Origin of the sequence: Streptomyces aureus (assembly GCF_000725495.1) — a bacterium.
GTDB classification, from domain to species: Bacteria; Actinomycetota; Actinomycetes; order Streptomycetales; family Streptomycetaceae; genus Streptomyces; species Streptomyces aureus_B.
In genome coordinates this window covers 1-57,671 of record NZ_JNZD01000004.1, presented here as the reverse complement: position 1 = coordinate 57,671, position 57,671 = coordinate 1, and the positions used below count along the sequence as shown (strand labels likewise).

55 protein-coding genes and 1 pseudogene (1 of these 56 running past the window's edge) are annotated in these 57,671 nt (G+C 71.4%); 45 read left to right on the top strand and 11 right to left on the bottom strand.

The window, feature by feature from the left end; translation table 11 throughout:
• The 3 genes from IO36_RS06410 to IO36_RS06400 all read right to left on the bottom strand — a co-directional run.
• Positions 1–251, bottom strand: partial view of a glycosyltransferase family 2 protein gene (locus IO36_RS06410; protein WP_037617127.1) — the 5' end (the start) only. The gene continues 832 nt to the left of window position 1, outside the view; only the first 251 of its 1,083 coding nucleotides appear in the window; the start codon lies at positions 249–251; its stop codon lies off the left edge, out of view.
• 199 nt (positions 252–450) lie between these two features.
• A complete protein-coding gene (locus IO36_RS06405) occupies positions 451–1,119 on the bottom strand; it encodes a hypothetical protein (protein WP_037617125.1) in 669 nt (222 codons plus the stop codon).
• 200 nt (positions 1,120–1,319) lie between these two features.
• Positions 1,320–1,754 carry a MarR family transcriptional regulator gene (locus tag IO36_RS06400; RefSeq protein WP_037618288.1) on the bottom strand — a complete coding sequence of 145 codons (435 nt, stop codon included), beginning with the start codon at positions 1,752–1,754 and terminating at the stop codon, positions 1,320–1,322.
• Positions 1,755–1,844: 90 nt separating this feature from the next.
• Here IO36_RS06400 and IO36_RS06395 point away from each other — a divergent pair, with 90 nt between their 5' ends.
• The 10 genes from IO36_RS06395 (at position 1,845) to IO36_RS06350 (ending at position 11,294) form a co-directional block, all read left to right on the top strand.
• Positions 1,845–2,672 carry an alpha/beta fold hydrolase gene (locus IO36_RS06395; protein ID WP_037617123.1) on the top strand — a complete coding sequence of 276 codons (828 nt, stop codon included), beginning with the start codon at positions 1,845–1,847 and terminating at the stop codon, positions 2,670–2,672.
• A gap of 35 nt (positions 2,673–2,707) precedes the next feature.
• Complete coding sequence (locus IO36_RS06390; RefSeq protein ID WP_051900084.1) at positions 2,708–3,439, top strand: alpha/beta fold hydrolase; 732 nt, start codon at positions 2,708–2,710, stop codon at positions 3,437–3,439.
• A 320-nt stretch (positions 3,440–3,759) separates the two neighbouring features.
• Positions 3,760–4,776 carry a GlxA family transcriptional regulator gene (locus tag IO36_RS06385; RefSeq protein ID WP_245173146.1) on the top strand — a complete coding sequence of 339 codons (1,017 nt, stop codon included), beginning with the start codon at positions 3,760–3,762 and terminating at the stop codon, positions 4,774–4,776.
• The gene (locus tag IO36_RS47950) at positions 4,773–6,800 is read left to right on the top strand and encodes a thiamine pyrophosphate-binding protein (protein WP_078943033.1); all 2,028 of its coding nucleotides are present in this window, start codon (positions 4,773–4,775) and stop codon (positions 6,798–6,800) included. The genes IO36_RS06385 and IO36_RS47950 overlap by 4 nt, the downstream gene beginning before the upstream one ends.
• Entirely contained in the window at positions 6,772–7,425 is a 654-nt protein-coding gene (locus IO36_RS06375; protein WP_037617119.1) for an SRPBCC family protein, read from the top strand. Before IO36_RS47950 ends, IO36_RS06375 begins: the two co-directional genes overlap by 29 nt.
• Entirely contained in the window at positions 7,422–8,441 is a 1,020-nt protein-coding gene (locus IO36_RS06370; protein ID WP_037617117.1) for a 3-oxoacyl-ACP synthase III family protein, read from the top strand. Before IO36_RS06375 ends, IO36_RS06370 begins: the two co-directional genes overlap by 4 nt.
• Positions 8,442–8,753: 312 nt before the next feature.
• Positions 8,754–9,191, top strand: coding sequence for a hypothetical protein (locus IO36_RS47945; protein WP_037617115.1), 438 nt, complete (start codon positions 8,754–8,756; stop codon positions 9,189–9,191).
• 230 nt (positions 9,192–9,421) lie between these two features.
• A complete protein-coding gene (locus tag IO36_RS06360; RefSeq protein WP_245173145.1) occupies positions 9,422–9,964 on the top strand; it encodes an O-methyltransferase in 543 nt (180 codons plus the stop codon).
• A 94-nt stretch (positions 9,965–10,058) separates the two neighbouring features.
• Complete coding sequence (locus tag IO36_RS06355; RefSeq protein WP_037617111.1) at positions 10,059–10,601, top strand: GNAT family N-acetyltransferase; 543 nt, start codon at positions 10,059–10,061, stop codon at positions 10,599–10,601.
• A 66-nt stretch (positions 10,602–10,667) separates the two neighbouring features.
• Positions 10,668–11,294: a hypothetical protein gene (locus IO36_RS06350; RefSeq protein WP_037617109.1), complete on the top strand. Its 627-nt coding sequence runs from the start codon at positions 10,668–10,670 to the stop codon at positions 11,292–11,294.
• Between the two features lie 184 nt (positions 11,295–11,478).
• Here IO36_RS06350 and IO36_RS06345 read toward each other — a convergent pair whose 3' ends face one another.
• Both IO36_RS06345 and IO36_RS06340 read right to left on the bottom strand, forming a co-directional pair.
• Complete coding sequence (locus tag IO36_RS06345; RefSeq protein WP_037617107.1) at positions 11,479–13,209, bottom strand: RecQ family ATP-dependent DNA helicase; 1,731 nt, start codon at positions 13,207–13,209, stop codon at positions 11,479–11,481.
• A 173-nt stretch (positions 13,210–13,382) separates the two neighbouring features.
• The gene (locus tag IO36_RS06340) at positions 13,383–13,877 is read right to left on the bottom strand and encodes an SRPBCC family protein (protein ID WP_051900083.1); all 495 of its coding nucleotides are present in this window, start codon (positions 13,875–13,877) and stop codon (positions 13,383–13,385) included.
• Positions 13,878–14,102: 225 nt separating this feature from the next.
• Between IO36_RS06340 and IO36_RS06335 the strand changes: the two genes are divergently transcribed.
• On the top strand, positions 14,103–15,020 hold the full coding sequence (locus IO36_RS06335; protein WP_037617105.1) for an NADP-dependent oxidoreductase: 918 nt from the start codon (positions 14,103–14,105) through the stop codon (positions 15,018–15,020).
• 17 nt (positions 15,021–15,037) lie between these two features.
• On the opposite strand, the gene IO36_RS06330 is transcribed toward IO36_RS06335, so the two are convergent.
• Positions 15,038–15,445, bottom strand: a complete 408-nt coding sequence (locus tag IO36_RS06330; protein ID WP_158997246.1) for a hypothetical protein — start codon at positions 15,443–15,445, stop codon at positions 15,038–15,040.
• Positions 15,446–15,658: 213 nt separating this feature from the next.
• Here IO36_RS06330 and IO36_RS06325 point away from each other — a divergent pair, with 213 nt between their 5' ends.
• Positions 15,659–16,378 carry a helix-turn-helix domain-containing protein gene (locus IO36_RS06325; protein WP_037618280.1) on the top strand — a complete coding sequence of 240 codons (720 nt, stop codon included), beginning with the start codon at positions 15,659–15,661 and terminating at the stop codon, positions 16,376–16,378.
• 95 nt (positions 16,379–16,473) lie between these two features.
• Positions 16,474–17,028, top strand: coding sequence for a dihydrofolate reductase family protein (locus tag IO36_RS06320; protein WP_037617101.1), 555 nt, complete (start codon positions 16,474–16,476; stop codon positions 17,026–17,028).
• Positions 17,029–17,533: 505 nt separating this feature from the next.
• On the opposite strand, the gene IO36_RS06310 is transcribed toward IO36_RS06320, so the two are convergent.
• Positions 17,534–18,898, bottom strand: coding sequence for a glutamate decarboxylase (locus IO36_RS06310; RefSeq protein WP_037617098.1), 1,365 nt, complete (start codon positions 18,896–18,898; stop codon positions 17,534–17,536).
• Positions 18,899–19,143: 245 nt separating this feature from the next.
• Between IO36_RS06310 and IO36_RS43705 the strand changes: the two genes are divergently transcribed.
• Positions 19,144–19,395: a DUF5133 domain-containing protein gene (locus IO36_RS43705; protein ID WP_037617096.1), complete on the top strand. Its 252-nt coding sequence runs from the start codon at positions 19,144–19,146 to the stop codon at positions 19,393–19,395.
• Positions 19,396–19,484: 89 nt separating this feature from the next.
• On the opposite strand, the gene IO36_RS06300 is transcribed toward IO36_RS43705, so the two are convergent.
• From IO36_RS06300 to IO36_RS06290, 3 genes are all read right to left on the bottom strand, one after another.
• Positions 19,485–21,560, bottom strand: a complete 2,076-nt coding sequence (locus IO36_RS06300; protein WP_037617093.1) for a S9 family peptidase — start codon at positions 21,558–21,560, stop codon at positions 19,485–19,487.
• 88 nt (positions 21,561–21,648) lie between these two features.
• The gene (gene lysA / locus IO36_RS06295; RefSeq protein WP_078943032.1) at positions 21,649–23,037 is read right to left on the bottom strand and encodes a diaminopimelate decarboxylase; all 1,389 of its coding nucleotides are present in this window, start codon (positions 23,035–23,037) and stop codon (positions 21,649–21,651) included.
• Between the two features lie 3 nt (positions 23,038–23,040).
• The gene (locus tag IO36_RS06290; protein WP_037617091.1) at positions 23,041–23,679 is read right to left on the bottom strand and encodes a helix-turn-helix domain-containing protein; all 639 of its coding nucleotides are present in this window, start codon (positions 23,677–23,679) and stop codon (positions 23,041–23,043) included.
• A gap of 218 nt (positions 23,680–23,897) precedes the next feature.
• Between IO36_RS06290 and IO36_RS42940 the strand changes: the two genes are divergently transcribed.
• The 15 genes and pseudogenes from IO36_RS42940 to IO36_RS49295 all read left to right on the top strand — a co-directional run bounded on the left by IO36_RS42940 (position 23,898) and on the right by IO36_RS49295 (position 41,375).
• The gene (locus IO36_RS42940) at positions 23,898–24,920 is read left to right on the top strand and encodes a MurR/RpiR family transcriptional regulator (protein ID WP_051900082.1); all 1,023 of its coding nucleotides are present in this window, start codon (positions 23,898–23,900) and stop codon (positions 24,918–24,920) included.
• 122 nt (positions 24,921–25,042) lie between these two features.
• Positions 25,043–26,428: a M20/M25/M40 family metallo-hydrolase gene (locus IO36_RS06280; RefSeq protein WP_051900081.1), complete on the top strand. Its 1,386-nt coding sequence runs from the start codon at positions 25,043–25,045 to the stop codon at positions 26,426–26,428.
• A 272-nt stretch (positions 26,429–26,700) separates the two neighbouring features.
• Positions 26,701–28,545: an ABC transporter substrate-binding protein gene (locus IO36_RS06275; RefSeq protein ID WP_037617089.1), complete on the top strand. Its 1,845-nt coding sequence runs from the start codon at positions 26,701–26,703 to the stop codon at positions 28,543–28,545.
• 3 nt (positions 28,546–28,548) lie between these two features.
• A complete protein-coding gene (locus tag IO36_RS06270; RefSeq protein WP_037617087.1) occupies positions 28,549–29,607 on the top strand; it encodes an ABC transporter permease subunit in 1,059 nt (352 codons plus the stop codon).
• The gene (locus IO36_RS06265) at positions 29,604–30,557 is read left to right on the top strand and encodes an ABC transporter permease (RefSeq protein ID WP_037617086.1); all 954 of its coding nucleotides are present in this window, start codon (positions 29,604–29,606) and stop codon (positions 30,555–30,557) included. Before IO36_RS06270 ends, IO36_RS06265 begins: the two co-directional genes overlap by 4 nt.
• Positions 30,554–31,597: an ABC transporter ATP-binding protein gene (locus IO36_RS06260; protein WP_037617085.1), complete on the top strand. Its 1,044-nt coding sequence runs from the start codon at positions 30,554–30,556 to the stop codon at positions 31,595–31,597. The genes IO36_RS06265 and IO36_RS06260 overlap by 4 nt, the downstream gene beginning before the upstream one ends.
• Positions 31,594–32,622, top strand: a complete 1,029-nt coding sequence (locus IO36_RS06255) for an ABC transporter ATP-binding protein (RefSeq protein WP_037617084.1) — start codon at positions 31,594–31,596, stop codon at positions 32,620–32,622. The genes IO36_RS06260 and IO36_RS06255 overlap by 4 nt, the downstream gene beginning before the upstream one ends.
• Positions 32,619–33,473, top strand: a complete 855-nt coding sequence (locus IO36_RS42935; RefSeq protein ID WP_158997244.1) for a hypothetical protein — start codon at positions 32,619–32,621, stop codon at positions 33,471–33,473. The genes IO36_RS06255 and IO36_RS42935 overlap by 4 nt, the downstream gene beginning before the upstream one ends.
• A gap of 30 nt (positions 33,474–33,503) precedes the next feature.
• Entirely contained in the window at positions 33,504–34,658 is a 1,155-nt protein-coding gene (gene menC, locus IO36_RS06245) for an o-succinylbenzoate synthase (RefSeq protein WP_037617083.1), read from the top strand.
• Positions 34,655–35,494 carry a M55 family metallopeptidase gene (locus tag IO36_RS06240; RefSeq protein WP_037617081.1) on the top strand — a complete coding sequence of 280 codons (840 nt, stop codon included), beginning with the start codon at positions 34,655–34,657 and terminating at the stop codon, positions 35,492–35,494. Before menC ends, IO36_RS06240 begins: the two co-directional genes overlap by 4 nt.
• Positions 35,487–36,647: a M20/M25/M40 family metallo-hydrolase gene (locus IO36_RS06235; protein WP_037617079.1), complete on the top strand. Its 1,161-nt coding sequence runs from the start codon at positions 35,487–35,489 to the stop codon at positions 36,645–36,647. The genes IO36_RS06240 and IO36_RS06235 overlap by 8 nt, the downstream gene beginning before the upstream one ends.
• Positions 36,648–36,931: 284 nt before the next feature.
• Positions 36,932–37,861, top strand: coding sequence for a S66 peptidase family protein (locus tag IO36_RS06230; protein WP_037617077.1), 930 nt, complete (start codon positions 36,932–36,934; stop codon positions 37,859–37,861).
• A 43-nt stretch (positions 37,862–37,904) separates the two neighbouring features.
• Entirely contained in the window at positions 37,905–38,033 is a 129-nt protein-coding gene (locus IO36_RS48875; RefSeq protein WP_280923714.1) for a hypothetical protein, read from the top strand.
• A 390-nt stretch (positions 38,034–38,423) separates the two neighbouring features.
• Positions 38,424–40,040: a phospholipase D-like domain-containing protein gene (locus IO36_RS06225; protein WP_245173143.1), complete on the top strand. Its 1,617-nt coding sequence runs from the start codon at positions 38,424–38,426 to the stop codon at positions 40,038–40,040.
• Positions 40,041–40,263: 223 nt separating this feature from the next.
• A pseudogene (locus tag IO36_RS49295) lies at positions 40,264–41,375 on the top strand (NADAR family protein).
• A 252-nt stretch (positions 41,376–41,627) separates the two neighbouring features.
• Here the strand turns inward: IO36_RS49295 and IO36_RS06215 are convergent.
• Positions 41,628–42,332 (bottom strand): TetR/AcrR family transcriptional regulator, encoded by a 705-nt coding sequence (locus IO36_RS06215; RefSeq protein ID WP_051900079.1) that lies wholly within the window; start codon positions 42,330–42,332, stop codon positions 41,628–41,630.
• Positions 42,333–42,925: 593 nt separating this feature from the next.
• On the opposite strand from IO36_RS06215, the gene fabG reads away from it, so the two are divergent.
• From fabG to IO36_RS06135, 16 genes are all read left to right on the top strand, one after another.
• Entirely contained in the window at positions 42,926–43,702 is a 777-nt protein-coding gene (gene fabG / locus IO36_RS06210) for a 3-oxoacyl-[acyl-carrier-protein] reductase (RefSeq protein WP_342455108.1), read from the top strand.
• 35 nt (positions 43,703–43,737) lie between these two features.
• Positions 43,738–44,154, top strand: coding sequence for a 3-hydroxyacyl-ACP dehydratase FabZ family protein (locus tag IO36_RS06205; RefSeq protein ID WP_078943029.1), 417 nt, complete (start codon positions 43,738–43,740; stop codon positions 44,152–44,154).
• The gene (locus IO36_RS06200; protein WP_037617072.1) at positions 44,147–44,632 is read left to right on the top strand and encodes a 3-hydroxyacyl-ACP dehydratase FabZ family protein; all 486 of its coding nucleotides are present in this window, start codon (positions 44,147–44,149) and stop codon (positions 44,630–44,632) included. The genes IO36_RS06205 and IO36_RS06200 overlap by 8 nt, the downstream gene beginning before the upstream one ends.
• Complete coding sequence (locus IO36_RS06195; protein ID WP_037617070.1) at positions 44,629–45,807, top strand: beta-ketoacyl-[acyl-carrier-protein] synthase family protein; 1,179 nt, start codon at positions 44,629–44,631, stop codon at positions 45,805–45,807. The genes IO36_RS06200 and IO36_RS06195 overlap by 4 nt, the downstream gene beginning before the upstream one ends.
• Positions 45,804–46,877, top strand: a complete 1,074-nt coding sequence (locus IO36_RS42930) for a beta-ketoacyl synthase N-terminal-like domain-containing protein (protein ID WP_051900077.1) — start codon at positions 45,804–45,806, stop codon at positions 46,875–46,877. Before IO36_RS06195 ends, IO36_RS42930 begins: the two co-directional genes overlap by 4 nt.
• Before the next feature lie 86 nt (positions 46,878–46,963).
• Positions 46,964–47,221, top strand: coding sequence for an acyl carrier protein (locus tag IO36_RS06185; protein ID WP_037617068.1), 258 nt, complete (start codon positions 46,964–46,966; stop codon positions 47,219–47,221).
• Between the two features lies 1 nt (position 47,222).
• The gene (locus tag IO36_RS06180; protein ID WP_037617066.1) at positions 47,223–48,431 is read left to right on the top strand and encodes a beta-ketoacyl-[acyl-carrier-protein] synthase family protein; all 1,209 of its coding nucleotides are present in this window, start codon (positions 47,223–47,225) and stop codon (positions 48,429–48,431) included.
• A complete protein-coding gene (locus tag IO36_RS06175; protein WP_051900075.1) occupies positions 48,428–49,573 on the top strand; it encodes a beta-ketoacyl synthase N-terminal-like domain-containing protein in 1,146 nt (381 codons plus the stop codon). Before IO36_RS06180 ends, IO36_RS06175 begins: the two co-directional genes overlap by 4 nt.
• Positions 49,548–50,684, top strand: a complete 1,137-nt coding sequence (locus tag IO36_RS06170; protein ID WP_037617063.1) for a beta-ketoacyl synthase N-terminal-like domain-containing protein — start codon at positions 49,548–49,550, stop codon at positions 50,682–50,684. The genes IO36_RS06175 and IO36_RS06170 overlap by 26 nt, the downstream gene beginning before the upstream one ends.
• Positions 50,681–51,667: a beta-ketoacyl synthase N-terminal-like domain-containing protein gene (locus IO36_RS06165; RefSeq protein ID WP_051900073.1), complete on the top strand. Its 987-nt coding sequence runs from the start codon at positions 50,681–50,683 to the stop codon at positions 51,665–51,667. The genes IO36_RS06170 and IO36_RS06165 overlap by 4 nt, the downstream gene beginning before the upstream one ends.
• A 1-nt stretch (position 51,668) precedes the next feature.
• A complete protein-coding gene (locus tag IO36_RS06160) occupies positions 51,669–52,613 on the top strand; it encodes an alpha/beta fold hydrolase (protein WP_051900071.1) in 945 nt (314 codons plus the stop codon).
• Positions 52,610–53,575: a thioesterase family protein gene (locus IO36_RS06155; protein ID WP_037617060.1), complete on the top strand. Its 966-nt coding sequence runs from the start codon at positions 52,610–52,612 to the stop codon at positions 53,573–53,575. The genes IO36_RS06160 and IO36_RS06155 overlap by 4 nt, the downstream gene beginning before the upstream one ends.
• The gene (locus IO36_RS06150; RefSeq protein WP_037617058.1) at positions 53,572–54,300 is read left to right on the top strand and encodes a 2-hydroxychromene-2-carboxylate isomerase; all 729 of its coding nucleotides are present in this window, start codon (positions 53,572–53,574) and stop codon (positions 54,298–54,300) included. The genes IO36_RS06155 and IO36_RS06150 overlap by 4 nt, the downstream gene beginning before the upstream one ends.
• Before the next feature lie 124 nt (positions 54,301–54,424).
• Positions 54,425–56,008 (top strand): MFS transporter, encoded by a 1,584-nt coding sequence (locus IO36_RS06145; protein ID WP_051900069.1) that lies wholly within the window; start codon positions 54,425–54,427, stop codon positions 56,006–56,008.
• Between the two features lie 16 nt (positions 56,009–56,024).
• Positions 56,025–57,002, top strand: a complete 978-nt coding sequence (gene fabD, locus IO36_RS06140) for an ACP S-malonyltransferase (protein ID WP_037617055.1) — start codon at positions 56,025–56,027, stop codon at positions 57,000–57,002.
• A gap of 3 nt (positions 57,003–57,005) precedes the next feature.
• The coding region (locus IO36_RS06135) for a carboxyl transferase domain-containing protein (protein ID WP_037617053.1) at positions 57,006–57,671 on the top strand (666 nt) is incomplete at its 3' end.

Here is a 57,671-nt window from a genome sequence, read left to right as displayed (position 1 = left end):
TTGAGATTGCCGGCCTTCTTGTACCGGTTGTCCACCGAGTGCCAGACCTCGGCGCCCGCCGCGCGGGCGATCCGCTCCAGCTCCGCCGTCCGCCCGGGTTCCTTGTGCGGATCGAGCGTCACGATGACGCGCTCGGCGCGGTGCGTCTGCCGTTGCAGCGCCTCCAGCACCCGGGGGAGCGAATCCACCTCCCGGTAGGCCGGAACCAGCACGACCACGTGGGGCGGTTCCTGGGCGGACATCTCGTTCATGGCGTGCTCCGCGGACGGGACCTTGGTTCGTATGTCTGTAACCTTACGTTGTAAGCGTAAATGCGCAACTTACAGGCGATATGATCGCTTCGCGTGCCGCATCCAGAGCCGGCTCTGGCCCCGTGTCCCCGGTGCGTATTCGTAAAAGTGCAGGTCAGAGACGCAATCAGACCCGGCCGACGGTGGAGACCCGTACGGTTCAGCAGGCTTCCGGATAGCCGATCTCGGAGATGTCCTCGGCCAGGTCCGCAAGGGTGAGATCGGCGTTCAGTGACGACACGAGATCCTGGTTCAGCGGGCGCAGGGCGTACAGGGCGCTCACCGCTTCGATATGCACGGAGATCTCGTAGTAGTCCTCGGCGAAGCGCTGGAAGGCCTCCGGTGAGGGGTCGACCAGCAGGTGGAACAGCTCCGCCGAACCGTCGGGGTCGGCTTGGTGCGAGGGGAACTCGATCGTGCCGTGCTGCCACCGCGTGTCGGTCGGCGTGCGCCACAGGCAGGCCGTCACGACGGGTACACCGGCCTCGTCGGTGAACGCGGGCTCCTCGACGAACGGTCTGAAGACAGCGGGGACGTCGTCGATCACTCCCGGCCAGGGCTCGCCGTCGTTGCCGTACGGGCTCATGGGGCTCTCGTGGCCGAAGCCGCGGATGTAGACCCCGGCCGCGGAGAACACGATGGAGTACTCGTCTCCCGAGCCGTTGCGCATCGAGGCCATCTCCTCGCCCTCGCCCCAGGTGGCGTTGAACGAGTAGTACCGGCTCTCCCACTCGGGACTCAGGATCGCGTCGAGCATCGCCAGCGAGCGGCACAGGTTCCGCAGGTCGCTGCCGGCCGGGAGCCGCCGGGCAACGTCTTCGACAGTCATGAGCCCATTGAACAGGGTGGCTCGGACAGTGGTCGGGTGAGAGGCTCCGGGGCTGCTCGGCTGCGGAGTCCGGGGGCTGTTCCGGCCGACGGCGACCGTCCCGCCGCCGCTCTTCAGAAGCGGTGGTGACCCACCGGCGCACCCCGGCAGAGCGCTCGAGCCCGTTGCCCTTCAGGTCGACCGTACAAGGGCGTCGCCGTTCAGACCGAGCGTGCCCGCCCGGTCGCCTCCAGGGCCGAGGCCAGGAAGCGGCGTACCGTCTCCAGTTCGTCCGGCTCGAAGCCCTCCGCGGCCGTCACCAACTCGCCGATCACCGGCCCGAAGAACGCCCAGCCCAGCTCCGTGGCCCTCTCCTCCACCTCCAGGAGCACCCGGCGCCGATCGGTGGTGTCCCTGGTGCGCCGGACCAGTCCGAGCCCCTCCAGCCGGTCCACCAGCGCGGTGGTCCCGGCCGAGTTCAGGCGCAGCTGCCCGCCGAGCCACCCGGGCGTGGCGCGGACGCCGGCCCGCGAGGCGTCCAGCAGATGGATCAGCGCCCGTACGTCGGTGGGATGCAGCCCGTTCCGCGCCGCGAACTCGGCGCCGAGCAGGTCGAACTCCACGGTCACCGCGCGCAGCAGGTGAACCAGTCCCATCACCGGGCTCTGATCGTCCACGCCCACTCCTTCGTCCTCGGCGATATTATCTCGCTGAACGAGATTGTCGTCGAGCGAGAGGAATGCTCCGTGGTCCTGTCGGCTTTCGAGCTTGCCTACGACGAAGTCCGTGAGCGCTGGCCCGCTTCCACCGAGGAGCGCGACGTCACCACGCCGTACGGGCGGACGAGGGTCCACGTGTACGGTCCGGCGGACGGCCACCCCCTCGTACTGCTGCCCGGCGGCTCGTCCACCGGCCTGGTCTGGTTCGCCAACGCGCCGGTGCTCGGCACGCGCTACCGGGTTCACGCGGTCGACCTCCTCGGCGACGCCGGCCGCACCGAACGCCGCGGCACACCGCTGCGGAACACCGACGATCTGACCGCGTGGCTGGACACCCTGCTCGACGGCCTCGGGCTCGCCCGCACGCACCTGTGCGGCCATTCGTACGGGGCCGGACTGGCCGTCAGGTACGCGCTGCACGCTCCGCAGCGGATCGACCGGCTCGCCCTCGTCGATCCCACCCAGGTCTTCGCCGGGTTCCGCCCCGGCTATCTGCTGCGCGCGCTGCCCTCCCTGGTCCGCCCGAGCGAGGCGCGCGCCCGCGCGTTCCTGGCCTGGGAGACGGCGGACACGCACCCGGACGAGAGCTGGCAGCGCCTGTACGGGCTGGCCACCACCGTTCCCGGCCGCAAGGTCGTCGTCGGCCGCCGCCCGCGCGCCGCCGATCTGCGCATGCCGGTCCTGACCCTCTTCGCGGAGCACAGTCGCGCCCACAACGCCGTCAAGGTCGCCGAGCGGGCCCGCCGGATGCTTCCCCGGGGCGAGGTGGTGGTGCTCCCCGGAGCCACCCACCATTCCCTGCCGCTCGCCGCACCGGGGCGGTTGAACGACCGGCTGATGGAATTCCTGGACTGACAGCCGTATGTGAACCGACCGGAGGAGGAGGGTCCTTGACCGCCGTGGTGCTCGTACATGGCCTGTATCACCGCCCGGCGCATTTCGCCGCGGTGGCGGAACGCCTGCGGAGCGGGGGAGCGGAGGTGGTCGTGCCGGAGCTCCACCGGGGTTCGCTGTCCGCCGACACCGACGCGGTGCAGCGGGCCGTCGACGCGCTGCCCGAGCCGCCGGTCCTGCTCGGTCACTCCTACGGCGGGTCGGTGATCACCGGGGTGCGCGGGGCGGGACACCTGGTCTATCTGGCGGCCTTCGTGCCGGACGCCGGCGAGAGCGCGGCCGGCCTGGGCGGAGCGTCCCGGCGGCTTCGGGACGCGATCGTCCACGAGCCCGACGGCTCGACCGGCCTCCACCACGAACGGGCCGTCGACGCGCTCTACGGAGACTGCCCCGAACCGCTCGCCGCCCGGGCGGTCCGCCTGCTGCGCACACAGGCCCCGGGCTGCGGCCGAGGAGTGCCCGAGCACCACGGCTGGAAGCACACGCCCTCCACCTATGTCGTGTGCGCACAAGACCGGGCCATCGATCCGGCGCTGCAACGGGAGATGGCCGCGCGCTGCACCGACATGCGCGAGTGGCGCACGGGCCACTCACCGTTCGTCGGGAACCCGGAACTTGTCGTAGGACTCCTGCGGGAACTGCTCGACGATCTGATCGCGGCGCGCACCGCCGCCCTCGACCCCCTCATGGAACACACGCCGCACGCGGCGAACCCGCCGTCCTGCTGAGGGCGAGACCGGAAGCGACGCCGGACACGCTCTCCCGCCGTGAGGGCACGGGCGCGGGAGGGCCGCGCATGCTCGGGGGTTCGGCGTTGCTCGGGTCCCGGCCGGTCCTGCCTGCACCGCGAAGGGTGGTGCGGGCCCAGGCGTCGTTGGAGGGCCCCCGACGTGACCGGTCCTGTGAGTTACCTCACCGCCGCAGCCCGCGGCTCCGCGCGAACCGCCTGGCCAGCGGCCCGCAACTCCGTTCGAGGCGGCGTCTGTTGGCCGGATGCGTCAGTTATCTGTCATTGCAGTCAGTCGGAGATCCGATACAGGGTGTGACCGTGGCAGAGCGACGAGTTGTGGTGGTGGTGTACGCGGGTGCCATGGCCCTGGACATCACCGGACCGATCGAAGTGTTCGACATCGCCAACCGGCTCCTCGGCCGGGGGGCGGCCCCCTACCGGATCGACCTGGTCTCGGCCGACGCGCCCCTGGTGCGCACGAGTTCGGGGGTGAGTGTGGAGGCGCTGCCGCTGGAGGCGGGGCAGGGAGCGGTCGACACCTTGCTCGTACCCGGCGGCTGGAGCGTCGGCGAGGCACTCCAGGACCAGGCGCTGGTCTCGTGGATCCGCACGGCCGCGACCCGGTCGCGCAGGGTCGCGTCCGTCTGCGGCGGATCCTTCCTGCTGGCCGAGGCGGGCCTGCTGGACGGCAGACGCGCCACCACGCACTGGGCGTACAGCGAGACGATGGCCGTCCGCTATCCGGCGGTGACCGTGGACGCCGAGCCGATCTTCGTCTGGGACGGGCCCTTCGTCACCTCCGCGGGCGTGTCGACCGGGATCGACATGGCGCTGGCCCTCGTCGAGGCCGACCACGGAGCGGCGATCGCCCTGGAGACGGCACGGTTCCTGGTGCTCTTCCTGAAGCGGCACGGAGGGCAGTCCCAGTTCAGCGCCCTGCTCGACGCCCAGCTGGCCGACCATCCGCCGATCCGGACCGCGCAGGAGTGGATCCTGGAGAACCTGCACAACCCGTTACCCGTGGCCGAGATGGCCGAGCGGGCCAACATGAGCCCGCGCAACTTCTCCCGGGTCTTCCGGCGCGAGGTGGGCACCACGCCCGGCCAGTACGTCCAGCGCAGCCGGATCGCCCGCGCGCGCGAGCTGCTGGAGACGACGGACCTGCCGATCGGCCAGATAGCGGGCCGCTGCGGATTCGGCGCCCCCGAGACCTTCTTCCGCTCCTTCGGACGAAGCCTGGGACTCACCCCCAAGGAGTACCGGCACCGCTTCCAGGTCATCACACCGTCCGGCCTCGTCGACCGGCGACAGGACAGGGAGGGGATCCCCGTATGACCACCGCGGCGCAATCACCCCGAGCCGTCACCGTACGGGCGGCCGACTACCTGGCCGGCGAGCTCGCCAGGGCCGGGGTCACCCACATGTTCGGCGTCGGCGGCGCGAACATCGAGGACCTCTACGACGCCGTTCACCGCGGCGGAACGGTCCGTGGCGTGGTCGCCAAGCACGAGTTCTCCGCCGTCACCATGGCCGACGGATACGCCCGGACCACCGGTCGCCTCGGAGTGGTCGCCGCCACCTCCGGCGGCGGGGCGATGAACCTGGTGCCGGGCCTCGCCGAGGCGTACGCCTCCCGGGTGCCGCTGCTCGCTCTTGTGGGCCAGCCGCCCACCGCCCAGGAGGGCCGGGGCGCGTTCCAGGACACCAGCGGCAAGGGGGACTCCTTCGACGCGGGCGAGGTCTTCACCCCCATCTCCCGCTTCTGCGACAAGGTCGCGGACGCGGACGCGCTCGTGGAGCTGCTGCGCCGGGCGATCGAGGCGGCTCAGGCGGAGCCGCGGGGGCCGGCGGTGCTGCTGCTGCCCAAGGACGTGCAGCAGGCGCTGCTTCCATGGCCCGGTCACGAGCCGGACGCGACCGCCTCGACGGCGTCCGCCGATTCGACGGCATCCTCCGCTTCGAGGGCGTCAACGGCCCCGGCGACATCCACGGCCCTGATGGCACCCACTGCTTCGACGGCGTCCACCGGCTCGACAGCGTCCCCCGTCCCGACGGCATCGACCACCCCGCTCGACCCCGCCGCCCTGGCCGCTGCGTCCGACATCCTTCGCGGCGCGGACACCGTCCTCGTCATCGCCGGTGAGGGCGTCGCCGCAGCGGACGCGCGCCCGGAACTGGCCGCGCTGGCCCGGGGCCTCGGCGCATGGGTGGCGGTCACCCCGGACGCCAAGGACGTCTTCGACAACCGCGATCCCCGGTTCGCCGGAGTGGCCGGCGTGATGGGCCATGCCAACGTCGAGGACTGCCTGCGCCGGGCCGACGTGTGCCTGCTGGTCGGCACCCGGCTGCCGCTCCTGGCCCGCGGCGGTCTCGAGGAGGCGCTGGCCGCCACGGACGTCGTATGCCTGGACGCCGAAACGCCGTTCGTCGCGGCCACGGCACTGGGCGGGCACCTGCGGGACGCGCTGCGCGCCGTGACCGGCCGGCTCGGTTCGGCCCCGCGCGCGTGCCCACCGCACGCCGGACCGCTGCCCGCGCCCCTGCCCGTACCGGGTCCCGATTCCCCGGACACGGACACGGCCATGGACGGCGACTCGGAGACGGACACGGACACGGACGCGGACGCCGGCGCGAGCACCATCCCCTTCCCGAGGGCCCTCGCAGCCGTGGAGGCGGCGCTTCCCGAGGACGCGCACGTCTTCGTGGATGCCGGCAACACCGGTGCCAGCGCGGTCCACCTCCTCCCGGCACCGCGCCACGGCCGTTTCGTGGTCGCGCTCGGCATGGGAGGCATGGGCTACACCTTCGGCGCGGGCATCGGCGCCGCGCTCGCCACGGGGCGACGCACCTACGTACTCGCCGGGGACGGGGCCTTCTTCATGCACGGGGCGGAGGTGCACACCGCCGTCGAGCACTCCGCGCCGGTCACCTTCGTCGTCTTCAACAACAACGCCCACGCCATGTGCGTGCTGCGCGAGGAGTTCCTCCAGGGCGGTGTCCGCGACGACGACCTGTTCCGCAGGACCGACATCGCCGCCGGGATGACGGCCGCCTTCCCCTCCCTCGACGTGACCGGTGCCGAGAACGCGACGCAGTTGCGCGAGGCGCTGCTGCGCGCCAACACCGGTGTCGGACCGGCGTTCGTGGCGCTGGACTGCGACCCGAGGGAGGTCCCTCCCTTCCTGCCCTTCCAGCCCTTCACCGAAGCCCCCGGCAGCGCCGGCCGAGCCCGTCGTGCCGAACAGGCCGACAACCGTGCCGAACCGGCCGACAACCGTGCCGAGCAGGCCGAGACCCGTGCCGAGCAGGCCGACAAAGAGGAGACATCAGATGAGCGACGCGTCGTCCACGTTGGCTGACATCCCCGGCCTGATGCGGATCGAGAACCCGGGCAAGGACGAACTGACCGCCCACTGCGTGGAACTGACCCATTCCGTCTATCCCCACCACCAGGTCTACGGGCAGTACTGCACCATCCACGCGTACGTGGACTGTCCGCCGGAACTGACCTACGACTACCTGAGCCAGGGGCACCACCTGGAGGAATGGACCTGCAGCCTGCGGGACTTCGCCCCCTCGGGCACGCCCGGACTGTGGGTCGGCCGCGACCGCCTCGAGGACGACACCAGCATCTATTGCAAGGTGGTCGCCAACCCCGAGGCCCTGACGGTGGATTACCACTGTTCCTGGGACCAGGGCGACAAGCTGTGGATGATCTATCTGATGCGGGTCGTCCCGGCCCGACTGGTGCTCGACAAGCCGGGATCGGTGGTCACCTGGACCAACTGCCGTCATCCGTACTACGACGCGAACCCGGACCCCGCCCTCGCGCCCCGCGCCGACCGCCCGTGGGTCGGCGATTACTGGGACCTGTTCTACGCGGGACACACCGTGGAGCTGAACAACCTGAAGGCGATCCTGGAACACCGCCACCGCAACGGCCTGCCCGTCAGTGTGCCTCCCGTGCGGGCGGTGGCACGGTGACCACGGTCAGCCTCACCGACGTCTCGGGCTACCTGCCCGGCGATCCGGTCCCCGCCGAGTTCTACACCGAGTACCCGGGAGCGGAGGACAAGCTCCGCGGGCACGCCATGTTCAAGGCCCCGCCCGCACGGCACCACGTCGCCGCGGACGAGACCAACACGGACATGATCGAACGTGCCGTGCAGCCCCTGATCGAGCGGCACGGCAGGGACGAGATCCGGGGCGTCGACGTCCTGCTCGTGCACAGCCAGCTGCCCGATCTGCCGTTCGTCGGCGCCGGCACCGAGGTGGCACGCCGGCTGGGCCTGAACCCGGAGTGGCTCGTCGACGTGGCCAACGCGGGCTGCGCCTCCTTCGTCCACATGCTGAAGCTGGCGCGGCAGATCCTCTCCACCACGGACGCGAGGACCGCGCTGATCTGCAACGCCCAGAGCGCGGCGGGCCAGTGCTTCACCCAGTCCGAGGTACGGAGGCTCGCGCAGGCCGCGATCCCGGGCGACGGCTGCGGGGTCGGGTGGGTGACGACGTCGGCCGCCTCCCCTGTCCTCGACGTGGAGACACGGCACATCGGTGCCCACGCCGGCGACATGGTCCTGGCGCTCGACGACGGGCGCAAGTACTGGGAACCGGGGGAGTCCCAGCTGCGGATCGGGTTCACCGACGCCGGTCTCGCCAAGGTTCTGTCCCGCGGCAACCGGCTGGTCCCCGAGGTGATCACGGACCTGTGCGACCGGCTCGGCGTGGCCACCGCCGACATCGACGTCCTCGTCACCAACCAGCCGAACCGCACTTTCCTGCGCAACTGGCGGGAGGCGCTGCAACTGCCCCCGGAACGGCACCTGAACACCTTCGACCGGTGCGGGAACCTGTTCGGGGCGGCGATCCCGGTCACGCTGGACGACGCGGTCGCCTCGGGCCGGGTGAAGGACGGCGACCTGGTGGTGCTGGGCGGCTTCGCCCACGCCGGGGACTTCGCCGGAGCGGCGGCCGTCCGCTGGCACGGCGGGCGGGGGTGAGCATGGGCCCGGGGCGCGTGGGCTCCGGGCAGCGGGTTCCGGGCGGGGGGGGGCTCCGGTCTCCGGGTTCCGGGTGGCGGGCTTGCGCAAGCGGGTTGCGGGCGGGGGGGGGGCTCCGGGCGGTGGGCTCGCGGCGGCGGGCTCCGAGCGGCCGGATCCCGCACCGGGGCCGGGGCTGCCGTCTGCTGGTCACACGAGGTGATCACCCGCCGATGACGCCGTCAGCGTGATCTCCGGCCGCCGGCGCAACCGAAGCCGGCCCCGGGGACCTCTGGGCAAGTAGTCCACAACGCATACGGTGAGGAGCCCGAGATGACCCCCTGGAGCAGCGAGAGCCTCAGTTCCTGCGCCTTCGTCGACCCCTACGCCGTAGAGACCCGGAACCCGCACGCGGGGGAGGCCCGGGACGCCTACGCCGTGGAGAGCCGGGACCCCTACGCGGTGGAGAGCCGTGACGCCTACGCCGCAGACACCCGGGACGGCCATGGCACAGACACCTGGGACAGCGCCTGGACGGCCGCGCCCCGCCCCCGCGACGAGGCCGACACCCTGCTGCCGCCGCCCGACCCGGCGCGTCGGCTCAGCTACACCATCGACCCGCGCGACCAGCGACGCCTGGACCTGCACGCGACGCTCACCGCCGCCGGCGTCCCCCCGATGCCCGAGGACCGGGCCGCCATCGACCAGATCAGCGCGCTGCCGGCGGACGTCAACGAGGTCCTGCAGCGCTGGCTGCACCACACCGCCTAGCGCGAGGGACCAACTCGCGGAAACGGCAGCCACGTTGGCCGGGGCGCGGCGGCCTCGGACATCCGGCGAGGGGATTGCGGTGCGGGCACCGCGGCCCGCACCCTTCCGGAATGGACGACATGCCGAGCAACTGCCCGCACCCCTCCGGAATGGACGAGCCCCCGAGCCGCCCTCCACACCTCTTCGGAATGAATGACACCCCGAGCCGCCTTCCGCCCGTCCTCCCGGCCTTGCGCACAGCCGCGCGCGCAGCGGGCTTCACCCGGTCCTGCGAGGAGCGGACCGGTGCCCTGCTGGCCGCCCTGGCGGCCGCCCGCCCCGGTGGCCGGGTCCTCGAGCTCGGCACGGGCGTGGGCGAGGGCACGGCCTGGCTGCTCGACGGGCTGGACGGCGCCGCCCGCCTGGTCACGGTCGAGCGCGACGAGACCGTACAGGCGGTCGCCCGCGAGCACCTCGGATCCGATCCACGGGTCACCTTCGTGGCCGGGGACGCGGGCGCGTGGCTGGAGGACGTCGACGGGGAGCCGTTCGACCTGGTGTTCGCGGACACCTGGCCCGGCAAGTTCACCCACCTGGAGAGGGCCCTGCGGCTCGTGGCTCCCGGCGGGACCTATCTGATCGACGACCTCGATCCGCAGCCCGACTGGCCGGAGGAGCACGCCGACGCCGTCCGGCGGCTCCTGGCCGACCTCGAGGAACGGAAGGACTTCCGCTCCGTACGTCTGGCCTGGGCGAGCGGGCTGCTGATGGCGGTACGGGTGGCCGGCCCCTGAGCGTCATCAGGGGTGGGCGGGGAAACGGTTTGCCGCCCTCCCGGCCGTCCCGGATAGTCTGCCCAGGTCCGACAGGCCAGGGAGGTCCCGCACCATGAGCAGCACCACGTCGTCCTTTCCCGAGCGGATCGAGCTCGCGGGGGAGGGGCTCGTCCTCCGCGACTGGACGGAGGGGGACGTGCCGGCGATGCCGGAGCTGTTCGACCACCCCGACATCGCGTACTGGACCCCGATCGTCTCCCCCTTCGACGCCGCCGCCTCGCACGCCCGCCTGGACCGGGCCCGGCAGCTGCGCGCGGAGGGCACGGCCGTCCTCCTGGCGATCACCATCGACGGGGGAGCACCGCTGGGCGAGGTGATGCTGCGCCGTTCGCCCGAGGGCATGGAGATCGGCTACGCGGTCGGTCCGGCGCACCGCGGTCAGGGTCTGGCCGCGCGGGCGGTACGGGTGATGGCCGCGTACGCGTTCGAGCAGCTGGCGGCGGAGCAGGTGATCCTGGAGCTGGAGGCCGAGAACGCCGCCAGCGTCGCCGTGGCCACCAAGGCGGGCTTCACCCTGCTCGATCTCCCGCTGATCACCGGTACCGAGAAGGGACGGCCCTTCGCCCTGCAGACGTGGGGGCTGGACCGCCCCTGATCCCGGACGCGGCTCCGGATCCGAAACGGTTGTGCTCCCGCGAACGGCTCGCGGCATGATTCATGGATGATCACTGTCCAGCCCGTGCTGGAGATCCCGAGCCATGAGCCCTTCGGCTTGTGGCCGGTCTCGGACGTCGAGCCCTTCAGCTTCCTGGCGCTCGACGGGACGCTGACACCGGACGGCGTCGGCGCCACGGTGATGGCGCTCGCCACCTGCAACGACCTCGACGATGAGGACGACCTTCCACCGCGTCCCGACGACCCGCTCGGCGGCTTCCTCCACGGGCTGCTGACCAGGGACCCGCTGATCGCGTCAGGTGGGCTGCGGGTGACCGACACCCTCACCGGCACCCTTCTGGTGCCGGGCTGCTGCAGCGGGCTGGAGGACCGGGGCGACTGGTGGGACGTGCTCGACGGCGACGGCCACGCCGCATGGCTCGGTCACGATCCCTCGCCCCGCGCCGAACGCCACGGTTCCGCCGTCCGGCTGACCGTCGACTCCGCCACGGACACCGGCCGGCGGATCGACGTGCCCGTGGCCGAACTGCGGCGGCTGCTCACGGCCGTGGAAGAGGATCTCGCCGACTTCCTCGCCCTGGCCGCCCGTTGGGCCGAGGAGCATCTGCCGGACCATTCGGAGCGCCTCGGCGGCGCGCTTGCCCGCGCTCTGGCGCCGCCGCCGCGGAACTGAGCGGCGCGCCGGGCCGCGCGTACCGCGGCACCCTCGACTTTCCCGCCCGGCCGGGGCACGTACGGATCCGTCCGGTGTGTTGCACACCCGACCTGCACCCGGCCCCGGTCGAGAACCGGCACCAGGTCGTGACCCTGCCCGGTACGACCTCCCGCCACGAGGTGGCCGGACATCTCGCGATGCGTCAGTCCACCGTCGCGTTGGACCGCACCGGCGTCAGCAGGCCCCGCGCCTGGACTGCGGGCAGGGACAGCGTGCGGTAACCCACGCTCTCGAACAGGACGGTGATCCTGTTCCCCTCCTCGCTCATCACCTCGCCCTCGCCCCACTTCTCGTGCCCCACGCGCGTCCCGGGCGGGAAGGCGCCCTCGGCCGCCACCGGCCCGCGCGGCTCGGGGCCCGTACCGGACAGGACGTCGTCCGTCCGGCGGGGGGCCTGTTGCGCCTTCTTCGCAGGGGTGCACGTGTCGCAGCCCGCGCAGTCGCCTGCCGCCAGGGTCTCTCCGAAGTATCCGAGCATGTGCCTCCGGCGGCAGCCGTTCGTCTCCGCGTACGCCCGCATCATCTCCACCCGGGAGCGCTCCAGATCGACACGGGCGGAAGCGATCCGCACCGCCTCGCGGACGCAGGCGTCCCGTCGTGCCCCGGGCACGGCCGCTATGGCACCGCGCTTTCGCGTCGTCACGGCTCCGGCCTCCTCCAGCAGATGCAGCATCGATGTCAGCGGTGTCGGAGACAGCCCGGTACGTTCACGCAGGCTCGTCGCCGAGACCGGGCCCCGGTGCTCATGTACCGCGTCGATCAGCCCGCCCAGCACCTCCGGGTCGGGCGGTGAACCGGTCCGGAACCGCTGCACGCCGAGGTCCTCGGGCCGGTAGGCGAGGATCGCCCTCGACGGTTCTCCGTCACGGCCCGCCCGGCCGATTTCCTGGTAGTAGGTGTCGAGGGAACCGGGCACCGACGCATGCAGCACAAAGCGGATGTTCGGCTTGTCGATGCCCATGCCGAACGCGGAGGTGGCGACGACCACGTCCAGTGCGTCGTCCCGGAAGCGGTCGTGCGTGCGGGAGCGCTCGGCCGCCGACAGCCCCGCGTGATAGGCGGCGCTGTCGAATCCGAGCGCCGACAGTTCCTGTGCGTACTCCTCCGCCTCGCGGCGCGTTCCCGCGTAGACGATGCCCGGTTTGGCCTCGGCCGCGGCCCGCTCCACCACCCACCGGCGCTTGTCCGCGTTCCCCCGGTGCCGTACGACCTCCAGCGTGATGTTGCGGCGGTCGAACCCCGCGACCACCTCGTGGGCCTCGCGCATGCCGAGGCGCTCCACGACGTCGGCCCGCACGGGGGCCGCCGCACTGGCGGTGAGAGCAAGGAGCGGAGGCCGGCCGATGCGTTCGCGGACATGGCGCAGGGACAGATAGTCGGGCCGGAAGTCGTATCCCCACGAGGACACGCAATGTGCCTCGTCGACCACCATCAACGCGGGAGCGGCCGCGGCGAGCTGTTCCACCACCTCGTCCTTCGCGAGCTGTTCGGGCGAGACGAACAGGAAGTCCAGGCGGCCTTCGCGTACGCGCTCCCACACCGCTTCGTTGTCCCGGGCGCGCTGAGCGGAGTTGACGGCCGAGGCCGCGGACCCCTCGATACGGGCGAGATGGGCGACCTGGTCCCGCTGGAGGGCGATCAGGGGCGAGACCACGACGGTCGGTCCCTTCAGCAGTACACCCGGCACCTGGTACACGGCGGACTTCCCGGCACCGGTCGGCATCACCACGATGGTGTCGCGGCCCTCCATCACGGCCGTCATGGCCTCGAGTTGGGAGGGGCGCAGCCGCTCCCAGCCGAACACCTCCCGGGCGCAACGGCGCAGACGTCTCCTGAGCGACCTGGTCCTGAAGTATCCGACCTTGACGCGCATGGCACTCCTGACGCCGTTCTCCGGTGAGGTTCGGCGCTCGTGTACCCCCGAAGGGGGCGGAAACCGTCGCGTTCTCGAGGAGTTGCGGATCCGTGTCTCTGGCCGCGGCGGCCGTCGGTGACGGCGCCGAGGTGCCCGATCCGGGGCCGTCGCTGTGGCGGTGGATCGCCGATTCAGTCCAAGTGGTCCTGCAGGGAACGCAGTCCGGTGTGGAAGACGTCGTCGCCGAAGGTGCGCCGCAGGCTCTCGGCGGTGGCGGGGTCGTGCGGGACGAACAGCGCGGTCCAGGTGACTTTGCATCCTCCGTCCGGGCCCTGGGGGGTGGCGACCACGACCGTCGCCCGGTAGTCGCTGACCGGGAAGGGGCTGTCGAGGAAGCGGTAACCGAGAGTGCGCCGCCGTTCGTCGCGCTCCAGCAGTTCCTCGCGGATCATCGCGCCGTCCACCGTGCGCAGCAGGCGCACGGTCGGGGCGGCGTGACCGGTGGCCACTGGTACCTCTTCCAGGTGGCTGGCGGCGATCAGGGGGTGCCAGGCGGCGATGCCGCCGAAGTCGCTGAAGGCCCGCCAGACGCGTTCCCCGTCCGTGGGGAACAGGTGCGTGGCTCGGGCGCGCGTCGCCGGAGTGTCCTCGTTCGGCCTCGGACCGACGGCGGGAGTTTCGCTCATGGTCGTCAAAGTAGCGACTGTCGTCCCTCGTCACCTACAAGGACACCGGCCCGGGCCTCGGGACAACCTCACGGCGCTGGTCGCCACCGTGGCGGGCGTCGCGGCTGGAACAGGTCGAACCCTGAGTGGCCCAAGGTTCAGCCATGAAAATGGACCATACTCCAGGGCTGCTTTGCTCCTATGGTCGAAGACATAAAGAGACAAATGACCGAGGAGGTACTTTCCATGAAGGCGATCGTGGTGACGGACCAGGCTGCGGGAACGGCAGGGATGAGGCTGGTGGAGCGGCCGGAGCCACAGGCGTCGATCAACGACGTCATCGTTCGGATTCATGCCTCGGGCTTCGTGCCGACCGAGATGGAGTGGCCGTCGACCTGGACCGATCGCGCCGGCCGCGACAAGACGCCGTCCATCCCCGGCCACGAGCTGGCCGGAGTGGTCACCGCCCTCGGCTACGGCACGACGGGGCTGTCGGTCGGCCAGCGGGTGTTCGGTCTCGCCGACTGGCACCGTGACGGCACCCTGGCGGAGTACGTGGCGATCGAAGCACGCAACCTCGCGCCGCTGCCCGGCGATGTCGACTTCACGGTGGGCGCCTCGCTGCCCATTTCGGGCCTGACCGCGTGGCAGGGTCTGTTCCAGCACGGCCGCCTTCAGTCCGGCCAGAGCGTCCTCGCCCATGGCGCGGCCGGAGCGGTCGGGACGATGGTGACCCAGCTCGCACGTGAGGCCGGCGCCTACGTCGTCGGCACCGGACGTGCCGGCGACCGGGAGAAGGCGCTCGACTTCGGCGCGCACGAGTTCGTGGACCTCGAGAATGACGCACTGGAAGACGTCGGCGACGTCGACCTGGTCTTCGATGTCATCGGTGGCGACGTTCAGAAGCGGTCGGCCGCCCTGGTCAAGACTGGAGGAACACTGGTGTCCATCGTCGGCCCCGCCGAGGCGCGACCGGCCGAGGGCCTGGCGGTGGACTTCGTCGTCGAGGCCGATCGTGCCGAACTCGGTGAGATCGTGCGGCGGGTCCGGGACGGAAGGCTGCGGACGAACATCGGTGACGTCTCGACCCTCGACGATGCCGTCGCCGCCCTCAACCCGACCGAGCGACGCAAGGGAAAGACGGTCATCCGCGTTCGTCCGTGACGACTCATAAGCCGATGTCAGCTCGCCGTGTCGGCAGACGCGGTCGGCGCGAGCAGGGGTTCACGGCGCTTGGTGATCCAATGCCCGGTGACGAAGAGCAGACCGATCGTGGCGGCCACGGTGGTCAGGGCGAGTGCGGGGAATCCGTCGTCACCGTCCGGGTAGCGGTCACCGCACAGCCGGGTCAGTCGAGGTTGCTTTCGGGCCGCCTCCAGGCATACCCGGTCGCCCTTTCGCGGGCGGGGATAGTCGCTGGTGGACCTGCTCACCGTGTAGCGGTGGTCCGTCACGGTGTACGTGACGGCGTAGTAGAGCAACCCGCCGGTCCTGGCGGCGGGTTGCGGCGCAACATGGGAGACGGTGCCCCTGACCCGTATCCCGGTCTCGTCGAGCAGCTCCGCCCGCTGCCAATCGTGCGCCATCATGATGCTTCCGAAGCCGAGGACGACCAGAAAGACGGCCGCTGTCAGCGCGTGCCACCGATGCTTCGGGGCCCGAATCCGCGGAACCATCAAGGGCGCCCCTCATTTCTACGCGGGCACCGCGATGTCGCGACGCGCCCATCTCGCACGCCCTTCGGCCATCCGGACGACGTGACACACTGGTGGATCAGGCAGCGGATAACGGGGGTGATCCGGATGGGTCTGGAGATCGAGAGCAGGCCGTCGGAGCTGCCGTACATCGAGCGAGTATGGCGCAGCCGCAGCCACGAAGTGGTCCAGATGATGTCCATCGCGGCATCGCACTGGGAACTCGTCTTCTGGGAGCACCGCGGTCAGGTCCAGGCGGCTGTACTGGGCCCAGAACCCAAAGCATGCCTGGCCCCCGTCCCCAAGGACGCCACGTTCTTCGGCATCAGCTTTGCCCTCGGCACCTCGATGCCGCACATACCGATCACCCGGCTCGTGGGCGGCAGTGCGGAGATACCGGATGTGACGCGGCGTTCCGTCTGGCTGAAGGGCCACGCTTGGCACCCACCCGATTACGACAACGCGGAGGCGTTCGTGCGGCGCATGGTGCGTGAGGGCATTGTGGACTGCGACCCGATCGTGCCTGCCGTGCTCGCCGGTGCTGCTCCCGATGTCTCCGAACGCACCCTCCAGCGCCGCTTTGTCGCGGCGACGGGCCTCACCCGGGGCGCCATCCGGCAGATCCACCGCGCCCGTGAGGCGGCGGTGCTGATCCAGGAGGGTGCGCCGGTCCAGGACGTCGTGCACAGGCTGGGCTACTTCGACCAGCCGCATCTGGTGCGGTCCTTGACCCGGTACGTAGGCCGGACCGCCACTCGTCTGAGCTCTCCGGACAGGGCGGAGCCCCTGTCGCTTCTGTACAAGACCTCGGCCTCGATGTCCGCATAGTTTCCCGTTGTAGCCGACGGGGTCGGTTCGTCCCGGTCGCAGGATCGTCTCGGCCGGGACCGGGCGGACGACCCCGAACTCATCGTGGAGGAATCATGCGCAAGGTCGTTTCGGGTCTGTTCGTCTCGCTCGACGGTGTCGTCCAGTCGCCGAACGAGTGGCAGTTCGCTTTCGACGAGGAGATGGGCGCGGAGCTGGGGAAGGCGCTGGAGTCGGCCGACACGATTCTGCTGGGCCGGGTGACCTTCACCGAGTGGGCCGCTTACTGGCCGACGGTGACCAGCGGCGAGGACGCCGGTTTCGCCAAGTGGATCAATGATTCGCCCAAGTACGTTGTCTCCTCCACGCTGGACAGTGTCGAGGACTGGGCGAACAGCACGCTCGTCAAGGGCGAGCCGGCGGCCGCGATCGAGGAGCTCAAGGCGGCCGAGGGCAAGGACATCACCGTCGCGGGCAGCCCGACGCTGGTGCGTTCGCTGCTGGAGCAGGACCTGCTGGACGAACTGGTCCTGCTGATCCACCCGGTAGTGGCCAGCGAGGGCCGCAAGAAGCTGTTCGCCGACGACGCAGCCCTGAAGAAGCTGGAGTTGGTGAGCGCCCGGCCGACCAGCAGCGGAGTGATCATCGCGACCTACCGTCCGACGCGCTGAGCGCCACCTGAAACGCCCCACCCGGGACGGCGGATACGCCGGTCACGGGCTCAGGCGCCACGTCGTTGTGCGAGCCCGAGAACCGCGGCCGGCCCGCCGGCCGGGAAGCCTGTGTGCGAGCCCGGTGGCCGGCGACCTGACCGCCGCCGGCGCGTACGGGTGCCCGGCCGCCACGTCGGCCTCCGCCCCGGTGGCGAGGCGCCGCGCCTTCTCCTCGAGTGCGAACGGGCCCGCTATGTGCGGGTGCCAGGCAGCCGGCGGCCCGGTGCGCGACCTCGGCCGGCGGGCCGATGTGCTCGGCGGACAGACCTGACAGCGCCGCCGGCAGCTGCTGCTGGAATGCCTGCTCGCAGCTTGGTGCCGTCGCTGTGGAGGTCCTCCGGACGGTCGTGCCCGGCCTCGGCGACCCGCAAGCGACGGGTGGTGGTGCCCGTCGGGAACTTCGCCGGGACGATTTCGGCGACCGCGGATCTGCGTACCAGGTGCGGCTCTGATCACGGGCGCGTCAGTATCCGGTGCCGCGTTTGATCTGGGCCCGCTCGGTCCCGTGGGTCCCGCCCTTGGCGTCCAGCGTGCGGCACGCGTCGGCGATGTCCTGGCCCAGGCGGTCGATCTGCTCGCGACTCATGGTCTCCTTGACCAGGGCACGCATGATTTTCACGCGCTCCGCGTTGGGCGGAAGGGTGTACGCCGGGACCATCCAGCCCCGTTCGGCCGAGAGCTGCCAGGCGATGTCGGACTCGTCGTAGGCGTGCTCGCCCGCCAGACGGAAGGCGACCAGCGGCAGTTGCTCGAGGTCGCTCCCGATCACCTCGAAGCGGCCGCTGCCTCGCAGGTTGTCCGCCAGCGCGCGGGCGTTCTCCTGCATCATCTTCATGATGTAGGTGTAGCCCTGCCGGCCGAGCCGCACGAAGTTGTAGTACTGCGCGAGCACCATGGACGCGCCCGTGGAGAAGTTCAGGGTGAACGTCGCGTCGGTCTTGCCCAGGTAGTTCTCGTAGAACACGAGGTCCTTGGCCAGGTCGGACTCCTCGCGGAAGACCAGCCATCCGATGCCGGGGTAGACCAGACCGTACTTGTGTCCCGACACGTTGATGGACCGTACCTGCTCCAGCCGGAAGTCCCATTTCGAATCCGGGTAGAGGAAGGGCCACACGAACGCGCCGCTGGCGCCGTCGACGTGGATCGGGATGTCGAGGTCACGCTTTTTGCGGACGTCCCGCAGGAGCTCGTCGATCCCGACGACATCGTCCTTGTGCCCGGTGAACGTGGTGCCGAGGACGGCGACGACACCGATCGTGTTCTCGTCGAGGTGGGGCTCCACGTCCTCCGGGCCGATCGTGTACTTGTTCTCGGCGAGCGGTACGATCCGCGGCTCGACGTCGAAGTAGCGGCAGAACTTCTCCCAGACGACGTGGACGTCTCCCCCGAAGATCAGGTTGGGCCGGTCGGTCGGCAGGCCGGCCGCCTGGCGGCGCTCGCGCCACTTCCACTTCAACGACAGTGCGCCGAGCATGATCGCCTCGGACGAACCCTGGGTCCGGCAGCCGGCCGTCTTGCCCGGCGCGTGGAAGAGGTCGGCGAGCATGCGCACGCAACGCTGCTCGATCTCGGCGGAGATGGGGTACTCGGCGTGGTCGATGAAATTGCGGTGGAGGTTCTCGGCGATCAGCCGTTGCGCCTCCGGCTCCATCCATGTGGTGACGAACGTGGCGAGGTTGCGCTGCGGGTCGCCCTCCATGGCGAGATCCACGTCCACGAGCCTCATGGCGTCCGTCGCGGCCATGCCTTCCTCGGGGAAGGTCTCCGCGGGGGCGGGCTTGGTCAGGAAGCGGTTACCGAAAAGTTCCGCATCATCATGTTTTGTCACATAGCGATTCAAGCAGCGTCGAGTGCCTGCCGCAGCCGGGGGACACACCGTGCGGGAACCCCGCCCCCAGCCCGCCGAGCGCGCCACGCCCCGTCGACCCGGGCCACGCCGACCCTGACCCTGGCCCGACCACTCCGGCCAGTCCATGAGGCGGCGCAGTCGTCGGTGCATCGTGCGTGGCGACAGGCCGAGCGTGTCGCCACGGTCAGGTCGGTCGTGCCGGCCGGCAGGAGGGTGAGGATCCTTTGTCGAGGGCCGTCGGGCCTTCCGTCTCCAGTTCGACCGAGGCGAGCCACCTCCCGATCGGACTCGGCGGAGCATTCGGTGTCGCCGAGTACGCCGTCCGGACATTCCCCTTCGAGATCCGCCGTCTGGACGACATCGCCTACACCCTGTGTGTGGCAACCGGCGCCCGTGACATCGACACGGCCCTCGTCGTCGCCCGCCACCGGCTGCCCGGTGGCCGCCCGCACGACGACTCCCTCGTGTCTGCCTGACCGCGTCATCGCGTCCGGCATCGCACCGAGCCCCACGACGGCACGAGCGGCCCGGCCACCCGAGGCGGACGGGCCGGGCCGCCACGGCGTCAGTCCGCTCGCGTGGGAGCCTCGGTGTCCGCCGGTACGTCGGGGGCGATGTGGGCGCCGAGGACCTCGCGGTAGAGGGCGACCTCGGCCAGCAGGGAGCGCCGGACGCTGTCCGCCTTGCGGAAGCCGTGGCCCTCGCCCTCGAAGAGGAGGAAGCGGTGCCACACGCCGCGTTCGGCGAGGTGGTCCACGATCCGGGTGGCCTGGTCCGGGCGGCAGATGAAGTCGTCCGCGCCCTGGAGCATCACCAGCGGGGCGGTGATGCGGTGGGAGTTGCCCGCGGGCGAGACCTTCTCGAAGTGGGTCCGGTCCTCGGGCAGGACACCGACCAGGGTGTCGACGTAACGGGACTCGAAGTCGTGGGTCTGTTCGGCCCGCCAGCTCGCGGGGTCGCTGATGGGGTAGTAGACGGTGCCCGCGCAGAAGGCGTCGGTGTGGGCCAGGCAGGCCAGCGTGGTCCAGCCGCCGGCCGAGCCGCCGCGCACGGCCGTACGGTCGGGGTCGGCCAGTCCTTCGGCGGCCAGGGCGCGGGCGACGGTGACGCAGTCCTCCACGTCGACGACGCCCCACCGGCCGCGCAGGCGGTCGCGGTAGGCCCTGCCGTAGCCGGTGGAACCGCCGTAGTCGACGTCGGCGACGACGAAGCCGCGGCTGGTGAAGAAGGAGTACTCCAGGTCCGCGGTGACGCCGCAGCAGCTGGTCGGGCCGCCGTGCACCTGCACCAGCAGCGGCGGCAGTTCGCCGTCGGGCGCGGTGGCGGTGGGGTGGCTCGGGCGGTGCAGAACGTAGTGCACGGGGCGGCCCTGCGCGTCGTGGGCGGTGCGGCGTTCGGGCAGCGGCTGCCACGCGGCCAGCGGGTCCTCGGACTCGGGCCTCACCCGCCGGGCCTCTCCGGAGCCAGGTGCCAGGGGCACCGACAACAGGGCCGAGCCGAGGGCGGGATCGGCGGATCTGACCAGTACCCGCTCGCCGTCCGACCACAGATCGCCGTTGAACCTGCTCCAGCCGGGGGCCAGTTCGGTAAGGCTGCCGTCCTCGGGGTTCCAACGGGAGAGTTTCTGGGCCCCGTTGCCGTGCGGGAACACCACGCCGTACGGGGACACGGCGAACCAGGCCGGTCCGACCCGCCACACGGCGCCGGCGCAGTCCTCCTCCAGGGGAAGGACGTCGGTGGTCTTCAGCGGGTGCGGCGCGTCCGCGGCGAGGTCGAGGCGGTGGAGGTTCCACCAGCCGTTCGGGTCTGCCATGGCGTACAGGGTGTCGGAGTCCGCCCATTCGGCCTGGGAGACGGAGACCTCGGTGCCGTCATGGCTGCCGCCCAGGAGGCGTACGGGCTCCCTCGCCACGCCGTCGCGCAGTTCGGCGACCATCAACTCCGAGCTGTCCCAGGGCAGGTGAGGGTGGTCCCAGCCGATCCAGGCGAGCCGGCGGCCGTCGGGGCTGGGGCGGTGCCCGGAGAGGAAGTGGTGCGAACGCGCCACCACGCGCAGGGCTTCGGGATCCTCGGCGGCGGCGCCGGACAGCGGTACGGCGACGATCTCACGGACGGTGCGCAGGGCCGGGTCGGCGTCGTCCGCTCCGGTCGCGGCCCGGGTGGTCTCCCGCACGCACCACACCTCGGTACCGTCCGGTGACGGCACCGGATCGGCCCAGCAGGTCTCCTGGCCGGACGGGTCCGCCGGGGTGAGCGGCACGGCCGCCGGGAAGCCGGTGTCCGCGGCCGTCCCGAGCCGGGGCACGTCCGCGCGGTGGAGCCGCTGGTCCTGGTGGTCGGTGAAGACCAGCAGGTGGGTGTCGGCGCCGGGAGCGGCGGGGCGTACCCAGTACGGCCTGCCCCCGTAGCCGAGGGAACGGTTGCGGACCGAGACGCCGGGGGCGAGCACGGGCACGGGCCGCTCATGACCGGGGGCGTTGCGCAGGAGCCGTACGGTGGCGGTCGCCGGGTCGGAGGCGCACCACCAGTTCTCGTCGTCTGCCCCTGCGGGCCAGGAAGAGGACCCGGAGGCCTCGGCGACCGCTTCGGCGGTGATGGGTGACGGCCAGGTGCCGTAGGGCAGTTGGGGCGTACTGGACATGGGTGACTCCGAGTGCGGGGCGGGCGGGCGGCTGGGGTTCGGGGCCGGATTCCGGAAGGGCCTGGGAGTTCAGGGCCGGTCCGCGGGGTCAGGGGGCGTTCAGGTCCACGGGTTCGCCGTGGGCCTCGCGGCGGCGCAGGTCCTCGGGGGTCTCCCGGTGGATCATGAGGCGGGCCCGGCCGTCCCGTACGGCGACGACCGCCGGACGGGGCTGGGCGTTGTAGTTGCTGGCCATGACGTGGTGGTAGGCGCCGGTGGCGGGAACCGCGAGGAGGTCGCCGGCGGTGATGTCGTCCGGCAGGGCGATGTCCGGCACGACGACGTCGCCGCTCTCGCAGTGCCGGCCGACGACCGCGGCGTGCACGGGTTCGCCGTTCGCGGTGCGGTTCGCGGTCCAGGCGGTGTAGCGGGCCAGGTAGAGGGAAGGGCGCAGGGCGTCGCTCATGCCGCCGTCGACGGAGACGAACCGGCGGCGCAGTCCGTCCTTGACCGCGCCCACGCGGTAGAGCGTCAGGCCCGCGGTGCCGATCATCGAGCGGCCGGGTTCGACGGCGAGGCGCACTCGTGTGCCGGGCAGCGCCCGGTCCAGCCCCTCGCGCAGTGCGGCGGTGAACTCGGACGGTTGCAGCCGGGGTTGGCCCGGCAGGTAGGGGATTCCGGCGCCACCGCCGAGGTCGATCTCGTCGACGGGTATGCCGTGCCGCTCGGCGAGGCCGGCGACGAAGGCGCCGACCCGCTCGGCGGCGAGGGTCAGTCCCTCGGTGGCGGTGATCTGGGAGCCGATGTGGGAGTGCACGCCGGCGAGCCGGAGTTCGGGGCGCGCGGCGACGGCGAGCACGGCGCGTTCGGCGTGGCCGCCGCGGACCGGGAAACCGAACTTGACGTCGTCGCCGCCGGTCGCCATGTAGTCGTGGGTCTCGGCGGCGACGCCGGGGGCGATCCGGACGTAGACGTCCTGGACCTTGCCCGCCGCCGAGGCCGCGTCCGCGAGCCGCTCGATCTCCTCCAGGCAGTCGACGACCACGACGCCGACGCCGTGTGCGACCGCGGCCTCCAGCTCGGCGACGGACTTGTTGCTGCCGTGGAAGACGATCCGCGCGGGGTCGAAGCCGGTGTCGGCCGCGAGCTGGAGTTCGCCGCCGCTGCACACGTCCAGGTGCAGTCCCTCGGAGTCGACCCAGCGGACCATCTCCGCGCACAGGAAGGCCTTGGAGGCGTAGTGCACCCGGTCCGCGCCGGATGCGCGCCAGCTCCGGGCGCGGTGGCGGAAGTCGGCCTCGTCGACGACGTACAGCGCGGTGCCCAGGGCGGCGGCCAGGGCGTCCAGGGCGACGCCGCCCACGTGCAGCCGGCCCTCGACGGTACGGGCGGTCAGGGGCCATACCTCGGGTGCGCTCTCCGGGGAGGCCGCCGGGGCCAGTCCGTCGGGCAGCGGGGTCCCTGCGGCCGGGGCGTGCAGGGATGCGGCGGTGTGCACGGGCTACTCCTCGGTGAGGACGACGAGCATCAGCAGGTCGTCGCTGGGGTCGGTGAAGTGGTGCTCGTCGGTGGCGGCGAAGTGGCAGCTGTCGGTGGGGCGCAGCAGCCGTACGACACCGCCCACCGACACCCGGCAGGAGCCGGAGAGGACGAGCGCGAACTCCTCGCCGGAGTGCGTGGTCGGGTGGTCGTGGTCGCCGAGGTCGGCGTGGAGCAGCCGGGCGCCGATCCGGCTCGCGCCCGGGGCCGTGAGGTCCCAGATGCCGTGGTGGCCTTCGGCCCGGGCGAGCAGGGGGGCCGGGGCGAAGCGCGGCGGGAAACCCGGCGCGGCGGCGGCCGGGGTGACCGGTCCGGTGCCTCCGAGGAGTTCGGCGGGGGTGGCGCCGAGGGCGTCGGCGATCTGGCAGAGGGTGCGAACCGTGGGATTGGCGGCGCCGGACTCCATCTGGGAGACGTAGGCCGGTGAGACGCCGGCCCGGGCCGCCACCGCGCTCAGGGTGAGTCCGGCGGCGCGGCGGACGCGCGCGACGGAGGCGGCGAGGACGTCGCCGGTGTCCGGGGCGTCGGGCGGCGTGTCGCGACCGGTGTCGGTGTGGTCGGCCTTTTGCGTCCTTGCGCCCGATTCGTCGCCGGAACGCACGGCGCCGTCCGTAGCGGAACGCGAAATCTCTTCCGGGATGGGGGAATTGGCCGAAGAGTTTTCCGCGCCTGTGGCTCTTGACGAGGTCATGCGGCGACAGTAAGACTCACGCATCGCTTAGATCAAGCAATCTGGCACCGCCGTTTAACTGTCAGCAGAAACGCCGTTCAGCAGCCGGACCCACGGGTGTGGGCTGCCCTGATCAGGAGGGGTGAGCAGTGACCGGACCGCTGGCGCCGACGCCGACCCTCGAGTTGCTGCGTGCGGCCGCCGCATTGTGCGGCCCCGCTGCGCAGCGTCTGTTCGAGGTGCTGGCGGAGGGCTACCCGGCCTCGCTGGAGCGTCGCCCCGGTCAGCTGCTGCGGGCGGCGGACGCGAGCGCCGCGGACCTCGATGGTCTGCTTGCCGCGGCCGGGGTCGCCTCCACCGACGACCTGCGACTGCTGGCGGCCCGCGAGAGCGGTCTGCGTCTGGCGGAGCCGGACCTGCGGTTCACCAGCCGCGATCCGGAGTCCGAACCGCGCGAGCGGTCGGCGCTGCGCCGGATGATCACCGCGGAGGAGGGCAACCTCCGGCGCACGCTCGCCGATCTGCAGGCCAACGGCGCCCTGGAACTGGCGGCCGCGGTCCTGCTGCAGGCGCGGCGGCGGTGGGTGCTCGGCGACCTGAAGTCGGCCGGGTACGCGTCTCTGCTGACCAGCGATCTCACCAGCAGCATGCGCGACGTGTTCCTGGTGCAGCCGGCGACGGGCGCGGCGGTCAACGCGATCAGCGACGCGCATCCGGACGACGTGCTGGTCGTGTTCAGCTTCCGCAACTACAGCCGGCTGACCGTGGACGTGGCCCGGGAGTTCCACGCGCTGGGTGCTTCGGTGATCGCCTTGACCGACAGCTACACCAGTCCGGTGTGTTCCTTCGCCTCCCATGTCCTCGCGGTGGACACCCGCAGTGAGTCACCGCACCACTCGCCCACGGCGGTGGCGGCGGCGGCCCATGTGCTGGCGGCTCTGGCGGCCGCCGGTGCCAAGGGGGCGGCCCGGCGCAACCGCCGCCGGGCGGAGCTCTTCCGCTCCCTGGACAGCTACGGCCTGGGCCGGCCGCCGTCCCTCGCGGACGAGGCGGGCGGGGCGGGCGGGGCGCCGGACCTCCCCGGATCCGCCGCCGGGATTCCCGGCGCCCGCGCTTCGGACCCCTCCGGCTTACCCGTCGTGCCTGAGGGCGGGCCGCCGCCCGCGCGGTGACCGCCCTCGTTCTTCCCTCCTCCCGCCTGTTCCCCGTTTCCGCGAGTCCGTCTCGCTGAGCCATCGACGGCAGAGGCTTCGCCCTCGCGTCCTGCCGCCGGGAAAGCAAGTGGTTCCTTCACATGAACGACACCTCTCTCCATCAGGACGGCGGCGTGCTCTCGTCGGCCGAGGACACCGCTCTGATTTCCGAAGTCGCCGATTTCTGCGCCCGGTTGATCCGTTTCGACACCAGCAACTACGGCGGCGGAGACTCCCGCGGTGAGCGGGAGGCGGCCGAGTGGACCGCGGGACTGCTCGCCGAGTCCGGCTACGAGCCCGTGGTGCTGGAGGCGGCGCCCGGCCGGGCCAGCACGGTGGTCCGTATCCCCGGCGAGGACCGCGAGGCCCCGGCGCTGCTGGTCCACGGCCACCTGGACGTGGTGCCGGCCGAGCCAGCCGACTGGAGTTTCGCCCCGTTCTGCGGGGAGACACGCGACGGCGTGATCCTCGGTCGCGGGGCGCTGGACATGAAGGACATGGACGCGATGATGCTCGCGACCGCCCGGTCCTGGGCGCGCCGCGGGGTCAGGCCGGCCCGTGACATCGTGATGGCGTTCGTCGCGGACGAGGAGGACACCGGCGAGCTGGGGGCGGGCTTCCTCGTCGACCGGCACGCGGACCTCTTCGAGGGCGTGACCACGGCGATCGGCGAGTCCGGCGGCTATTCGGTCCATCTGCCGGACGCCTCCCGGCTGTACCCGATCGCCGTCGGCGAGCGTGGCAGCGCGTGGATGGACCTGACGGCGCGCGGCGCGGCGGGCCACGGTTCCCGGCCCGGCTCGGACAACGCTGTCGCCACCCTGGCGGCCACCCTCACCGCGCTGGCCGAACACCGCTGGCCGGTGCGGATCGTGCCGGGGGTGGCCGCCCTGCTGGAGGGGCTCAGCGCCCGTCTGGGCGTCACGGTCGACCCGGCCGATCCCGCGTCCCTCGCGCAGCTCGGCGAGGCGGCCAAGCTGGTCGAGGCCACCGTCGCCAGCACGCTCAACCCGACCATGATGAAGGCCGGTTACAAGCACAACGTCATCCCGAGCGAGGCGACGGCCGGCGTGGACGGCCGGATCCTTCCGGGCGCGGAGGAGGACTTCTTCGCGACGGTGGACGCCCTGCTCGGCGAGAAGGTCTCGCGCTCCTTCCACAGTTTCGCGGCGCCGGTCTTCGCGGACCACACCTCGGCCGAGTTCGCGGCGATGGCGGCGGCGCTGCGCCGGGCCGATCCCGAGGCGCTCGTCCTGCCGTTCATCATGTCGGGCGGCACCGACGCCAAGGCGTTCGCCCGGCTCGGCATCCAGTGCTACGGGTTCGGCCCCGGTCTGACCCCGCCCGGCTTCGACGCGTGGCGGTACGTGCACGGCGTCGACGAGCAGGTCCTCGTCAGCAGCCTGGAGTTCGGCGTACGGGTGCTGGAGGACTTCCTGCGCACCGGTACGGGCTCCGCCGCCCGGAGCCGCGACGCGGAGCGGTGACCGCGTACCGCCCCGCCGAGTCCCGCGCGGGCCGGCAGGGAAGCCGCGGACGGCCTCGCATCCGCCCGCCAGAGCCCCACTGATCCAACTGATCCGACGTACGCAGACGCGTATACATGCATGCACCAATGCATACACCAATGCATGTACCAATACATGCATCATGCAGCCACTGTCGCACCGCACGGCCCGCCCGGGCCCCGGCGCGGCGGTCACGCCCTACCCCGTCCCCCCGCGGCCCCGCGCCGCCGGCACCCCAGGAGAACCTCGCGATGACCAAGCCCGCCCCCGTGCGCAGAACAGGCCGCAAGGCCGCCGCGCTGGCCACGTCCCTGCTGCTCGCCACCGGTGCCGGCCTCGCCGCCGCACCGGCCGCCACGGCGGACGACGGCGGCAGCACCCTGCGGATGCCGATCACCGGCATCGGCATCGACTCCCTCAACCCGTTCCTGGCCTACTTCGCGGGCAGCCTCGACGTGTTCGCCGGCATCTACCCGGCGCTGGACAGGGTCGAGCAGGACGGCAGCGTCAAGCCGTACCTGGCGGACTCCTGGACGACGTCCGACGACAAGCTCACCTGGACCTTCAAGATCCACAAGGGTCTGAAGTGGAGCGACGGCAAGCCGATCACGGCCGAGGACGCCGCCTGGACGTTCAACCTGATCATGAGCAACTCCACGGCGGCCACCGCCAACGGCTCCCTGGTGAGCAACTTCGCCGCGGTCAGCGCGCCGGACGCCACCACGCTGGTCGTCAAGACCAAGAAGCCGCAGGCCACCATGCTGTCGGTCAGCATCCCGGTCTCGGGCATCCCGATCGTCCCGAAGCACATATGGGAATCACACGTCACGGACCTGAAGACCTACAAGAACGACAGCTTCCCGATCGTGGGTTACGGCCCGTGGACGCTGACCTCCTACAAGCCCGAGCAGTACGCCAAGTTCGACGCGAACAAGGACTTCGTGCTCGGCGCGCCCAAGTACGACCACATGATCCAGCAGTCGTTCAAGAACACGGACGCCGCCGTGGCGGCCCTGCGCTCGGGGCAGCTCGACTACGTCAGCGGCCTCAACCCCACCCAGTACCAGGCCCTGAAGGGCCAGTCCGGCATCAAGGCGTACGAGCAGGTCGGCAACCGCTGGAGCGGCATCGAGGTCAACGGCGGCGCCCGCACCCGCGACGGCAAGAAGATCGGCACGGGACACCCGGCCCTCGCCGACACCAAGGTCCGTGAGGCGCTGGCGCTCGCCATCGACCGGGCCACGATCGTCAAGAAGGTCCGCAACGGCCTCGCGGAGGTCGGCGGGAGCTACCTGCCGCAGTCCCTGCCCCAGTTCTCGTGGCAGCCCTCCGCCTCGGAGAAGTTCGGCTTCGACCCCGGCAAGGCCAACTCCGTCCTGGACGAAGCCGGTTACAAGAAGGGCTCCGACGGGATCCGGGTCGACCCGAAGTCGAAGCGCAAGCTGGAGTTCCGCCTCGGCATCCACTCCGACGACGACGCCGACGCCAAGGTCTCCACCTACCTCACCGGCTGGTTCAAGGAGATCGGCGTCAAGGCCGACATCCAGTCGATGAGCTCCTCGAAGCTCAACGCCGACCTGGCCAAGGGCGACTGGGACATCCTCATGGACTCCTGGTCCACCGGCCCCGACCCGACGTACCTCCTCGGCATCCAGACCTGCTCGGCGCTGCCCGACAGCAAGGGCGAGGGCGGCAGCACCGACTCGTTCTTCTGCGACAAGGACTACGACGACCTGTTCGTGCGTCAGCAGAGCGCCTTCGACGACAAGGAGCGCGCGGACCTGCTCCGTCAGATGCAGGCCATCCTGTACAAGGCCAACGAGAACATCATGATCTACAACGCGAGCGGCCTCGCGGCGTACCGCACGGACCGCGTGAACGGCTTCGTGACCGGCGCTGCGAACTCCGCCGGCGCCTACCCCGCGCAGTTCTCCTTCGACCAGTACCTGCACGCGGCCCCCGCCAAGGCATCGGAGTCCTCCTCGGACAGCGGCTCCGGCACCCTGATCGGCGCCTCGGCCGCCGTCGTGGTCGTGCTGGCCGCGGGCGGAGTGTTCGTCGCACGCCGCCGCTCCTCCTCCGACGACCGCGAGTAGACCGTGTCAGACATCATCGACGTCGCGAGCACCGCCGCGACGAAGAGCACCGCCGGCGCCCCGACCGGGCGCCGGCCCCGCTCCGGATTCGCACGCTACCTGGCCACGAAGCTGGTGGCCGCGGCCGTCAGCTTCCTGGCCACGCTCGTCATCGGGTTCGTCCTGTTCAGCCTGATGCCGGCCGACCCGGTGCAGTCCATCACCCGCGGCCGGCCGACCAGCGACGCGCAGATGGCGCAGCTGCGCCGTCAGCTCGGCCTGGACCAGTCGGTGCCGGAACGCTTCCTCCACTTCGTCACCGACACGCTGAGCGGTCACCTGGGCACCTCGTGGGAGTTCCAGCAGCCGGTCAGCTCACTCATCGGCGACCGGCTGTGGCCGACCCTCCTGCTGATGGGCACCGCCACCGTGATCTCGGTGGCCCTCGGCCTCTGGCTGGGTGTCAGGTCCGGCTGGCGGCACGGAAGCTGGCTGGACCGCATCGCCACCGGCGCCTCCCTCACGCTGTGGTCGGTGCCGACCTTCTGGCTCGGCATGATCCTGCTGATCACCTTCAGCGTCGGCATCGGCCCGATCCCCGGCTTCCTGCCCGCGGGCGGGATGAGCGACCCGGCGATCACCGGCGGCCCGGACCACGTCCTGGACGTGGCCAAGCACCTGGTCCTGCCCTGCCTGACCATGGTCCTGGTGATCTTCGCCCAGTACGTCGCCGTCATGCGCTCGTCGATCATCGACGAGCTGGGCAGCCCCTACCTGCTCACCGCGCGGGCCAAGGGACTGCGTGACGACGACGTACGGCGCCGGCACGCGGTGCCCAACGCCCTGCTGCCGTCGGTCACCATGATCTTCATGCACCTGGGCACGGTGCTCGGCGGTGCCATCACCGTGGAGACCGTGTACTCCTGGCCGGGCCTCGGCCAGCTCAGCTACCAGGCCCTGAAGGTGCCCGACCTGCCGCTGCTGCAGGGCACGTTCATCGTCTTCAGCGCGTCGGTGATCCTCATGAACCTCCTCGCCGACGTCATCTACCGCTTCCTCGACCCCCGGGTGCGTGCCCAGTGACCCACCACGAACCCCTCACGAAGGCCGTCTCCCCGCCGAAGGCGGGAGCCGACCCCGCGCCGCCGGTCGCACCGGCCGCGCCCGGCCCGCGCCGCAACGGATTCGCCGGCTTCGTACGTTCCTTCGTCCGCATCCGCTCGGGCGTGGCAGGCCTCGGCATCCTGGTCGTCTTCGGCCTGCTGGCCGTCTGCGCGCCGCTGTTCATCTCGGACAACGACCTCGACGTCATCAAGGTCGACGGCCCTTCCCTGCTCGCCCCGACCGGCGGCTACCCGCTCGGCACGGACCAGGAGGGACGTTCCATCCTGCTGCTGGTCATCTGGGGCGCACGCTCCTCGCTGTCCATCGGTCTGATGGCGACGGTCCTGACGGTGGTGCTCGGCAGCGCGGTCGGCCTGGTCGCCGGGCACTACGGCGGCTGGACCGGCAAGGCGCTGATGCACCTCACCGACTGGTTCATCGCACTGCCGAGCCTGCCGCTGGCCATCTCGCTGTCGGCGGTGATCGGACAGGGGACCGCGTCCATCACCATCGCCATCGCGGTCACCAGCTGGTCCTCCACGGCCCGGCTGGTGCGGGCGCAGACCCTCGCGGTGGAGGCGAAGCCGTTCATCGAGCGGGCCAGGGCACTGGGCGCGGGAGGCCCTCAGGTGATGCTGCGGCACGTCCTGCCGAACGTCACCCCGCTGATCCTGGTGTCCTCCACGCTGACCGTGGCCTCGGCGATCCTGTCCGAGGCGACCCTGACCTTCCTCGGCCTGGGCGACCCGACGGGCATCTCCTGGGGCGCGATGCTCAATTCGGCGCTCAGCGGCGGCGCCGTCACCTCCGGCGCCTGGTGGTACCTGTACCCGCCGGGCATCGCCATCCTGATCGTCGTCCTCGGCTTCACCCTGACCGGCCGCGCCGTGGAGACCCTTCTCAACCCGAGGTCGGTGAAGACACGTTGAGCGCGCTGCTTGAGGTCAAGGACCTCGAAGTCACGTACCGCGGCGGTGGGCGCACGGTGCCCGCCGTGCGCGGAGTGGACCTCACCCTGGACGCCGGGCAGACGCTCGGCCTGGCCGGCGAGTCCGGATCGGGCAAGTCCACGCTGGCGATGAGCCTGCTGCGGCTGCTGCCGGCCGCCGCCGAGGTCACCGGCCAGGTGCTCTACCAGGGTGAGGACCTGCTCACCGCCAAGTGGAACCGGATGCGCGCGGTGCGCTGGGCGGAGGCCTCCGTCGTCTTCCAGGGCGCCATGACCGCCCTCAACCCGGTACACACCATCGGCGACCAGCTCGTCGAGCCGATCCTGCTGCACGGCCGCAGGGCCGGCGAGGAGGGCGGCCGGATCACCGACAAGCAGGCCCGTGCCCGCGCGGGCGAACTGCTGGAGTCGGTGGGCGTCCCCGCGCGCCGGATGCGCAGCTACCCGCACGAGTTCTCCGGCGGCCAGCGCCAGCGCATCATGATCGCGATGGCGCTCGCCTGCCGCCCGAACCTGATCATCGCCGACGAGCCGACCACGGCACTGGACGTGATGGTGCAGGCCCAGATCCTGGACCTGCTCGCGGACCGGGTGCGCGAACAGGGCATCGGCGTCATCATGATCAGCCACGACCTGTCCGTCCTCGGCCAGATGTGCGACCGGCTGGCCGTGATGTACGCCGGTGAACTGGTCGAGTCCGGCCCGTCCAGACAACTCCTGGACGACCCGCGACACCCCTACACCCGGGCGCTGTCCCGCGCCTTCCCCACCATCGGCGACCCCGCCTCCCGCAGGGCGCCGGCCGGTCTGCCCGGCGATCCGCCCGATCCGGCGGCCCTCGGCGCAGGCTGCCCGTTCGCGGCGCGCTGCCCCGACGCGCACGAGATCTGCCAGGACACACCCGCACGTCTGGTGCCGGCCGGTCCCGGTCGGCTGTCGGCGTGCCTGCGCGTGCTGCCCGACTTCCCCCACCTCTCCCCGGACATGACCGAACCCACCGCGGAAGGAGCCCGCTCATGACCGCCCCCGCCACTGGCACGGTCACCGGCGCCAGCACGGCCGCGGCGCCCGCACTGGAGGTCCGCGACCTCCACATCACCTATCCGCCCCGCGCCGGCCGCGGCCCCGCCCGGGCGGTGGACGGTGTCGACCTCGAACTGGGCCGAGGAGAGATCCTCGCGCTCATCGGCGAGTCCGGCTGCGGCAAGTCCACCCTGGCACGCGCGCTGACCGGACTGGTGAAGCCCACCTCCGGTCAGGTGCTGTGCGACGGCGAGCCGCTGCGCTACACCAGCGCCGCGCTCAAGGCCCACCGCCGCAAGGTCCAGTTCGTTCTGCAGGACCCCGGCGGCGCGCTCAACCCGCGCCAGAACGTCTTCGACGCCGTCGCCGAGGGTCCCCGGCTGCACCGGATGAAGTCCGGCCTCGAACGGCGCGTGCACAGCGCGCTCTCCCAGGCCGGGCTGCGCCCTCCGGAGCACTTCCTGTCGCGTTTCCCGCACGAGATGTCCGGCGGCCAGCAGCAGCGCGTCGTCATCGCGGGCGCGCTCGCGCTGGAGCCCTCCGTGATCGTCGCCGACGAGCCGGTGGCGTCCCTGGACGCCTCGGTGCGCGGCGAGATCCTGAAGCTGGTCCTCGACCTGCGCCGCGATCTCGGCCTGTCCTCCCTGGTGGTCAGTCACGACCTGGGCCTGGCCTGGAACATCGCCGACCGGGTGGCCGTGATGTACCTGGGCCGGATCGTCGAGGTCGGCACCGTCGAGGAGGTCCTGCTCGCACCCCGGCACCCGTACACCAAGGCGCTCCTGTCCGTGGTGTCCGCGCAGGGGACGAGCGGCGGGCGGCCGCAACTCCTCCAGGGCGAACCGCCGGACCCGACGGCCGTGCCCGGGGGCTGCCGGTTCCATCCGCGGTGCCCGGTGTGGGCCGGCCTCGACGACGCGGGCCGCGCGGAGGCGGGCTGCGACCGGCGGACCCTGCCGGTGCTGGCGGCGCAGGCGCCGACGGGCGGTCGAGCCGCGTGTCACCTCGCGAGCACGTCGTGACGTCTACGGCGCCGCCGAGGACGGCGGCCCGCTCCCGACAGGGCCCGCCGCTCGTCGTCCGGGACGTGGACGGCCCCGCGGAGATGGCCGACTGCGTCGCGCTGTACGAGCGGGTCATGGGGCTGCGTCCCGGCGACGGCAGCCTCAACCCCCGTCTGCTCACCGCCCTCCAGCACAACAGCGGGCTGGTCGTCGGCGCCTTCCTCGGCGACCACCTCGTGGGCTTCACCTACAGCTTCCTCGCCCGCGAGCACGGCACGGACGGGAGTGGCCGGCGCCTGTACCAGTACTCGCAGCTCGCCGTGGTGGCACACGAACGCCAGGGCCTCGGCATCGGCCGGCTGCTCAAGCTCGGCCAGCGCGACCGCTGCCTCGCCGAGGGCACCACACTGATCCGCTGGGCGTACGACCCGATGCAGACCCGCAACGCCCACTTCAACCTGGACGTGCTCGGCGCGGTCGTCGACACCTTCAAGCCCGCGATGTACGGCACCTCCGGATTCGGCGCGGCCACCGGCGAGTCCACCGACCGCTTCATCGTCTCCTGGCACCTGGACGGCGCCGCGCGGCCCGCCGGGCCCGCACCCGAACCACCGCCCGGCGGGCATCGCGCCGGCGAGGTGTACGACGAGGGCGAGGACCGCATCGTCGTGCTGCCCGACGACTGGGACCGGCTGCGGGCCGAGACCGGACCCGAGCACGCCGCCCGGCTGCGCGGCCGGGTCAGCCGCACGTTCGCCCGCCTGCTCGCCGACCGCACCGCCGTCTCCTGCGTACGGCTGCCGGACGGCCTCGCCGCGTACCGCTTCATCCCCCGGGCCGCCGCACACGGCCCGACGCCGCGCCCCTGACCGGGCCCCGCACGGTAGGACACCCCGCACATGACCGTCACCCTCACCGAGATCGAGCTGGCGCTGGTCCGCCTCGACCTCGTCCACTCCTTCGAGACCAGCTCGCACCGCAAGTCGCACCTGGAGCACATCGTCGTCCGCGCGACCGCGGAGGACGGCAGCGTCGGCTGGGGCGAGTGCGCCTCGCCCAGCGACCCGTACTACTGCGGAGAGTCCACGTGGAGCTGCTGGCAGGTGCTCGGCGAGTACCTGGGCCCGATGCTCCTCGGCCGGCCCTGGGAGCACCCGGACGACGCGGCCCGGCTCACCGCCAAGGTCAGCGACAACCACTTCGCCCGCGCGGGCCTCGACATGGCCTGCTGGGACCTCTACGGGCAGTACCGCGGCCGGTCATTGGCCGACGTGCTCGGCGCCCGCGCGGACGCGGTGCCGGCCGGGGTCAGCCTCGGCATCGAACCGACGATCGACGCGCTGCTCGCGCAGGTCTCCCGGCACGTCGCCGACGGCTATCGCAGGATCAAGCTGAAGATCCGCCCCGGCTGGGACCTGGAACCGGTCCGCGCCGTCCAGGACACCTTCCCCGGCGTCGCGCTCCAGGTGGACGCCAACACCGCGTACCGGCCCGGACAGGAGGCGGTGTTCACGGAGCTGGACGGGCGCGGCCTCTTGATGATCGAGCAGCCCTACGCCGCGACCGACCTGCTCTCGCACGCCCGGCTCGCCGCCCGGCTCGACACCCCGGTGTGTCTCGACGAGTCGGTCACCACCCCGGACGTGCTGCGCACCGCGCTGCACCTGGGCGCGGCCGACATCGTCAACATCAAGGTGTCCCGGCTCGGCGGCCTCGGCCCCTCGAGGACCGTGCACGACCTGTGCCTGGACGCGGGTGTGCCGGTGTGGTGCGGCGGGATGCACGAGTTCGGCATCGGCCGGGCCGCCAACCTGGCCCTCGCGGCCCTGCCCGGCTTCACGCTCCCCTCGGACGTCTCCGGCTCCGACAAGTACTACCGGCGCGACATCGTCACGCCGCCGATCCGCGCCGTCGACGGCATGGTGGCCGTACCCCGCTCCCGCCCCGGCCTCGGCCTGGACGTCGACGTCGAGGAACTGGCGCGGCACACCGTGCGCACCTGGACGATACGGCCGCGCGCCCACCTCACCGCCCCGAAGGAGCAGGCAGCATGAAGGTCCTCATCTCGGCCGACATGGAGGGCGTCACCGGCGTCACCTTCCCCGACGACTGCGAGCCGGGCCACCCCAGATGGGAGTACAACCGGCGCTTCCTCACCGACGACGTCAACGCCGCGATCGCCGGTCTCGCCGCCGCCGGCGCCACCGAGATCCTGGTCAACGAGGCCCACGCCGACCAGCGCAACCTCCTGCTCGACCGGCTCGACCGACGGGCCACGCTGCTCATCGGCACGCACAAACCGCTCGGCATGATGGAGGGCATCGACCGCTCGCCGGACGCGGTGGCCTTCGTCGGCTACCACACCGGCGCGGGGCAGCCCGGCGTCCTCGCCCACACCTATCTGCCGAACACCATCACCGCCGTACGCATCAACGGCGAGCCGGCCTCCGAGGGCCGCATGAACGCGCTGCTCGCCGACGAGTACGGCGTCCCGGTCATCCTGGTCACCGGCGACGACCTGGCCTGCGAGGACGCCCGCGGCTGGGCACCGCACGCCGCGCACGCCGTGGTCAAGACCTGCGTGGACCGCTATTCCGCGATCTGCCTGCCACCGGAGCTGAGCGCCGCCCGGATCACCGAGGCGGCCCGCGAGGGCCTCACCGCCCTGCCCGCCCCGAACGGCCCGATCGCCCCGCCCGTCGAGGGCTACACCTATGAGGTGTCGTTCGACGCCGCCCATCTGGCGCCCGCGGCCGGCTACATCCCCGGCGTCGTCCAGACCGACCCGCTGACCGTGCGGTTCACACTGCCCACGATGTACGAGGCGATCCGCTGCTTCCGTGCCCTGACCCGTGTGGTCACCTCCGCCGTGGAGAACTGCTATGGCTGAGCCGGTCGACCTCCTCGCTCTCGCCCGCACGTTCGGCGACACCGCCCTCGAACGCTGGGAGCGCCTGGTCTCGTTGGAGACGCCCTCCGCGGACGCCGACCGCGCCGCCGTGTTCGGCGCGGAACTCGCCACGTCCCTCGCCGCCACGGCGGACCGCATCGCGCACCCGCCGGGTCCGGGCGGTGACCACCTGGTGGCGTACTGGAGCGGCTCCGGGACAGCGGACGACGGCGCTCGCCCGGGACACACGCTGCTGGTGGCCCACAGCGACACCGTCTTCCCGGCCGGCACCATTGCCCGACGGCCCTTCACGCTCGCCGAGGACGGCGACACGGTGACCGGTCCCGGCGTCTTCGACATGAAGGGCTCCCTGGTCGCGGTCGAACTGGCGATGGAACTGCTGTCGCGCACCGGCGCCGCGCCGAGGCGTCCGGTCCGGCTGGTCGTCGTCAACGACGAGGAGATCGGCAGTCCCGACGGCAGCCGCCTGGTGGCCGAGCACGCCGAGGGCGCCCACGCCGTGCTCGGCCTCGAACCGCCGCTGCCCGGCGGCGCGTTGAAGATCGGCCGACGCGGCGTGGCCCGGATCCGGCTGAGCGTGCGCGGAGTCGCCGCCCACGCCGGACTCGACGCCGCGCTCGGCGTCTCCGCGATCGACGAACTCGTGGACCAGTTGGCCTCGTTGCGGGCTGCGGCCGCATCCTTCCCGGACGCTGCCCTGAACGTCGGCACGATCACCGGCGGGACCCGTGCCAACGTGGTCGCCGACCACGCCGAGGCGGAGATCGGCCTGCGCTACGCCTCCCCGGAGACCGAACGGGCCCTGATGAAGGCCGTGTTGGAACCCAAGCCCGTCCGGGAGCGGGCCACCCTGTCGACGAGCACGCTGTCCCACCGCCCGGCCTGGGCCATGAACCCGGCGAATCCGCTGGCCGCCGAACTGGTCGGGCTGGCAGGCACACTGGGCCTTGAGCTGCCGCTCGGCTCCTCCGGAGGAGCGGGCGACACCAACCTCACCGGCGCGCTCGGCATCCCGACCGCCGACGGGCTCGGACCCGCGGGAGCCGGCGCGCACGGCGAGGACGAACACGCCTCGCTGTCCTCCCTGCTGGAGCGGGCGGCGCTCATCGCCGGGTTCCTTCAGACCCATTGACCACGGGGTCCGTGCGTACCCTCGTCCCGCCACCAGGTCCGTCCGCACCTCTTGCCCTACCAGGGGGTCTGTCCGCACCCCTCGTCCTGCCACGGGGTTCGTGCGCCCCCTCGTTCGGCCGCCGGACCCGTCCGCACCCCTCGTTCGGCCGCCGGGCCGGTCCGTACCTCTCGTTCCGCCGCCGGGCCGGTCCGCCAGCCGGGACGGCCCGACCCTCACCGCTCCACGGCCCAGCCCGCATGCCGGGCCACCGTCCGTCTACCGCGCCTCACCCAAGGAGTCCCATGCCCACCCTGCCTCCGGCCGGGCTCGTCCGCCCCGCCGCACCCCGGCCCGGCGACCGCGTCGCCGTCATCGCAGCCAGCGGCCCGCCCAACCAGGAGAACCTGGAGACCGGCCTCGAATCCCTGCGCGGCCTCGGCCTCCAGCCCGAGGTCTTCGCCTCCGCGCGCGCGGGCGGGGAGTACCTCGCGGGCGACGACGCGCTGCGCGCCCGCGACCTGACGACCGCGCTCACCGACCCCGCGTTCACGGCCGTCTTCTGCGCGGCCGGCGGCTACGGCGCCCAGCGCACCCTCGAACTGGTCGACTGGGACGCGCTCGGCACGCCGACCCCGCGGACGGTCATCGGCTTCTCCGACGTGACGGCCCTGCTGGAGGCGGTCGCCGTGAAGCTCGGCTGGACGGGGCTGTTCGGCCCGATGCCCGCGATCCGCGGTTTCCACCCCGGACGCGCCGACTTCGACGGGCTCGCCACGCTCCTCACCGACCCCGCCTCGGTGAAGGAACTGCGCTTCCCCGGTTCCCGCCCGCTGGTGGGCGGCACGGCCGAGGGCGTCACCCTCGGCGGCACGGTCACCCTGCTGGCCTGCTCGCTGGGCACGGACACCTCGCTGCCCGCCCGCGGTGGCATCGTCCTGCTGGAGGACGTCGACGAGGAGACCTTCCGGCTCGACCGCTTCCTCACCCAGCTGCGCCGTGCCGGATACTTCGACGGCGCGGCCGGCATCGTCTGCGGCACCTTCACGGACTGCGGCACCCGCGAACGCGTCGAGGAACTGCTGCACGACCGGCTCGGCGATCTCGGCATCCCGGTCCTGGTCGGTGCGGACATCGGGCACGGCGTCGCGCAGCAGACCTTCCCCGTCGGCACGCGGGCCCGCCTGGACGCGGACGCGGGCGTGCTGACGTTCCTGGATCCCGTACTCGTCTGACCCGCCGCACGGCGACGGACCGAGGGGCGGGGAGCGAACCGCCGTGTCCGCTCCCCGCCCCGACCAACCGGCCGGCCGCCGGGCGGAAGGGCAGCGCCAAGACGTGGTCGCCTTCCTCGACCGGGATCCGCTGGTCGGGCAGGGGCCGGTGCTGCGCCCTCCGGCCCACTGACCGTGCGGGGGGTACGACCCGGCCCGGGCAGTGCTGCACGCGTGGCCCCGCTGATCGGCCGGCGCGGGGTCGCCCACGCCCGCGAGGACCGCTCGCAGACGGGCGTCCCTGCTGGTCTGGTGGAACTCCTCGGACTCCAACTGCTTCGCACCCCCTACACGCCTCGGACCGTCGATCCGCTGACAAGGCGCTGTCACCAAGCAGCTTTCGTTTCCTGCTCGCCGCATGCGGGGAGTTGGCTGCAGAGGCCTCTCGCGAGCGGCGAGCTGTGCATTCGCTGCAGTTCGTCGATGACCAGACGCGGTTGCCCTGTCGACGGCCGGGTGTCAGGACTGTCCCGCAACTGCGCCGTGTTCAACGCACTCCTGTACTCGCTGGTAACTTCTGTGCGTGATCATTTCGCTCCGCTTACAGCGCACAGCGCGTGCCGCGCTGATATCCGCTCTGGCCCTCGCCGCCCTGCCCTCGGCGCCCGCAGCCGCCGCCCCCTCCTCGACGACCCCGCATCTCGACGCCGTGGAACGCACGCTCCGCGAGGTCTCACCCGGCCTCGAGGGCGACGTATGGGAACGGAGCGCGGGCAACCGGCTCGATGCCGCGTCCGGCGACCCCGCGAGCTGGCTGCTGCAGACCCCCGGCTGCTGGGGCGACGCGGAATGCCGGGACCGTGAGGGAACCAGGAACCTGCTGGCCAGGATGACCGGGAACATCGCCCGCGCCACCCGCACCGTCGACATCTCCAGCCTCGCACCCTTCCCGGACGGCGCCTTCCAGGATGCCATCATCGCGGGACTGAAGTCATCCGTGGCCGCCGGGCACCATCCGAAGGTCCGGGTCCTCGTCGGCGCCGCACCCCTCTACCACCTCAACGTCCGACCCTCTCAGTACCTCGCCGACCTGCGGGCCGGACTCGGCTCCGCGGCGGACGCCCTCACTATCCAGGTCGCCTCCATGACGACCTCCAAGACCGCCCTGTCGTGGAACCACTCCAAGCTTCTCGTCGTCGACGGAGAGACCGCGATCACCGGCGGCACCAACGACTGGAAGGGCGACTACCTCGACACCGCGCACCCGGTGACGGACGTCGACCTGGCCCTCTCCGGCCCCGCGGCGGGCACAGCGGGCCGCTACCTGGACCGGCTCTGGAGCTGGACCTGCGGCAACCGCACCGACGTGGCGAGTGTCTGGTACGCGGCCTCGGGCGCGGCGGACTGCCAGGCGCGCATGGAGCAGGACACCAACCCGCGAGCGGTTCCCGCCACCGGTGACGTGCCGGTCATCGCCGTCGGCGGGCTCGGGGTGGGCATCGAGGACGCCGATCCGGCCTCCGCCTGGCACCCCTCACTGCCGGACACCGCCGGCACTCGGTGCGTGGCCGGTCTGCACGACAACACCAACGGCGACCGCGACTACGACACGGTCAACCCCGAGGAGAGCGCCCTGCGTTCGCTGATCTCCAGTGCCGACCGGCACATCGAGATCTCGCAGCAGGACCTCAACGCCACGTGCCCGCCGCTGCCCCGGTACGACACGCGCGTGTACGACGCCCTGGCCGCCAAGCTCGCCGACGGCGTCAAGGTGCGCATCGTCGTCAGCGACCCCGCCAACCGGGGAACCATCGGGAGCGGAGGGTACTCGCAGATCAAGTCCCTCTCCGAGATCACCGACGCGCTGCGCAGCAGGCTGGTACGGGCCACCGGCGACGACCAGAGGGCCCGGGCGGCCCTGTGCGGCAACCTCCAACTCGCCCCGTTCCGCGGCTCCGCGAGCGAGACGTGGGCGGACGGCCACCCCTACGCCCAGCACCACAAGCTCATCTCGGTCGACGGCTCGGCGTTCTACATCGGCTCGAAGAACCTCTACCCGGCCTGGCTGCAGGACTTCGGCTACATCGTGGAGAGCCCGGACGCCGCCCGCCAACTCGACAGCGCCCTGCTCCAGCCGCAGTGGAAGTACTCCCAGTCTGCCGCGACGGTCGACTACGAGCGGGGGCTCTGCAAGATCTGACAGCCCGCTCCGGCCCGGTCGAGGCCCCAGCCTCGACCGGGGCCAAGCCCCGACCGCCGCCCCGGTCCCGCCCGCCGTGCCGGTGCCGCCCGACAACCCGGGCGGCACCGGCTCGGGGTCTCCGCAACGTCGTCGTCACCGAGGTCTGGAGGCTTGGGATGTCAGATGCCGACCGGATGGAAAATTACGGTCTGCCAAGCGGTCACTGCGACACAATCCCAGGATGCCCAGCAATCGGATCACCCATCGTACGGCGGACGGTGTCCGCATACCCGGTACGTGGCGGCACGTCTTCATCCGCAACGGCGAGCACTACTTCCTCACTGACCTGTTCATCTACGCCGACGGACTCATCGACTGCTGGGGCCTCGTCACCATCGAGGAGTTTGAGGAGAAGCTGCGCACCGGTTGGGTGGCCACCAGCCTCCCGGAGGGCGGCGAGGCGTCCGCGCACGAGCTTGCGGAGTGGAAGTTCAGCGAGCCGCAGAGCGTGCGGACCCCTGAACTGATGCTCGCCGAAGTCCGCGACACCATCGACCAGTTGAACGGGCGGCCCGACTCGACGGACCGCTGCCTGGCCGCAGTCGATGTCTTCCTCGCCGACCGGACCGAGGAGAACCGGGCCGCTGCCCGGGCCGCGTTCCTGGCCATCCCGACCCCGCAGCGCCGCTACGCGCTGGCGGACATGGATCGAAAGGATGAGCCGCTGCGGGTGCTGGTGGCAGGGCCCGGCGGCCAGACCTACAAAGCTGTTGATCCCCCCGTCACGCAGGAGGTCTACGACAGAGCCCTCGCGTACTTCGAAGAGCGGGCACGCCGGAGGGCCGAGAGGCCCCCGCGGACGGACCCGTGGCGCCGCACGCTCCGGCGGTCCAGCTCTACCAGTCGCCCGCGGGCAAGCCTGTGGACGATCCGGGCAGGCTCGGCCTGCGCAACGACTACCCCGCACCGATCACGGTGGGAGAGGTCAGCTATCCCTCGGTCGCCCATGCCTACTGGGCCTTGTCAGCTGCTCAGCCGGAGGCTCGGAGCGCGATCGCGACGGCGGAAACCGCCTCTGCCGCGCGCAAGCTCGCCACCGGGGTGCCTCGTCGCGAGGGCTGGGAGCATGTCAGGACCGCCGTCATGACGCGGCTGCTGCGCGCCAAGTACGACCAGCACCCCGAACTGGCAGAGATCCTGCTGGCGACGGATGACGCCACCATGCTCTACGACGACCTGCAGTCGGCCTTCTGGGGCGACAACGCCGGCCGGGGGCGCAACTGGGCAGGGCGCCTCCTCGAACACGTCCGCTCCGAGCTGCACTACCAGCGGGCTGAGATCCCTGGCCTGTGACCTGCCCAGGGCAGGATTCGGAGGCACGGGAGAGCGAGGGGCATCGGCACCCGTCCCCGTCGCCGCGCGCGAGGGCATACTCACCGGCCGGCTAGGACCGGCTGACGTGCGCAGGGCAACCCTCTATGCGGCCGTGCCGTGCCACCGGACATCGAGGGCAGTCGCCGAACACGCCGCGCGGACCCGGCGTCAGACCCCGTGCCGCGCCGTCGGCCGAGCGGTCCCGGGGGACGGGGGGGAGGGCGGGCTCGGTCAGGTCGTGGTGTCGTCCTCCGGCATGAGGTCCCAGGACCCGTAGTCCTCCTTCGACGCGGCGACGGACGCCGCCGCACGCTCGGGGGTGTCGCCCGCGCCGATGGCGAGGCTCAGCAGCGCGGTCTCGAAAGGGAGTTCCGGATCCTTGGTGTCCAGGGTCTGAGAGGAGAGCTCGAGGGAGACGAAGCCGTGCACCGTGCTCCAGTTGACGTAAGCGCACAGCTCGGAGTCCTGGTCCCGGAACCGGCCGCTCCCGATGCAGCGTTCCACGCCCTCGACCAGGGTGGTCCATGTCAGGCCACGCGGCTGGAGGTTGGCCTCTCCTGCCGCGGTCTCGTCCGGAGCGGCCAGCAGGGCTCTGTTGGCGGCCGCCACGAAGATGTAGGGACGGCGCAGCGCCAGCCCCCGGTAGATACGGCCGAGCGTGGACACGTCGGCCACCGGATCGTCGGTGCGCGGGGCCCGCTGCAGAACCTTGTAGAGGTTCAGGGTCGAGGTCCGCAGAACCTCCTGGACGACGACGTCCATGCTGCCGAAGTGCGTGTAGACGGCCATGGTCGATGTGCCGGCCGCCTCTGCCATGCGACGGACCGTCAGCGCGCCCGGGCCCTGCTCGGCCAGGATCCTGGCCGCTGCGTCGATCAGGACTTCCCGGGCGCGGTTCGCGGCGGCGGTCCGCCCCGTCGTTCTCTTGGTAGGCATGTTTGACATCATGCCATAACGACGTTATGAATGTATGAAGCCGGGCGCGTGACGGTTGAGGCTGGGGGATTCGGGGTGGCGCGCCCTGCTGACGGTGCGCCATCGGGCGGATCCGTCGTGACGGGCATCTGGCGATGCGTCATAAATGGCTGAGGTGTGATCGGAGAGATTTTCCGATCAAGTTGAATCGGCAACCGCGCAATGAAGCGCGAAGCCAAGCCATTGAATTATTGACGAAATGCGGATGCTGGGCGATCTGGGCCCTGTTGCGTGACTTACACAACATTGACCTCCGACCAAGGTTCGTTGTGGTTGCGCCTCCGGTGCGTTAGTGTCGTGGTTGATTGATGGAAGACAGTCCGACAATCGAATTAGAAATCGGGGGATTTCTATGCCAGAGACTCGAGGGTCCTGGATTCCAAGTACTGCCTGACTCGTTCGAAGCGGCAGATACTTTCACGGCTCCACATACTTTCTCACTTTCTGCGGGTTGAATCGTCCTGCGCGGGCGGCGATGGCGGTGCGCCGTGCGGTCGGTCATGCCTGCACTCTTCACCTTTCGATCTTCATTCTTGGCGATTAGGCCGACCCTTGTGCAAAAACGGGGGCGGCTGAAAGGCGGATTTGCTGTGCGCAAAAACAAGATGGCTCTGGTCAGTGGCGGATCGCGTGGCATCGGGCGGGGAATTGCCCTGCGGCTCGCGGAGGACGGCTACGACATCGCTTTCTGTTCCCGCTCCGGGGGCGAAAACGCGGAGTCGGCCCGCGAAGAGATAGAAAAGACGGGGGCGCGCTGCTACCAGGCCACTTGCGACGTGGCCGACCACCAGGCCGTCGAGGCGTTCATCAAGGACGCCGAACGGGCCCTCGGCCCCCTGGACGTGCTGGTCAACAGTGCCGGCATCGTGCGTGACAACCCGCTGGTGATCATGCCCGTCGAGGACTGGAACGACGTCATCGACACCAACCTCAACGGAACCTTCAACTTCAGTCGCTGCGCCGCCTTCGGCTTCATGAAGCGAAAAGCCGGCACCATCGTCAACGTTTCGTCGGTCGCGGGCGTCTACGGTAATGCGACGCAGACGAACTACTCGGCCTCGAAGGCCGGAATCAACATGCTGACCAAGTCCCTGTCCAGGGAGCTCGGTCCGTACGGGGTCCGGGTCAACGCCGTCGCGCCCGGTTTCATCGAGACGGACATGACGGACCGGCTCTCCGATTCGGTGCGCAAGAAGGCCCTCGGCATGATTCCCATGCGGCAGCTCGGCACGGTGGAACAGGTCGCCGACCTGGTCTCCTTCCTGGTCTCGGAGAAGTCGTCGTACATCACCGGGCAGGTCGTCCAGGTGGACGGCGGAATCACTCTCTGAGTGTCCGTCGTATCGGCCGGCAACGAAAGGAAAGCATGATGCAGCGACAGTTCTGTGCGCCGCTGACCGCGGTGGACTCGGTGAACACCGAGTCGGAGTCGGAGGTTTCCGCGAGCAAGGTCATCAAGGCCGATGACCCGTATCTCTCCGGTCACTACCCGCACTTCACCATCTATCCCGGCATCTTCATCATCGAGTCCGTCGGCCAGGCCGTCCGCGCGCATGTGACGGCCCATCGGGGAGCGACGTACGGGGCCGATCTCGTCGAGGTCTCCCGTGTCCGCTTCACCGCTCCGCTGCTGCCGGGGAACACCCTGGAGCTCGACGCGCGGATCACCCCGGGCGAACAGGATCCGGACCTCTTGTCGGTCAAGGCGGAGGCGCGGCGCGAGGACGGCGCGCGGTGCGCGGCGATGACCCTGACGTTCCGGCTGGAGGACCGCAATGCTTGAGCTGCCCGACATCATGAGGATCCTTCCGCACCGGCCGCCGATCCTGCTGGTCGACCGTGTGCTGGAGTTCGAAGCCGGCGTGCGCCTCGTCGCCACCAAGACCATCAGCGCCAGCGAGCCGTGCTACACCGGTCTCGCCGATCCGCTGCACGCGGCCGACTACGCCTATCCCACCTCCCTGTTGATCGAGTCCTTCGGCCAGTCCGGCGCGCTGCTGTGGCTGTGCACGGCGCAGGCCAAGGGGACCACCGTCGACGGGACGCTGATCTTCGCGCAGGCCCGGGACTGCACGTTCACCGGGCGCGTCTACCCCGGCGACGTGCTGCGGCACGAGGTACGCATGGACCACCTGGTCGGCAACAACGCCTTCATGACCGGGGAGACCTGGGTGGGCGACCGCCGGATCGCCACCATGGGATCGGTCCTCGCCGTGGCGCGTGACGAGGCCCAACTGCCCCAGTCGCGGGGACCGGCGTGACGGCCGTCATCACCGGCCTCGGGCTGGTCTCCCCGGTCGGCGACGACCCGGCGGCGTACTGGGAGGGCCTGCTCTCGGCCGGTTCCGGGCCCGCACCGGTCGCGGACCGGCCGGGGATGCCGGCGGGCGCCCGCGCCTACCGCATCCCGGAGCCGGAGACGGAGCCGGGCGCGGTCCCGGCGTACGGCTCGCTCTACGGGCGACTCGCCCGGACGGCGGCCGCCCAGGCTCTCGTCGACGCGGGCATCCGCCCCGGGGCGACGGACGACGCGGTCGTGGCGGGCCTGTTCCTGGGCACCGGAACGGGCGACAGCGAGCCGGCGGAGGCACTGCGCGACGGACGCGGCACCAACGAGGCCGGGGCGTGGTGGCCCTACCGGAGCGCGGCGGGGCTCGCCGACGAATTCGGCTTCACGGGACCCGTGCAGACCGTGTCCACCGCGTGCGCCGCGGGGGCCTACGCGGTGGCACTCGCGGTGCACGCCGTCGAGAGCGGGCGGGTCGACGTGGCCCTGGCCGGGGGAGCCGAGACGGTCTCCCGCCCCGCGCTGGCTTCGTTCATGCGCCTCGGCGCGGTCGATCCGGTGCACTGCCGTCCCTTCGACGCCGACCGCGCGGGGACCGTCTATGGCGAGGGCGCCGCGTTCCTGGTCGTCGAGACCGAGGAGCGGGCCGCCGCCAGGGGAGCCGTCCCGATCGCCACCGTCGGTGCCGGCGGCTGGAGTTGTGACGGCAGTCATCTGACCGCCCCCGAGGCCGAAGGCGTTCAGGCACTGCGCGCCGCCCAGGACGCCCTCGACCGGGCCGGCATCCGGGCCGAGGACATCGCGGCCGTGGTCTGCCACGGAACCGGAACACCGCTCAACGACCGTACGGAGACCAAGGTGATGCGCGAACTGCTCGGACCCAGGTCCGCGACCGTGCCGGTCACCGCCCCGAAGTCGGTCATCGGGCACAGCGGCGGCGCGGCCGGGGCGTTCTCCTGCGCCACGGCGGCGCTCATGGTCCGCCACCGCAACGTGCCCCCGGTCGCCAACCTCACCCGGGCGGATGCGGACTGCTCACTGGCCGCCTCCGGCGTGCCACAGGCGATGGGGCCCGGCCCCGTGCTGCTGAACGCCTACGCCTTCGGCGGGAACAACATCTCCCTGATCATCGGACCGGTGCCGTCATGAGTGAGCCGTACGTCCTCGGGACGGACCTGGTGATCAGCGGACTCGGCCCGGTCGCCACCTTCGCGGTCGGCCGCGGCGAACTGGCCGAGGCACCCCGTGCCGACGCCGCTCCCGAGACTGCCCCGGACGCCGGACAGGGCTTATGGCCGCGGCCGTTGGAAGGCTTCGACCCGGTCCGCCTGCTGGGCCGCAAGGGCTGGCGGTTCCTGCCCGAGGCGGCGCGCTACGCACTGGCCGCCGCACGCCTCGCCGACGAGGACGCCGGGGTCCGGCCGGGAGAGGGGCCCACCGGGGTCGTCATGGGAACCAACTTCGCGGCCGACGAGACGGTGGACAGGTTCGACCGTGCCACGCTGTCCGAAGGGGTGCGCGGCATCAGCCCCCTGGAGGCCCCGAACTTCTCGATCAACGTCGCCGCCAGCCAGGTGTCCATCGACCGCGGCTACCGTGCCTTCAACATCACCCTCATCGACCTGTTCACCGCCGGAAGCGCGGCGCTGCTGACCGCGTGCCAGGCGATCGACGAGGGACGGGCGAGCGCCGCGCTGGCCGGGGCGACGGAAGGCCGCCCGCCACGAGCGGCGACCGCGGACCTCGCGCCGGTACTCGACGAGGGCGCCGCCTGTGTCGTACGGATCGAGCGGGCCGACGACGCCCGGGAGCGTGCGGCCAGACCGTACGCCACCGTGGTCGCCGGAGCCCAGCTCTTCGTGCCCAGAGGCCTGCTGAACCGCCCGGACCGCTGCGACACGCTGGTGCACCCGCTGCTGGACCGGCTCGCCGCCGCACTGCCGGCCGGGCCCCGCTCCATCGACGTCTGCCGCCCGCCCGCCTCCGCCCGAGCCGAGACGACCGCCGCCAGCGTCCTGCGCTGGGCCGCCGCCCAGCCGGCACCCTGCAGGGTCGTCGGCGGCGAGGACGGCGGACTGGCCGGCGCGCAGAGCTCGGCCACCGCACCGCTGCGCCTGGCCCGGCTGCTCACGGACACGGACACCCCGGGAGCGCTGCTCCAGGCGACCGTCGGACCGCACGGCCATCTCGTGGTGCTGGCGCTGCGCACCACCCCATAGACCACCGGTCACAGGCTGACCGGTTGCGCAACACCCATCGGAAAACACTGAGCACGGCAAAGCACGTGCAGAACAACGGAGTTGACATGACGACCGCCCAGCAGAACCACCTGGACGAGATCCGCGAGATCGCCGCCGAGGTGCTGGAGATCGAGCCCGAGGAGATCACCGAGACCAGCTCGTTCGCGGACGAGCACGAGGCCGACTCGCTGCGCGCCATCGAGATACTCGCGCGCATCGAGAAGAAGTACAACGTGGAGATCCCGCAGTCCGACCTGCCCAAGATGGTCAACCTGCGTGCCGTCTACGACGTCGTGGCGCAGTACGCCGGCTGGACGGTCTGACATGCGCCGCCGAGTCGTCATCACCGGACTGGGACCGGTGTCGAGCATCGGGATCGGTGCCGAGAGCTTCGCCGCCGCCCTCCAGCAGGGCAGCAGCGGGATCTCGCCGATCGCGAGCTTCGACGCCGCCGGATTCCCGCACCGCATGGCCGGTGAGGTGCCCGCCTTCGAGCCCAAGGACATCCTTCAGGTCCTGGACCCGCAGCAGTGGGGACGTACCAGCCTGTTCGCCGCGGCGGCCGCGAGGCTCGCCGCCCAGGACTCGGGGATCGACCCGGCGGAGCTCGCTCGATCCAGGGCAGGGTCCAGCATCGGGACCACCAGCGGCGAGTCCCAGGTGATCGAAAAGCTCACCGCGCAATGGGTCGACGGTGGTCTGCGGGATCTGGACCCCGCCCTGGTACGCCAGACGCCCGCCTCCCGGTTGGCGACAGCCGTCAACCGGGAGCTGGGCCTCACCGGGGATGCCATCACCCTCTCCACCGCCTGCTCCGCGAGCAACTACGCCCTCGGATACGCCTACGCGGCCATCGCCACGAACGAGGCCGACTACATGCTCGCCGGCGGAGCGGACTCCGTCTGCCGCTGGGCACACGCCGGGTTCTACCGGCTCGGCGCCCTGACCGAGCACATCTGTACGCCCTTCGACCGTGACCGCTCCGGCATCCTCACCGGCGAAGGCGGCGCGGCGCTGTTCCTGGAGACCCTGGAGAGCGCCGAACGCCGTGGGGCCCGTATCTACGCCGAGGTCCTCGGCTACGGACTCAACTGCGACGCCAACCACATGGTCGCGCCCGACGCGGACAGCATCGCCGAGTGCATGCGGCGAGCCCACCGCAAGGCGGGGATCGACGCCTCCCAGGTCGACTACATCTGCGCCCACGGGACCGGCACCCCGGCCAACGACGCCATGGAGACCCGGGCGGTGATGGACGTGTTCGGCGAGACACCGCCGCCCATCAGCTCCATCAAGTCGATGCTCGGACACACCATGGGCGCCGCCAGCGGATTCGGGGCGATCGCCTCGGCCCTCGGCATCGCCAACCAGTTCATCCCGCCGACCATCAACTTCACCACGCCCGACCCGCAGATGCCCGCCATCGATCCGGTCCCCAACGTGGCCCGTCCCGCACGGCTCCGTGTCGTACAGAACAACGGCTTCGCCTTCGGGGGAAACAACGCCATCACGATCCTCGGGGAGGTCGCATGACCACCGATCAGATACCCGTCTCCGAATCACCGCCCACCCCGCTCTACATCACCGGCTGGGGAGTCCTGTCCCCGCTCGGTGACGGAGCACGCGAGTTCAGCGAGGCGGTCGTCCAGGGCCGCAGCGGACTCGTCGACGTCTCGGGGATGTTCGACGAGGAACTCCCCGGCGACAAGGCCTTCGCCCTGCCGGAGTTCCAGGTGCGCACCTACCTGGGCCGCAAGGGCACCAGCTTCTTCGACCGCAGCACGTCGCTGGCACTCATCGCCAGTGACCACGCGCTGAAGGACACCGGTCTCGAGGTCACCGACGACAACCGCGACCAGGTCGGGCTCGTTCTGGGCACGACCACCGGCAGCATCAAGTCGACCAGCGACTACAGCCGCGAGACCCTCACCCAGCAGCGCCCCTACCTGGTCAACCCGGTGCTCTTCCCCAACACGGTGATGAACTGCGCCGCCGGACAGGCCGCCATCTGGCACCGGCTCAAGGGCGTGAACGCCACGATCGCCGGCGGTCAGCTCGCCGGGCTCACCGCGCTGCGCTACGCCAGCCGCACCCTGCGCTGGGGCGACGCCGAGGCGCTGCTCGTGGGCGCGGTCGAGGAGTTCAGCCCCCACACCGCCTGGGCCACCCATCTGGCGGCCGACGCCGCCACGGCGGGTGAGGCGGCGGTGGTCTTCGTCGTCGAGAGCGGTGAGCCGACGGCGGCCGCCCGGCGCCGGCCCGACGCCGAGATCCTCGCGGTCGAACTGACCACGGCCGACCCCGAACAGGGCGCCGAAGCCGTGACCGCCGCGTACGCGCGGTGCATCGACCGCGCCCTGCGCACCGCGGGCGTCACCGCCGACGAGCTGTGGGCGGTCGCCCCCGGCTCCACCGGCCCCGGCGACCCGGAGGAAGCGGCACTCGACGGCGCCCTCGGCACGGCGAGCCCGACAAGGCTCCGCGTCAAGGAACTCGCCGGCGAGTGCCACGCCGCGGCCGGTGCCCTCCAGATCGCCGCGGTGCTCGCCCACCACCGTGGCGCCCCGGCCCTGGACGGCCGTCCCGCCCTGATCACCTCCGCCACCCGTGAAGGGGCCTTCGGCGCAGCCGTCATCAGGGGGTGGCACCGTGACGAAACTGATAACGGGAGTTGAGATCCGTACGTGCTTCGGCGAGTCCGAGGCGACGTTCGAGGCCCTGGCCGAAGGACGCTCCGGCGCGGGGGAGCTGCGCCACGTGGACAGCGGTCGGCTGGGCGTGAACCGCGGGTATCACGTCGAGGACGCCCCCGACGAGGCACTGCTGCGGGCGAGCGAATGGCTCAGCGACTGTGTGGCGTCCGCGGTGGCGCAGTCCGGCATCGACGTGATGCGCGCCAGGGTGGCGGTCGTCGTCGGCACCGGGCTGCGCGAACTGAGGGCGGTGGAACGCCTCGATGAACCCGGAATCACCCTGCGTACCGCCCAGTTGCACTTCACCGAGGCCGTTCGGCAGGTCCTGCCCGACGCCACCGAAGTCATCACCGTCTGCAACGCGTGCTCGGCCTCCGGGCACGCCCTGGCGCTCGCCTGCGACATGCTGGACCTGGACGAGGCGGACGCCGTGGTCGCCGCGGGCTGTGACGCGATGACCGAGAGCATGCTCGCGATGATCGGGCGGGTCTCCGACGAACCGACCGACCAGTTACGCCCGTTCGACGACGAGCGGATGGGTGTCCTGCTCGGCGAGGGCGCCGCTGCCGTCGTCCTTGAGCGCGGCGACAGGCCCCGGACCGGCCGCGGTCCGGTGCTGGGCAAGGTCCTCGGGGTGGGCCTGTCCTGCGACGCGTTCCACGAGACGGCGCCGCAGCCGGTGGGCATCGCACGCGCCATGCGCGATGCCCACGAGCGCGCCGCCGTCACTCCCGGCGACGTCGATCTGGTGGTCGCCCACGCAACCGGCACGGCGCTCAACGACCCCACCGAAGCAAGGGTGTTGAGCGAGGTGTTCGCCACGGCCGCCCCGGGTCCGGTGGTGACCGGCATCAAGGGATCGACCGGTCACACCTCGGGTTCCGCCGCGCTGATGAGCGTGGCGGTCGCCCTCCAGGCGCTGGCGGGCCGGCCGGTGCCCGCGATCACCGGACTGCGTCGGCCGCTGCCCGAGGCGGAGCCGCTGCGGCTGGTCATCGGTGCCCCGGCCACCGTTCCCGTACGCGTCGCCCAGGTGAACGCGTTCGGATTCGGCGGCGTCAACGCCGTCTGCATGATCGGGGGTGCCTCGTGACCTCCTCCTACCCGTCCGGCCGCCGGGTCGCGGTGCGGTCCGCCGCAGGCCACGTGCCCGGTGTCGCCGCGGACGCCTTCCTCGGCGCCGCCGGCACCGAACCCGCACTGCCGCCGGAAGAGGCCCACCAACTGCTGGGCCGCAAGGGACTGTTGTACAAGGAGTCCGCCACCCGGCTGGCTCTGTGCGCGGTCCACCGGGCGCTCGGACTGCCACCCGGGCGCCCGACGGAGCCGGTCGGCCAGGGGCCGGGGACCGCGGTGGTCGTCAGCTCCAACTACGGCAACGTCAACACGGTCCGGGAGGTGGTCGCCAGCGTACGTGCCGGATCACGCAAGGACGTCAGCCCGCTCCAGGCACCCAACGCGTCGAGCAACGTGATCGCCAGCACCATCGCGATCCGCTACGGCCTGTCGGGCCCCAACCTGATGCTGTGCTCCGGCGCGGTGTCGGGGCTCCAGGCCCTGCGGCTCGGAGCGCTGCTGATCCGTGCGGGCAGGGCCGAGCGGGCCGTGGTCGTCGGCGTGGAGCCGGACGATGCCACGGTGCGGCAGCTCGCCCTGCTGCGCCCCACCTCGAACGGGCGGCATCCGGGGCCCCGCGCCGCGGCGGCCTGCGTGGTCCTCGAAGCGGCGGACCCCGCCCGGGCGGACCAGGTGCTGCTCGGACCGGTGTCACACCACGGCGAGCTGTCGGCCGCGGTCAAGGACGAGGGCAACGCGGCGGAGCTGAGGCTGATCAGCCCAGGGCCGGCGGCCGGTGCCGCGGGCGAGGTGCCGGAGGCGCTCGACCTGTCGGCGGCCGTCGGCGAGACCTACGGAGCGCTCGGCGTCCTGCAGGCCGCCGTGGCCACGGCGTGGCTGCGCGCGCGCCCGGGATCCGGCGCAGCCCGCGCGGCGCTGGTGTCCGGTGACGCGGAGGACGGCTGGGCACGAGCCGAACTGCTGCGCCCCGCCGGTCCCATGGACGCCGGAGCCATGTGACATGGGCGCCGAGCAGAAGTGGGACCGGGTGGCCCAGGTGCCCTCGACCGTCGACACCGTCACCGCATGGCGGGCACCCCAGCGGCGCCCGGTCGTGGTCGCCGTGCACGGCATGGAGGACTCCTGGCAGAGCTGGGAGAAGCTGACCGGCCTCCTCAGCGCCGAGCACCAGGTGTACGCCCTCGATCTGCCCTGGCGGGCGGGCAACGACTACCGGTGGCGGCAGTACGGGAGCCCCGCCCACTGGCTCCACCAGGGGCTCCAGGCGATACCGGAACCGGTCGACGTACTGCTCGGCCACTCCTTCGGAGCCAACGCCGTGCTGCAGTACCTCGCCCACTGCGGCGCGGCGGGGCCGGCGGCGCGTACCGCCGTTCTGGCCGCGCCGTTCTACCGGCCCTCGACGCTGGAGTGCGACTGGAGTCTGTACCACCAGTCCTTCGCCGGATTCCGCAGCGTGATGACCGAGGGCATGCGGACCCGGCTGGGGACGCGGGCCGCCGCCCTGGAACCCGAGCTGATCACCTCGATGGCCGACAAGCTCATCGAACGCATCGGCCCCATGGGTTTCCTCGCCCTCTACGACCAGTTCGTCGCCACCACCGAGCTGAACCTCTCGCAAGTACCCATCCCCGCACTGGTCCTCGCCGGGGAGCACGACCAGGGACTGGCCGGCGACCGGGCCGAGGCACTGGCCGAGGCGATGCCCATGGCGGACGTCCAACTCAGCCCGGACTTCGGCCACTTCTTCCACGTCGACCACGTGGTCGACGCGTACGAGCGGATCACGGCGTTCCTGCGCGTGCACCTCGGCGGCACCGAGACGCGCCCGCGCGACAGCAGCACGCGTGAACTGCGCCACGACCGGACGGAGCCCACCCACCAACTCGCCGACACCACCGAGCCCCTGACGGCCACTCCCTACCCGAACGGACACACCGCATGAGCATCACGCTGGACGAAACTCCCGCCACCTACCAGGGGCGTCCGCGCTACGAGGGCGCCAACATCCGGACCTGGATCGGCTTCAAGCACTTCGAGTACCTTGTCGAGGAAGCCGTCCTCCAGTGGTTCCGGGACCGGGGCATCGGGCCCTCCGCGCTCTACCACGCCTACGGCGTCGGCCTCGAGTTCGTGGACAGCTCGATCCGGCTGCCGGCCACCCTCACCATCGACGACGAGGTGCGTGCCACCGCCGTCCCCGGCACTCCGGCCCCCGGGCGGGGCCTGCCGTTCACCGTCAAGCTCACCGTCGAGCGGGACGGGAAGACCGTGCCCATCCTCAGCGGCAAGGTCCGCGTCGCGCTCGTACGGGAGAAGGACGCGCCGCAGAGCGAGCCCCTGCCCGCCGAGCTGGAGGCGCTCACCGTAGCCGAGGTCGCCGAACTGTCCCCGGCCACGGCCGGGTTGCAACTTCCCGAGGCGATCACCGTGCCCGCCGGGGACGACGTCCGGGCCGCCCTGGTGCCCGAGGGCTCCAACAGTTTCCTGTGGTCCTGGCGGATTCCTTACTTCTACTGCCACTTCTCCGACCGGCTCCAGCACTCCGGCTACATCCGTGCCATGGAGGAGGTCGTCGACCGGTTCCTCGACAGCCGCGGACTCGCCGTCGGCCGCATGCTCGACGAGCGGGGCTGGATCCCCGTGGTCTCCCGCGCCCGGGTGCAGCTGCTCGCCGACGCCCACATGGAGGAGACGCTGCACACCGTCTTCACCGTCGAGGAGATCGTCAAGGACGTCATGTACAACGCCCGCATGGACTGCTACGTGCTGCGTGACGGGCGACTGATCCCGACGGCCACGGGCACCATCCTGCACGGGTACGCCGTCAGCCGCGGCGAGCGGGCCGGCGCGCTGGCCGAGTTCGACGCCGCGACCAGGACGGCACTGCTGGGGGACGCCGCATGAGCCGCAAGCCCGCCCAGCCCAAGCTGTACTTCAACCTGCGCAGTCCCTTCAGCTGGATGGCGCTGCGCCAGTTGGAGGAACGGTTCCCCGAAGCACCCGAAGTCATCGAGTACATCCCGTACTGGGACCCGGACGAGCAGACTCGGCAGGCACTCAAGGAATGTGGTGCCGAGTTCCACTACACGCAGATGAGCAAGGCCAAGCACCTGTACATCCTCCAGGACACCAAGCGGCTGTCCCAGCGCTTCGGCTACCGCATGGCCTGGCCCATCGACGTAGACCCGTGGTGGGAGGTCCCGCACCTCGGCTGGCTCGCGGCGCGGCGCCTCGGACGGGAACGCGAGCTGTACGCGGCGCTCACCGCGGCCCGCTGGGAGCGCGGCGAGAACATCTGCGACCCGGAGGTGCTGCGCCGGGCCGCCGAGGAGGCCGGTGTCGACCCGGCGCCGGTGCTGGCGGCCGTGGACGACCCCGAGATCCGCGCCGAGGGCATCGGGGCGCTCGAACGGGCCTACCACGACGACATCTTCGGGATCCCGTACTTCAAGCTGGGACGCCACCGCTTCTGGGGCCTGGACCGGCTCGACGACTTCCTGGCCGGCCTGCGCGAGCTGCCCGGCCAGGACCGGCCGGCGGCCGCCGCGGAGCCGGCGGCCGGGATACCCGAGGAACTGTCCGACCTGGTGGGTGCCCTCGACCACGACTCGGCGGGCGGCTGCGGTTGATCCCAGCCCTACCCCGTGCCGTGCCGCCGCCGCAGTCGTCGGCGGCGGCACGGCAGCCCTTCGCAGATACCAGTCAGCCGTCCCGGACTCCGACGTGGGCCTGGGCCAAGGGAGTTCTCACACCATGCCATCGACCCACGCGTCCCACGCCTCCGGCCGTACCGGGAAACCGGGACTGATCATGCTGGCGGCCCTGCTGGGCCTGTTCATCGCTCTGCTCGACGTCACCGTCGTCACGGTGGCCCTTCCCACGATCAGCACCGACCTGCACGCCTCCTTCAGCGACCTCGAGTGGGTCGCCAACGCCTACATGCTGGCGCTGGCCGTCTTCATCGTCACCGCCGGGCGCCTCGGCGACCTCTACGGCCAGCGCCGGGTCTACACGGCGGGCGTGTCCGTCTTCCTCATCGGATCCCTGGCGTGCGGCAGCGCGGGCAAGCTCTCGCTCTTCGGCTGGTCGCACATCGTGGTGCTGCACGCGGCACGCGTCGTGCAGGGCATCGGCGGTGCCGCGATCCTGCCGCTGAGCCTCGCCATCATCTACTCCTCCTTCGAAGGCAAGAAGCGCGCACTCGGTCTGATGCTGTGGGGCGCGATCGGCGGCCTCGCCACCGCGCTCGGCCCGCTGATCGGCGGCTTCCTCGTCGAGCAGGCGGGCTGGGAGTGGATCTTCCTGGTGAACCTGCCGATCGGCGCGCTGGTCCTCGCCGCGGCGATGGCCGCGATGCCCGCGCACGACCGGTCGGCGCGCGGGCCGCGCACCTCGCTGGACGTGCCCGGTCTGGTCACGGTCAGCGCGGCGCTGCTGTGCCTCAACCTCGCTCTGATCAACGGCAGCGACTGGGGATGGACCTCCGGCAAGGACCTCGGCCTGTTCGCCGCGGCCGCGGCCCTGACCTGTGCGTTCCTCGCCGTGGAGGCACGTTCGTCGGCACCCATCATGAATCTGGGCTGGTTCCGCCGGCCATCCTTCGGCGGCAGCGTCCTGACCGGATTCCTGCTCGGGGCGGGCATGTTCGCCGCCCTGTTCTACCTCTCGATCTATCTGCAGAACGGTCTCGGCCTCAGCGCCATGCAGACCGGTGTCCGGCTGCTGCCGCTCACCCTGATGCTGATCGTGGGGGCCCCGCTCGGCGGCCGGCTCGTGGCGCGGCTCGGCGTGCGCACCACACTGGCGGCGGCCTTCGCCGCCATGGCGGTGGGCCTCGCGCTGTTCACCCTGATCGACCCCAACGGCGACAGCGGCTCATGGGTCCGGCTGCTGCCCGGCATGCTGCTCACGGGTCTGACCTTGGGGATGGTCATGCCGATCTCCTCGGAACTGACCGTCGCCGCCGCCCCGCAGGACCAGGTCGGCGTCGCCGCCAGCGCCGGAACGATGTTCCGCCAGGTCGGCAACGCCGTGGGCATCGCCCTCATGGGCGCCCTGATGACCGCACAGGCGACCTCCGCCCAGAAGGAGGCCGCACACCTGGCGCACAAGGGCACCCTCACACCCGGCGCGGTGGAGACCCTCCACCGGACCGCCGTCGCCCACGGAATGCAGCACGGTGCGTGGTACGCCGCCGCCGTCACCCTCGCCGGGGCCCTGTTCGTGCTCGTCTTCGTTCGCGATCTCCGGTCCTCGACCGCACCTTCGTCCGCTTCCCACGGCGTCACGGGCGTACCGGCGGCGGACTCCGGCCGGGCGAACCGGCCGGTCGGCTGAAAGGGGCGCTCCCGTCATGAACAAGACCGCATTCGTCTTCCCCGGCCAGGGATCGCAGCACGTGGGCATGGGGTCGCACCTTCTCGAGCTGTGCCCCGGCCTCGTGGACAGCCGCTACCGGCCGGCCGACGACCTCCTCGGCATCCCGCTCTCCACCCTCTGCCGGCAGGGCCCGGCCGAGGTCCTGCGTGAAACGGCGGTCACCCAGCCCGCGGTCTTCCTGACCAGTGTGGCGACCTGGGACGTCCTGCACGCGCGGGGCATCGTCCCCGACGTCGTCGCGGGGCACAGTCTGGGCGAGTACGCCGCCCTGGTCTGCGCCGGTGTCCTCGACTGGACCGACGCACTGCGTCTGGTGCGCCGCCGGGGCGAGCTCATGGCGGCGGTCAACGAATCCGTCCCCGGGAGCATGGCCGCGGTCATCGGTCTCCGGATCGCCGACGTGGAGCGGATCTGCGCTCGCGTGGCCGCCGAGACCGGCCGGATCGTCGAGGTCGCCAACGACAACGAGCCGGGACAGGCGGTCGTGTCCGGAGAGGCCGACGCGGTCGAGCGGGTGAGCGCCGAAGCACAGGCGAGCGGGGCCCTGAAGGTGCTCTCCCTCGCCGTCGGAGCGCCTTTCCACTGCGGCCTCATGGGCGGTATCGAGGCGGAGTTCGCCGCCGAACTCGACCGGGTCACCTTCAGTGAACCGCGGCTGCCCGTCCTCTCCAGCGTCACCGCGGACCTCGTGGCCACCGCTGCGGAAGCGAAATCCTGTCTGGCCCGCCAGCTCACCGGACGGGTCCGCTGGACCGAGACCGTCCAGCGGATACGGCAGCAGGGCGTGGGCCGGGTCGTCGAGGTCGGCCCCGGCCGGGTACTCGGCGGCCTGAGCCGGCGGATCGAACCCGAGGTACAGGTCCGTTCGACCCACAATCAGCGCCAACTGGACTCGACCCTCGCAGACTTCATCTCGACCCCGGCCGGGGCCGGGCACCGACAGGAGGTGTGAACCATGGACGTCATCCGCGACACCACGTCGGCACGCGACCGGACCGCGGAACTCGTGGCGCTGCGCGCGTCGGTGGAGGCCGGTGACGCGGCGGGAACCGAGCGACAGCGCGCCAAGGGCAAGCTGACCGCCCGGGAGCGTATCGAGCTGCTGCTGGACGCGGGCTCGTTCCAGGAGGTCGAGCAGCTGCGCCGGCACCGGGCGACCGGGTTCGGGCTGGAGGCCAAGAAGCCGTACACGGACGGTGTGATCACCGGCTGGGGCACGGTCGAGGGCCGTACGGTCTTCGTCTACGCCCATGACTTCCGCATCTTCGGCGGGGCCCTCGGTGAGGCCCACGCCACGAAGATCCACAAGATCATGGACATGGCCATCGCGGCCGGTGCTCCGCTGGTCTCCCTCAACGACGGCGCGGGCGCCCGCATCCAGGAGGGCGTCTCGGCGCTCGCCGGTTACGGCGGCATCTTCCAGCGCAACACCAGGGCCTCGGGTGTCATCCCGCAGATCTCGGTGATGCTCGGCCCGTGCGCGGGCGGTGCCGCGTACAGCCCCGCGCTGACGGACTTCGTGTTCATGGTCCGTGAGACCTCGCAGATGTTCATCACCGGCCCGGACGTCGTCAAGGCGGTCACCGGCGAGGAGATCACCCAGAACGGCCTGGGCGGCGCC

Coding starts and splice junctions, on each gene's coding strand:
- IO36_RS06405 (WP_037617125.1), bottom strand. CDS start 1,119: ATGACTGTCGAAGACGTTGCCCGGCGGCTCCCGGCCGGCAGCGACCTG.
- IO36_RS06400 (WP_037618288.1), bottom strand. CDS start 1,754: ATGGGACTGGTTCACCTGCTGCGCGCGGTGACCGTGGAGTTCGACCTG.
- IO36_RS47950 (WP_078943033.1), top strand. CDS start 4,773: ATGACCACCGCGGCGCAATCACCCCGAGCCGTCACCGTACGGGCGGCC.
- IO36_RS06375 (WP_037617119.1), top strand. CDS start 6,772: ATGAGCGACGCGTCGTCCACGTTGGCTGACATCCCCGGCCTGATGCGG.
- IO36_RS47945 (WP_037617115.1), top strand. CDS start 8,754: ATGACCCCCTGGAGCAGCGAGAGCCTCAGTTCCTGCGCCTTCGTCGAC.
- IO36_RS06355 (WP_037617111.1), top strand. CDS start 10,059: ATGAGCAGCACCACGTCGTCCTTTCCCGAGCGGATCGAGCTCGCGGGG.
- IO36_RS06350 (WP_037617109.1), top strand. CDS start 10,668: ATGATCACTGTCCAGCCCGTGCTGGAGATCCCGAGCCATGAGCCCTTC.
- IO36_RS06345 (WP_037617107.1), bottom strand. CDS start 13,209: ATGCGCGTCAAGGTCGGATACTTCAGGACCAGGTCGCTCAGGAGACGT.
- IO36_RS06340 (WP_051900083.1), bottom strand. CDS start 13,877: ATGAGCGAAACTCCCGCCGTCGGTCCGAGGCCGAACGAGGACACTCCG.
- IO36_RS06335 (WP_037617105.1), top strand. CDS start 14,103: ATGAAGGCGATCGTGGTGACGGACCAGGCTGCGGGAACGGCAGGGATG.
- IO36_RS06330 (WP_158997246.1), bottom strand. CDS start 15,445: ATGATGGCGCACGATTGGCAGCGGGCGGAGCTGCTCGACGAGACCGGG.
- IO36_RS06325 (WP_037618280.1), top strand. CDS start 15,659: ATGGGTCTGGAGATCGAGAGCAGGCCGTCGGAGCTGCCGTACATCGAG.
- IO36_RS06320 (WP_037617101.1), top strand. CDS start 16,474: ATGCGCAAGGTCGTTTCGGGTCTGTTCGTCTCGCTCGACGGTGTCGTC.
- IO36_RS06300 (WP_037617093.1), bottom strand. CDS start 21,560: ATGTCCAGTACGCCCCAACTGCCCTACGGCACCTGGCCGTCACCCATC.
- IO36_RS06280 (WP_051900081.1), top strand. CDS start 25,043: ATGAACGACACCTCTCTCCATCAGGACGGCGGCGTGCTCTCGTCGGCC.
- IO36_RS06275 (WP_037617089.1), top strand. CDS start 26,701: ATGACCAAGCCCGCCCCCGTGCGCAGAACAGGCCGCAAGGCCGCCGCG.
- IO36_RS06255 (WP_037617084.1), top strand. CDS start 31,594: ATGACCGCCCCCGCCACTGGCACGGTCACCGGCGCCAGCACGGCCGCG.
- menC (WP_037617083.1), top strand. CDS start 33,504: ATGACCGTCACCCTCACCGAGATCGAGCTGGCGCTGGTCCGCCTCGAC.
- IO36_RS06240 (WP_037617081.1), top strand. CDS start 34,655: ATGAAGGTCCTCATCTCGGCCGACATGGAGGGCGTCACCGGCGTCACC.
- IO36_RS06235 (WP_037617079.1), top strand. CDS start 35,487: ATGGCTGAGCCGGTCGACCTCCTCGCTCTCGCCCGCACGTTCGGCGAC.
- IO36_RS06230 (WP_037617077.1), top strand. CDS start 36,932: ATGCCCACCCTGCCTCCGGCCGGGCTCGTCCGCCCCGCCGCACCCCGG.
- IO36_RS06215 (WP_051900079.1), bottom strand. CDS start 42,332: ATGCCTACCAAGAGAACGACGGGGCGGACCGCCGCCGCGAACCGCGCC.
- IO36_RS06205 (WP_078943029.1), top strand. CDS start 43,738: ATGATGCAGCGACAGTTCTGTGCGCCGCTGACCGCGGTGGACTCGGTG.
- IO36_RS06200 (WP_037617072.1), top strand. CDS start 44,147: ATGCTTGAGCTGCCCGACATCATGAGGATCCTTCCGCACCGGCCGCCG.
- IO36_RS42930 (WP_051900077.1), top strand. CDS start 45,804: ATGAGTGAGCCGTACGTCCTCGGGACGGACCTGGTGATCAGCGGACTC.
- IO36_RS06185 (WP_037617068.1), top strand. CDS start 46,964: ATGACGACCGCCCAGCAGAACCACCTGGACGAGATCCGCGAGATCGCC.
- IO36_RS06180 (WP_037617066.1), top strand. CDS start 47,223: ATGCGCCGCCGAGTCGTCATCACCGGACTGGGACCGGTGTCGAGCATC.
- IO36_RS06175 (WP_051900075.1), top strand. CDS start 48,428: ATGACCACCGATCAGATACCCGTCTCCGAATCACCGCCCACCCCGCTC.
- IO36_RS06160 (WP_051900071.1), top strand. CDS start 51,669: ATGGGCGCCGAGCAGAAGTGGGACCGGGTGGCCCAGGTGCCCTCGACC.
- IO36_RS06155 (WP_037617060.1), top strand. CDS start 52,610: ATGAGCATCACGCTGGACGAAACTCCCGCCACCTACCAGGGGCGTCCG.
- IO36_RS06150 (WP_037617058.1), top strand. CDS start 53,572: ATGAGCCGCAAGCCCGCCCAGCCCAAGCTGTACTTCAACCTGCGCAGT.
- IO36_RS06145 (WP_051900069.1), top strand. CDS start 54,425: ATGCCATCGACCCACGCGTCCCACGCCTCCGGCCGTACCGGGAAACCG.
- fabD (WP_037617055.1), top strand. CDS start 56,025: ATGAACAAGACCGCATTCGTCTTCCCCGGCCAGGGATCGCAGCACGTG.